The organism is Nonomuraea sp. NPDC003754, assembly GCF_053605785.1.
Map to the genome: position 1 here is coordinate 177,115 of NZ_JBSGJX010000009.1, position 56,534 is coordinate 233,648.

The 56,534-nt window shown below is 71.5% G+C and carries 51 protein-coding genes (2 of these 51 only partly in view); 30 read left to right on the forward strand and 21 right to left on the reverse strand.

Annotation, left to right across the window (positions count from 1 at the left end; translation table 11 throughout):
• A protein-coding gene (gene arfB, locus ACWEVS_RS14505) for an alternative ribosome rescue aminoacyl-tRNA hydrolase ArfB (protein WP_354920825.1) crosses the window boundary here: on the reverse strand, positions 1 to 314 show its 5' portion. It extends 94 nt beyond the left edge of the window; the window shows 314 of its 408 coding nt (coding positions 1-314); its start codon is at positions 312 to 314; the stop codon falls past the left edge of the window.
• A gap of 126 nt (positions 315 to 440) precedes the next feature.
• Between arfB and ACWEVS_RS14510 the strand changes: the two genes are divergently transcribed.
• The 5 genes from ACWEVS_RS14510 (at position 441) to ACWEVS_RS14530 (ending at position 7,829) form a co-directional block, all read left to right on the forward strand.
• A complete protein-coding gene (locus ACWEVS_RS14510; protein ID WP_449925941.1) occupies positions 441 to 1,262 on the forward strand; it encodes a hypothetical protein in 822 nt (273 codons plus the stop codon).
• Positions 1,263 to 1,270: 8 nt separating this feature from the next.
• Positions 1,271 to 3,031, forward strand: a complete 1,761-nt coding sequence (locus ACWEVS_RS14515) for an HSP90 family protein (protein ID WP_449925938.1) — start codon at positions 1,271 to 1,273, stop codon at positions 3,029 to 3,031.
• 6 nt (positions 3,032 to 3,037) lie between these two features.
• The gene (locus ACWEVS_RS14520; RefSeq protein WP_452551831.1) at positions 3,038 to 5,620 is read left to right on the forward strand and encodes a hypothetical protein; all 2,583 of its coding nucleotides are present in this window, start codon (positions 3,038 to 3,040) and stop codon (positions 5,618 to 5,620) included.
• 62 nt (positions 5,621 to 5,682) lie between these two features.
• Positions 5,683 to 7,197, forward strand: a complete 1,515-nt coding sequence (locus ACWEVS_RS14525; RefSeq protein ID WP_452551833.1) for an alkaline phosphatase D family protein — start codon at positions 5,683 to 5,685, stop codon at positions 7,195 to 7,197.
• A gap of 56 nt (positions 7,198 to 7,253) precedes the next feature.
• On the forward strand, positions 7,254 to 7,829 hold the full coding sequence (locus ACWEVS_RS14530) for an HAD family hydrolase (protein ID WP_452551835.1): 576 nt from the start codon (positions 7,254 to 7,256) through the stop codon (positions 7,827 to 7,829).
• Positions 7,830 to 7,836: 7 nt separating this feature from the next.
• On the opposite strand, the gene ACWEVS_RS14535 is transcribed toward ACWEVS_RS14530, so the two are convergent.
• Positions 7,837 to 9,462, reverse strand: a complete 1,626-nt coding sequence (locus tag ACWEVS_RS14535; RefSeq protein ID WP_452551837.1) for an FG-GAP and VCBS repeat-containing protein — start codon at positions 9,460 to 9,462, stop codon at positions 7,837 to 7,839.
• 66 nt (positions 9,463 to 9,528) lie between these two features.
• Here ACWEVS_RS14535 and ACWEVS_RS14540 point away from each other — a divergent pair, with 66 nt between their 5' ends.
• A complete protein-coding gene (locus ACWEVS_RS14540) occupies positions 9,529 to 10,758 on the forward strand; it encodes a cytochrome P450 (RefSeq protein WP_452551839.1) in 1,230 nt (409 codons plus the stop codon).
• On the opposite strand, the gene ACWEVS_RS14545 is transcribed toward ACWEVS_RS14540, so the two are convergent.
• Positions 10,740 to 12,146, reverse strand: a complete 1,407-nt coding sequence (locus ACWEVS_RS14545; protein WP_354920848.1) for an MFS transporter — start codon at positions 12,144 to 12,146, stop codon at positions 10,740 to 10,742. The genes ACWEVS_RS14540 and ACWEVS_RS14545 overlap by 19 nt on opposite strands.
• Before the next feature lie 125 nt (positions 12,147 to 12,271).
• Here ACWEVS_RS14545 and ACWEVS_RS14550 point away from each other — a divergent pair, with 125 nt between their 5' ends.
• The 4 genes from ACWEVS_RS14550 to ACWEVS_RS14565 are packed head-to-tail and all read left to right on the forward strand — an operon-like array spanning position 12,272 to position 15,791.
• Positions 12,272 to 12,733, forward strand: a complete 462-nt coding sequence (locus tag ACWEVS_RS14550) for a hypothetical protein (RefSeq protein ID WP_452551841.1) — start codon at positions 12,272 to 12,274, stop codon at positions 12,731 to 12,733.
• 1 nt (position 12,734) lies between these two features.
• A complete protein-coding gene (locus tag ACWEVS_RS14555) occupies positions 12,735 to 13,529 on the forward strand; it encodes an STM4013/SEN3800 family hydrolase (protein WP_452551884.1) in 795 nt (264 codons plus the stop codon).
• Complete coding sequence (locus tag ACWEVS_RS14560) at positions 13,526 to 14,893, forward strand: STM4012 family radical SAM protein (protein ID WP_452551842.1); 1,368 nt, start codon at positions 13,526 to 13,528, stop codon at positions 14,891 to 14,893. The genes ACWEVS_RS14555 and ACWEVS_RS14560 overlap by 4 nt, the downstream gene beginning before the upstream one ends.
• Positions 14,880 to 15,791, forward strand: a complete 912-nt coding sequence (locus ACWEVS_RS14565) for an STM4011 family radical SAM protein (RefSeq protein ID WP_452551844.1) — start codon at positions 14,880 to 14,882, stop codon at positions 15,789 to 15,791. The genes ACWEVS_RS14560 and ACWEVS_RS14565 overlap by 14 nt, the downstream gene beginning before the upstream one ends.
• Before the next feature lie 593 nt (positions 15,792 to 16,384).
• Here the strand turns inward: ACWEVS_RS14565 and ACWEVS_RS14570 are convergent.
• The 8 genes from ACWEVS_RS14570 to ACWEVS_RS14605 form a co-directional block, all read right to left on the reverse strand.
• The gene (locus tag ACWEVS_RS14570; RefSeq protein WP_452551846.1) at positions 16,385 to 18,127 is read right to left on the reverse strand and encodes a DUF6745 domain-containing protein; all 1,743 of its coding nucleotides are present in this window, start codon (positions 18,125 to 18,127) and stop codon (positions 16,385 to 16,387) included.
• Between the two features lie 57 nt (positions 18,128 to 18,184).
• Entirely contained in the window at positions 18,185 to 18,511 is a 327-nt protein-coding gene (locus ACWEVS_RS14575) for a hypothetical protein (protein ID WP_449925909.1), read from the reverse strand.
• A gap of 457 nt (positions 18,512 to 18,968) precedes the next feature.
• Complete coding sequence (locus ACWEVS_RS14580; protein ID WP_354920872.1) at positions 18,969 to 19,568, reverse strand: TetR/AcrR family transcriptional regulator; 600 nt, start codon at positions 19,566 to 19,568, stop codon at positions 18,969 to 18,971.
• 9 nt (positions 19,569 to 19,577) lie between these two features.
• Complete coding sequence (locus ACWEVS_RS14585) at positions 19,578 to 20,216, reverse strand: biliverdin-producing heme oxygenase (RefSeq protein ID WP_452416744.1); 639 nt, start codon at positions 20,214 to 20,216, stop codon at positions 19,578 to 19,580.
• Positions 20,217 to 20,225: 9 nt separating this feature from the next.
• Positions 20,226 to 21,296, reverse strand: coding sequence for an acyltransferase family protein (locus tag ACWEVS_RS14590; RefSeq protein ID WP_452551848.1), 1,071 nt, complete (start codon positions 21,294 to 21,296; stop codon positions 20,226 to 20,228).
• Positions 21,289 to 22,026 carry an alpha/beta hydrolase gene (locus ACWEVS_RS14595; RefSeq protein ID WP_452551850.1) on the reverse strand — a complete coding sequence of 246 codons (738 nt, stop codon included), beginning with the start codon at positions 22,024 to 22,026 and terminating at the stop codon, positions 21,289 to 21,291. Before ACWEVS_RS14595 ends, ACWEVS_RS14590 begins: the two co-directional genes overlap by 8 nt.
• 300 nt (positions 22,027 to 22,326) lie before the next feature.
• Positions 22,327 to 24,249, reverse strand: a complete 1,923-nt coding sequence (locus ACWEVS_RS14600; protein WP_452551852.1) for an ABC1 kinase family protein — start codon at positions 24,247 to 24,249, stop codon at positions 22,327 to 22,329.
• Positions 24,250 to 24,256: 7 nt separating this feature from the next.
• Positions 24,257 to 25,195 (reverse strand): acyl-ACP desaturase, encoded by a 939-nt coding sequence (locus ACWEVS_RS14605; protein ID WP_452551853.1) that lies wholly within the window; start codon positions 25,193 to 25,195, stop codon positions 24,257 to 24,259.
• 56 nt (positions 25,196 to 25,251) lie between these two features.
• Between ACWEVS_RS14605 and ACWEVS_RS14610 the strand changes: the two genes are divergently transcribed.
• From ACWEVS_RS14610 to ACWEVS_RS14620, 3 genes are read left to right on the forward strand one after another with little or no spacing between them, the layout of a single operon-like run.
• Positions 25,252 to 25,701 (forward strand): NUDIX hydrolase, encoded by a 450-nt coding sequence (locus ACWEVS_RS14610; protein ID WP_354920889.1) that lies wholly within the window; start codon positions 25,252 to 25,254, stop codon positions 25,699 to 25,701.
• A 58-nt stretch (positions 25,702 to 25,759) separates the two neighbouring features.
• Positions 25,760 to 26,806, forward strand: coding sequence for a sensor histidine kinase (locus tag ACWEVS_RS14615; RefSeq protein ID WP_452551855.1), 1,047 nt, complete (start codon positions 25,760 to 25,762; stop codon positions 26,804 to 26,806).
• The gene (locus tag ACWEVS_RS14620) at positions 26,803 to 27,456 is read left to right on the forward strand and encodes a response regulator transcription factor (RefSeq protein ID WP_354920895.1); all 654 of its coding nucleotides are present in this window, start codon (positions 26,803 to 26,805) and stop codon (positions 27,454 to 27,456) included. The genes ACWEVS_RS14615 and ACWEVS_RS14620 overlap by 4 nt, the downstream gene beginning before the upstream one ends.
• Here ACWEVS_RS14620 and ACWEVS_RS14625 read toward each other — a convergent pair.
• A complete protein-coding gene (locus tag ACWEVS_RS14625) occupies positions 27,417 to 28,037 on the reverse strand; it encodes a hypothetical protein (protein WP_452551857.1) in 621 nt (206 codons plus the stop codon). The genes ACWEVS_RS14620 and ACWEVS_RS14625 overlap by 40 nt on opposite strands.
• Before the next feature lie 43 nt (positions 28,038 to 28,080).
• Complete coding sequence (locus ACWEVS_RS14630) at positions 28,081 to 28,860, reverse strand: HAD-IIA family hydrolase (protein ID WP_452551858.1); 780 nt, start codon at positions 28,858 to 28,860, stop codon at positions 28,081 to 28,083.
• 61 nt (positions 28,861 to 28,921) lie between these two features.
• Between ACWEVS_RS14630 and ACWEVS_RS14635 the strand changes: the two genes are divergently transcribed.
• Positions 28,922 to 30,121, forward strand: coding sequence for a M20 metallopeptidase family protein (locus tag ACWEVS_RS14635; protein WP_452551860.1), 1,200 nt, complete (start codon positions 28,922 to 28,924; stop codon positions 30,119 to 30,121).
• 205 nt (positions 30,122 to 30,326) lie between these two features.
• Here the strand turns inward: ACWEVS_RS14635 and ACWEVS_RS14640 are convergent, their stop codons facing one another.
• Positions 30,327 to 30,800 (reverse strand): nuclear transport factor 2 family protein, encoded by a 474-nt coding sequence (locus ACWEVS_RS14640; protein WP_449925879.1) that lies wholly within the window; start codon positions 30,798 to 30,800, stop codon positions 30,327 to 30,329.
• A 61-nt stretch (positions 30,801 to 30,861) separates the two neighbouring features.
• Between ACWEVS_RS14640 and ACWEVS_RS14645 the strand changes: the two genes are divergently transcribed.
• Positions 30,862 to 31,629, forward strand: a complete 768-nt coding sequence (locus ACWEVS_RS14645; RefSeq protein ID WP_452551861.1) for an aminotransferase class IV — start codon at positions 30,862 to 30,864, stop codon at positions 31,627 to 31,629.
• Between the two features lie 22 nt (positions 31,630 to 31,651).
• On the opposite strand, the gene proS is transcribed toward ACWEVS_RS14645, so the two are convergent.
• Complete coding sequence (proS, locus tag ACWEVS_RS14650; protein WP_452551863.1) at positions 31,652 to 33,091, reverse strand: proline--tRNA ligase; 1,440 nt, start codon at positions 33,089 to 33,091, stop codon at positions 31,652 to 31,654.
• An 88-nt stretch (positions 33,092 to 33,179) separates the two neighbouring features.
• On the reverse strand, positions 33,180 to 34,028 hold the full coding sequence (locus tag ACWEVS_RS14655; protein WP_452551865.1) for an endo alpha-1,4 polygalactosaminidase: 849 nt from the start codon (positions 34,026 to 34,028) through the stop codon (positions 33,180 to 33,182).
• Between the two features lie 217 nt (positions 34,029 to 34,245).
• On the opposite strand from ACWEVS_RS14655, the gene ACWEVS_RS14660 reads away from it, so the two are divergent.
• Together ACWEVS_RS14660 and ACWEVS_RS14665 are read left to right on the forward strand one after the other, a co-directional pair.
• A complete protein-coding gene (locus tag ACWEVS_RS14660) occupies positions 34,246 to 35,547 on the forward strand; it encodes a family 4 glycosyl hydrolase (protein WP_449925867.1) in 1,302 nt (433 codons plus the stop codon).
• Between the two features lie 61 nt (positions 35,548 to 35,608).
• A complete protein-coding gene (locus ACWEVS_RS14665) occupies positions 35,609 to 36,397 on the forward strand; it encodes a DeoR/GlpR family DNA-binding transcription regulator (protein ID WP_449925864.1) in 789 nt (262 codons plus the stop codon).
• A gap of 46 nt (positions 36,398 to 36,443) precedes the next feature.
• Here the strand turns inward: ACWEVS_RS14665 and melA are convergent, their stop codons facing one another.
• The gene (gene melA, locus ACWEVS_RS14670; protein WP_452416763.1) at positions 36,444 to 37,748 is read right to left on the reverse strand and encodes an alpha-galactosidase; all 1,305 of its coding nucleotides are present in this window, start codon (positions 37,746 to 37,748) and stop codon (positions 36,444 to 36,446) included.
• Positions 37,745 to 38,695, reverse strand: a complete 951-nt coding sequence (locus ACWEVS_RS14675) for a carbohydrate kinase family protein (protein WP_449925859.1) — start codon at positions 38,693 to 38,695, stop codon at positions 37,745 to 37,747. Before ACWEVS_RS14675 ends, melA begins: the two co-directional genes overlap by 4 nt.
• A 150-nt stretch (positions 38,696 to 38,845) precedes the next feature.
• Between ACWEVS_RS14675 and ACWEVS_RS14680 the strand changes: the two genes are divergently transcribed.
• The 9 genes from ACWEVS_RS14680 (at position 38,846) to ACWEVS_RS14720 (ending at position 48,666) form a co-directional block, all read left to right on the forward strand.
• Positions 38,846 to 39,694, forward strand: a complete 849-nt coding sequence (locus ACWEVS_RS14680; protein ID WP_449925856.1) for a carbohydrate ABC transporter permease — start codon at positions 38,846 to 38,848, stop codon at positions 39,692 to 39,694.
• A gap of 11 nt (positions 39,695 to 39,705) precedes the next feature.
• Complete coding sequence (locus ACWEVS_RS14685; protein WP_449925853.1) at positions 39,706 to 40,569, forward strand: carbohydrate ABC transporter permease; 864 nt, start codon at positions 39,706 to 39,708, stop codon at positions 40,567 to 40,569.
• Positions 40,570 to 40,581: 12 nt separating this feature from the next.
• Entirely contained in the window at positions 40,582 to 41,895 is a 1,314-nt protein-coding gene (locus tag ACWEVS_RS14690; protein WP_452551867.1) for an ABC transporter substrate-binding protein, read from the forward strand.
• A gap of 219 nt (positions 41,896 to 42,114) precedes the next feature.
• Complete coding sequence (locus tag ACWEVS_RS14695; protein WP_354920919.1) at positions 42,115 to 43,944, forward strand: ABC transporter substrate-binding protein; 1,830 nt, start codon at positions 42,115 to 42,117, stop codon at positions 43,942 to 43,944.
• A gap of 3 nt (positions 43,945 to 43,947) precedes the next feature.
• Positions 43,948 to 44,955, forward strand: a complete 1,008-nt coding sequence (locus ACWEVS_RS14700) for an ABC transporter permease (RefSeq protein ID WP_354920922.1) — start codon at positions 43,948 to 43,950, stop codon at positions 44,953 to 44,955.
• Complete coding sequence (locus ACWEVS_RS14705) at positions 44,952 to 45,848, forward strand: ABC transporter permease (protein ID WP_354920925.1); 897 nt, start codon at positions 44,952 to 44,954, stop codon at positions 45,846 to 45,848. The genes ACWEVS_RS14700 and ACWEVS_RS14705 overlap by 4 nt, the downstream gene beginning before the upstream one ends.
• A 6-nt stretch (positions 45,849 to 45,854) precedes the next feature.
• Positions 45,855 to 46,841, forward strand: coding sequence for an ABC transporter ATP-binding protein (locus ACWEVS_RS14710; RefSeq protein WP_452416767.1), 987 nt, complete (start codon positions 45,855 to 45,857; stop codon positions 46,839 to 46,841).
• Positions 46,838 to 47,848, forward strand: coding sequence for an ABC transporter ATP-binding protein (locus tag ACWEVS_RS14715; RefSeq protein WP_452551869.1), 1,011 nt, complete (start codon positions 46,838 to 46,840; stop codon positions 47,846 to 47,848). Before ACWEVS_RS14710 ends, ACWEVS_RS14715 begins: the two co-directional genes overlap by 4 nt.
• Entirely contained in the window at positions 47,845 to 48,666 is an 822-nt protein-coding gene (locus tag ACWEVS_RS14720) for a GNAT family N-acetyltransferase (RefSeq protein ID WP_449925839.1), read from the forward strand. Before ACWEVS_RS14715 ends, ACWEVS_RS14720 begins: the two co-directional genes overlap by 4 nt.
• Before the next feature lie 2 nt (positions 48,667 to 48,668).
• Here ACWEVS_RS14720 and ACWEVS_RS14725 read toward each other — a convergent pair whose 3' ends face one another.
• On the reverse strand, positions 48,669 to 49,748 hold the full coding sequence (locus ACWEVS_RS14725) for an exo-beta-N-acetylmuramidase NamZ family protein (RefSeq protein WP_354920937.1): 1,080 nt from the start codon (positions 49,746 to 49,748) through the stop codon (positions 48,669 to 48,671).
• A gap of 48 nt (positions 49,749 to 49,796) precedes the next feature.
• Here ACWEVS_RS14725 and murQ point away from each other — a divergent pair, with 48 nt between their 5' ends.
• Genes murQ through ACWEVS_RS14740 form a run of 3 tightly spaced genes read left to right on the forward strand, consistent with a single transcriptional unit; the run spans position 49,797 to position 53,618 of the window.
• Positions 49,797 to 50,699 (forward strand): N-acetylmuramic acid 6-phosphate etherase, encoded by a 903-nt coding sequence (gene murQ, locus ACWEVS_RS14730; protein WP_449925834.1) that lies wholly within the window; start codon positions 49,797 to 49,799, stop codon positions 50,697 to 50,699.
• Entirely contained in the window at positions 50,689 to 51,714 is a 1,026-nt protein-coding gene (locus tag ACWEVS_RS14735) for a serine hydrolase domain-containing protein (RefSeq protein ID WP_449925831.1), read from the forward strand. Before murQ ends, ACWEVS_RS14735 begins: the two co-directional genes overlap by 11 nt.
• Positions 51,711 to 53,618 (forward strand): S9 family peptidase, encoded by a 1,908-nt coding sequence (locus ACWEVS_RS14740; RefSeq protein ID WP_452551871.1) that lies wholly within the window; start codon positions 51,711 to 51,713, stop codon positions 53,616 to 53,618. The genes ACWEVS_RS14735 and ACWEVS_RS14740 overlap by 4 nt, the downstream gene beginning before the upstream one ends.
• A gap of 84 nt (positions 53,619 to 53,702) precedes the next feature.
• On the opposite strand, the gene ACWEVS_RS14745 is transcribed toward ACWEVS_RS14740, so the two are convergent.
• Positions 53,703 to 55,235 carry a hypothetical protein gene (locus ACWEVS_RS14745; protein WP_452551873.1) on the reverse strand — a complete coding sequence of 511 codons (1,533 nt, stop codon included), beginning with the start codon at positions 55,233 to 55,235 and terminating at the stop codon, positions 53,703 to 53,705.
• Between the two features lie 324 nt (positions 55,236 to 55,559).
• Here ACWEVS_RS14745 and ACWEVS_RS14750 point away from each other — a divergent pair, with 324 nt between their 5' ends.
• Positions 55,560 to 56,396 carry a hypothetical protein gene (locus ACWEVS_RS14750; protein ID WP_452551874.1) on the forward strand — a complete coding sequence of 279 codons (837 nt, stop codon included), beginning with the start codon at positions 55,560 to 55,562 and terminating at the stop codon, positions 56,394 to 56,396.
• A gap of 27 nt (positions 56,397 to 56,423) precedes the next feature.
• Here ACWEVS_RS14750 and ACWEVS_RS14755 read toward each other — a convergent pair whose 3' ends face one another.
• A protein-coding gene (locus tag ACWEVS_RS14755) for a hypothetical protein (RefSeq protein WP_452551876.1) crosses the window boundary here: on the reverse strand, positions 56,424 to 56,534 show its final stretch. It continues 180 nt past the right edge of the window; the window shows 111 of its 291 coding nt (coding positions 181-291); its start codon lies beyond the right edge, outside the window; the stop codon is at positions 56,424 to 56,426.

Consider the following 56,534-nt stretch of genomic DNA (forward strand, 5'->3'; position numbering starts at 1 on the left):
CGTCGCTTGGGCGGCGGCGCGATCGCCTCGCGGACGCGCTGGGCCAGCCGGTGGGCGGCGGCCTCGCGGTTGCGCAGCTGGGAGCGGTATTCCGACGCCACCACCGTGATCACCGGCGACGGCAGCCGTTCCAGCGCGCGGGCCTTGAGCGTGGGCGGCAGCGCCGTGCTCGCGGCCACGTCGAACAGCAGCTCCACCCTGCTGTCGGTGGTGTTGACCCCCTGACCGCCCGGGCCCGAGGAACGGGAGAAACGCCAGACGAGCTCGTCGCCGGGAATGGCGATCGAGTCGTTGACGATCAACAGGCCGGCCATCGGGACACCTCCCCTCGTGAAAGCCCCAGCAACTCGCGAGGAACCCCTGCAAACCGTATCCGGATGGCCCATACCCCGAGCAACAAGGTTTTTCCGGTCATCCATCCGCAAGCCCGCCATGGCACCATGTCCCGCACAACGTGGGGAGTGATCATGGCGGTGATCGTCGGTGTGCACGGCATCGGCAAGTACAACTACTACCTCCAGGCCGGCCGGTCGGTGGAAGGCGCGGCCGAGGCGATGCGGGCGAAGTGGAACCGCTATCTCGGCGCCGGACCGGCCGGTTTCGCGGAGGTGGCCTACTACGCCCACCATCTCAACGACCAGGGCAAGGCCAAGCGGGTCGAGACGATGGGCGCCCGGGAGCAGCAGGTCTTCGTCGACTGGGCCAAGCAGTCGGGTGTGGGCGAGACCTTCACGGGCGCGCTGAAGGCGTTCACGGGATGGTTGCTGAACCGGCTGGACACCAGGGCCGCGGCCTTCGCCGCCCTGTTCTGCCCCGAGGTGGCCGCCTATCTCACCGATGAGATACGGCGCGAGCGGTGCCAGGACGCGGTGGCCGAGGTGCTCAGGCGGCACGCGCCCCGGGTCGTGGTCGCCCATTCGCTCGGCAGCGTCGTCGCCTACGAGACCCTGCACGCCCATCCGGACATCGAGGTGGACCTGCTGGTCACCCTGGGCAGCCCGCTCGGCATGCGCAACGTGGTGTTCGAGCGGCTGCTGCCGGCTCCGGTGGCCGGCCTGGGCGAGCGGCCGAAGGGGGTGCGGCGCTGGGTCAACATCGCCGACAAGGACGACATCGCGGCCATCCCGCCCGCCCTGCGTGACTGCTTCACCGGGGTGGACGTCGAGGCGCTGGTGAATCTGGACTGGCTGGACTTCCACACCGCGGAGAAATACCTCGGCTGTGCCGCGTTACATGAGCATCTGCGGCCATACCTGGCATAGTGTCGGGCGTGGAAAATGCCTTTCAGGTGGATTTGCGGGGTGTCGTCGATCTACTGAGCCGTCACCTGTACTCCAGTCCGCGGGTCTACGTGCGCGAACTGCTGCAGAACGCGGCCGACGCCATCACCGCCCGCGGGGAAGGCGGGGGCCGGGTCGCGATCGAGGTCGCCGAGGGGCAGGTGCGCGTCCACGACGACGGCGTCGGCCTGACCGAGGACGAGGTGCACACCCTGCTGGCCACCATCGGCCGCTCGTCCAAGCGCGACGAGCTGGGGTTCGCCAGGCACGAGTTCCTCGGGCAGTTCGGCATCGGGCTGCTGTCGGGCTTCCTGGTGGCCGACGAGATCCACGTCGAGACCAGGTCGGTGACCGGCACACCCACCGTGAGCTGGACCGGCAGGTCCGACGGCACCTACCGGGTGGCGCCGGCGACCGCCGAGCGGGCCGCGCCCGGCACCACGGTCACCCTGCGGGCCCGCAGGGACGCCGCCGAATGGGTCGACGCCCGCACCGTCACCGAGCTGGCCGCCCTGTACGGCTCGCTGCTGCCGATCACCGTCACGGTCGACGGCGTCGTGACGACCACCGACCCGCCGTGGCTGGCCCGGTACGACAGCCCTGACGCGCGCCGGGCCGCGCTGCTGGAGTACGGCAGGCAGCTGTTCGGTTTCACCCCCTTTGACGTCGTCGACCTGGACGTCCCCGAGGCGGCGCTGACCGGTGTCGCGTTCGTGCTGCCCAGCCCCGCCAACCCGACCGCCCGCGCCGGCCACCGGGTCTACCTCAAGCGCATGCTGCTCACCGAGCGCGCCGAGGGTGTGCTGCCCGACTGGGCGTTCTTCGCCCGCTGCGTCGTGGACGCGGGAGAGCTGCGCCCCACCGCCAGCCGCGAGGCCCTCTACGAGGACGACCTCCTGGAGCACACCCGCGAGCAGCTCGGCCGCCAGCTGCGCGAATGGCTCGTCCGGCTGGCCGAGACCGACCCGGCCCGGCTGCGCGCCTTCCTGCGCCTGCACCACCTGGGCGTCAAGGCCCTGGCCCTGCACGACGACGACATGCTGCGCCTGGTCGACAGGTGGCTGGAGTTCGAGACCAGCGACGGCCCGATGACGCTCGCCCAGTTCAGGACCCGCCATCCGCAGGGCCGTTTCACCGCGAGCGTCGACGAGTTCCGCCAGCTGTCGGCCGTGTCGGGCGCCCAGGGCGTCGGCCTGATCAACGGCGGTTACGTCTACGACAGCGACATCCTGCGGCGCCTGCCGAGGATCGACCCGGACGCCCGTCTCGACCGCCTCGACCCGGGCGAGCTGGCCACCCACCTCGGCCCCGTCGACCCCGGCGCGGACCTGGCCGCCAGGCCGTTCGTCGCCGCGGCCGCCCGGGTCCTCGACCCTCTCGGCTGCGAGCTGGTGCTGCGCGACTTCGACCCGGCCTCGCTGCCCGCCCTCTACCTGACCAGCCGCGCCGCCGAGCATCAGGCCGAGCTGCGCGAGGCACGGCAGGCCGCCGACGACCTGTGGGCCGACGTGCTCGGCGCCATGGAGCGGACCGTCGCCGCCGACCGCCCCCGCCTGGTGCTCAACCACCGCAACCCGCTCGTGCGCCGCGTGGTGCTGCTCAAGGACCTGTCGCTGGCCGCCACCGCGGTGGAGGCGCTGTACGGCATGGCGCTGCTGCACGGACACCACCCGCTGCGCGCGGCCGACACCGCCGCGCTGAACCGCTCGTTCCTCGGCCTGCTCGACTGGGCCGTGCTGGGCAAGGAGTGAGTACCGATGGCCGACGTTGAGGAGATGCTGGACCAGGCCAGGCAGATGCCGTACGGCGAGGCCAGGTCCGTCCTGCTCGAACAGGCGCTCAAGGCCTGCGCGCACGACCCGGAGCTGGCCTTCGAGGTGCGGCTGGAGCTGACCGAGGCCTACCAGTACGGCGCCGAGCCGGCCAAGTCGTTCGCCACCTTCTCCCGATCCGTCGCCGAGTACGACGCCGATCCCGGGCGCTGGTCGGCCTGGCACACCTACAGCCTGCTGTGGCAGTACAAGTGGATCGTCAGCGACATGCGCCGTTTCCCTGAGATCCCGCTGCAGCGCGCCTACGACGCGCTGGCGGAGATGGAGCGGCGCTACGCCGCGGCGGGCTACGGCCCGCACGCCGTCCACACCCAGCGCACCTATGTCGCCGAGCACATCGGCGACAGGGCCGCGGCCGAGGAGTGGTTCCACCGGTGGCAGACCACGCCGCGCGACGACATGTCCGACTGCGAGGGCTGCGACCCCAGCGGCAAGGTGTGGTACCTGGCGTGGATGGGACGCGACGAGGAGGCCATCGAGCTGGCCGCGCCCGTCGTCGCGGGGCACCTGACCTGCCACGTCCAGCCGCAGGGCATTCTCGGCAACCTGCTGCTGCCGTACGTGCGGACCGGGCGGCTGGAGCAGGCCGCCGCCGCGCACCTGCGCGCCTACCGGATCGTCCAGGGCGACGCCAACTACGTCGACGACTTCGGCGACCACCTGGAGTTCTGCGCCCTCACCGGCAACGAGACCCGCGGCCTGGAGATCCTGCAGCGCGAGCTGCCGCTGCTGGACCGCTCCCCCACACCGAGCGACCACATGTACTTCGCCGGGTGCGCCGCGCTGCTGCTGCGCCGCCTGGAGGAGCTGGGCCACGGCGGGCTGACCGTACGCAGGAACGGCGCGGACGTGCCCGTCGGCCGCCTGCGTGAGGAGCTGGAGACGACCGCCAGGGACCTGGCCGCCCGATTCGACGCCCGCAACGGCACCGGCGAGCAGACCCGCAGGCTGGAGGCGAGACTGGCGGCCGAGCCGCTGGTCGAGCACCTGCCGCTGACGCCGCACGCGCGCAGGGTCACGATCCCGTCCGCAGCGCCCGCCCGGCCGCCCGCCGGCGCGGGTCCCGACGAACTGCTCGACCTGGCCGAGGACGCGTGGCGGCGCAGCGACCACGACGCGGCCCTGGCCGCGTGGGAGCGTTACGACGAGGTCGGCGGCCCGGCCGGCGGGCGGCGCACCGACGGGCTCGGCTTGGCCGCGCTCATGGCCGGCGACGTGGAGCGGGCGCGGGAGCTGTGGGTCCGCGCCGCCGAGCTCCACGCCCAGGCCGGCGACGAGGCGCGCAGGCAGGTCGCGCTCGGCAGGCTCGGGCTGCTCACGCAGGACGGGTTGCCGCTGGTGGAGGAGTCGTACCGGTGGCTGTCGGCCCACGGCGACGAGCGGCAGCGGGCGGGCGCGCGGTCACGGCTGGCCCAGGCGTACGCGGGCGCCGGCCGGGCCGGCGAGGCGATCACGCTGCTGGAAGGGGCGCGGGAGGGCGGGCTGCTGGCGCTGCTGGCCCACCTCCACGCCGACGACGGCGACCCCGGGCGTGCGGCCGAGGCGGCGCGAACGGCACGCCAGGCGCTGCGGGCCGAGGGCGACGTGCTCACCCTGGCCAGGACGGCGCTGTTCCACGGCCGGCTCATCCGGCGGCACGGCGGCGACCTGGAGGAGCTTCTCGGCGCCTTCGGCGAGGCGCTGGCCGTGGCGCCGCGCACGGAGGCGGGGCTGCGCGCGTTCGCGCACGCCTCCAGGGGCGAGGTGCTGGTCATGGTGGACCGCGCCGCGGAGGCGGTCGAGGACCTGATCGAGGCCGTGGCCCTGTTCACCGCGCTCGGCGACGCCCACGCCGCCGCCCTCGCCAGGGTCGACCTGGCCGCCGCCTACCTGGCGACCGACCGGCCCATGGAGGCGGCGATCGCGGCCGAGGAGGCCCTGGCCGTACTCGACGCCGGCGACCCGGCCCCCAACCGCACGGACGACGGCGGCACGGACGGCGGGGACGCCCACGATCTCGACAACATCACCGGCCTCAGGTGGACGCGGGCCAACGCCCTGCGCCTGATGGGCGAGCAGGAGGCGGCGCTGGCCGACTTCACCGCCCTCGTCGCGATGTACGCGCATCCGCTGCAGTCGGCCAGGGCGGCGGAGTCCGCGGCGGGCATCCTCGACGAGCTGGACCGCGACGAGGAGGCCGCCGAGAGCTTCGCCGTCGCGGCCGACCGCTACCGGGCCGCGGGCGAGACCGACGACCAGGCCAGGACGACCCGCCGCCACGCCATGTCGCTGCACTGGTCGGGCCGGAGCGCGGACGCCGCCGAGGCGCTGGCCGAGGCGCGGTCCCTGACCGGGGACCCGTTCCAGCTGGCCGCCCTCACCTACGACGAGGCCCGCGTCCTGAACGCCCTCGGCAGGCGGGAGGAGGCGCTGCGGCGCGCCCGCGAGGCGGTCGGCCGCTTCACCGAGCTCGGCGACGAGCGCGCGACCGACATGGCGAACGAGCTGCTCACCTGGCTGGAGGAGTGATGTTCACCTCCGCTTGACTCGGCTGTCATGACCGGGTCAGCGGAGGAGGACATACCTGGGGCGTGGAACGCAGAACCTTCCTCGCCGCCACTGCCGCCTCCTTCCTCCTTCCGCCCTCGCAGCCTTTCCTGCCGCCCTCGCGGGCCCTCGCGGGTGACCCGTTCACGCTCGGCGTCGCCTCGGGAGACCCCACCACCGACGGTTTCGTGCTGTGGACCAGGCTCGCGCTCGACCCGCTGAGCGGGGACGGGCGCGGCGGCATGCCCTCGCGCTCCTTCGACGTCGACTGGCAGATCTCCGCCGACGAGCGCTTCTCCAGGATCGTCCGGTCCGGTACGGCGAGCGCCACGCCCGACACCGCGCACAGCGTCCACGTCGAGGCGCAGGGGCTGGAGCCGGGACGGGAGTACTTCTACCGGTTCAGGACCGAGGGCAGGCTGTCGCGGGCCGGCCGTACCAGGACGACGCCGCAGGGCGCCCAGCCGCTCAACTTCGTGGTGGCCGCCTGCGCCCACTACGAGCACGGCTACTACACCGCCTACCGCCGTCTGGCCGAGCAGGAGCCCGACCTGGTCGTGCACCTGGGCGACTACATGTACGAGTACGGCCCGAGCGGATACACCGCGCCGGCCGGAAGGGTCCGCACCCACACCCCCGGCAAGTGCGAGACCCTGGCCGACTACCGGCTGCGCCACGCGCAGTACAAGAGCGACCGTGACCTGCAGAAGGCGCACGCCGTCGCGCCGTGGCTGGTGGCCTTCGACGACCACGAGGTGGAGAACAACTGGGCGGGGCCCGTCTCCAGCACCGGCGCCCCCGACTTCGCCCGGCGCAGGACGATGGCCTTCCGCGCCTACTACGAGAACATGCCGCTGCGCCGCGCCAGCGTCCAGGGCGCGGTCCTGCGGGTCAACCGGCGGGTCTCATGGGGCACGCTGGCCCGCTTCCATCTGCTCGACACCCGCCAGTTCAGGGACGACCAGGCCTGCCTCGACGGCGTGCGCGCCTCCTGCGACGAGCGCCTGTCGGCGGGCCGTACCCTCCTGGGCGACGCGCAGCGGCGCTGGCTGGCGGAGGGGCTGCGCACGTCGCCCACCCGGTGGAACCTGCTCGGCCAGCAGATCATCATGGCGCAGCGCGACTACAAGGTCGGGCCGGGCCGCGAGGTCAACCTGGACTCCTGGGACGGCTACGCGCCCGAGCGCGACCGCCTGCTCGGGTGGATGCGGGAGAGCGCCAACCCGGTGGTGCTGACCGGCGACGCCCACATGCACCACGCGGCCGAGCTCAAGCTCGACTTCGACGACCCCTCCTCGCCCGTGGTCGCCCGCGAACTGGTGACCTCCTCCGTCGCCAGCGACGGCGACGGCTACCGCGACAAGGCGTGGATCGCCGAGGCGCTGGCCGAGAACCCGCACATCTCCTACATCGACCAGCGGCGCGGCTACATCGCCGCCAGGCTCACCGCGTCGGAGCTGTCGGTCGACTTCAGGACCCTCGACTACATCTCCCGCAAGGGCGCCCCCGCCAGGACCGCCAGGTCGCTCACCATCCCCGCCGCCCCGCCCGGCCGCTGACCCGCCCCGGCGGCGCCCGCCCACGCGTGATCGATCGGTGGGTTAGCGTCTTCGTCATGACCTGGGTGCTCTTCGACTACGGAAACGTCCTGTCCCTCCCCCAGCCGCAGGCGGACGTCGCCGCCATGGCGAGCGCCGCGGGCGCCGACCTGGAGTCCTTCGAGCGCGGCTACTGGGCGCACCGCCTGGACTTCGACCGGGGCACGCTGACCCCGCGCGCCTTCTGGTCCCTCGCGCTCGGCCGCGACGTCGGCGACGAGGAGCTGGCCACCCTCGTCGGGCTGGACGTCGCCAGCTGGTCGTACCCCAACCCCGGCACCGTGGCCGTCATGGAACGGCTGCCGCGCGTCGCGCTGCTGTCCAACGCCCCCGAATGCGTCGCCGAGGGGATCGACGGCCTGCCCTGGCTGGCCGGCATCGGGCCACGCTTCTACAGCGCCAGGATGGGCCTGGTCAAGCCCGACCCGGAGATCTATCTCGCCGTGCTCGACGGGCTGGGCGCCCGCCCGCACGAGGTGACGTTCGTCGACGACCGGCTGGAGAACGTCGAGGCCGCCGCGCGGCTCGGCATCACCGGCGTCCACTTCAGGGGGCCCGGCGACCTGGCGGCCCTGCCACGACAGGGGGGATGAGCCCCGGTCAGCCGAAGGCGTAGCCGAACAGGCCGTCGCCGCTGGCCAGCGTGCGCGCCCGGCTCGGCCGCAGCCCGTGGTAGGGCCCGGGACGGCGGGAGCCCGGCACGTAGGTCACCACGCCCGTGCCGGGCGCCGCCACCACCAGCCCGTCGACGCCGCCGCTCGTGACGCCGCGTCCCTTGACGCTGCGCCCCTTGATGCTGTGTCCCTTGACGCTGCGTCCCTTCACGGTGAGACCCCTGACGCCGCCGGTGGCCGCCGACAGCGTGCGGTAGCGCCCGCCGACGGCGAGCGTGGACAGGGACGCGCCGAAATCGCGGCCCCTGCCCTTGATCAGCACGTCGCCGTGCCTGGCCAGGCCGCCCTTCCTGGCTCCGGCCAGGACCTGCACGGACTTCTCCCCCGGCACGCCGACCGCCAGCTCGGCGTCGCCGTCGCCGTTGAAGTCGCCCGCCGCCAGCGCCGCGCCGAACCTGTCGTAGTACCGCGGCGTCCCCTTCAGCAGGCGCTGCGTCCACGCCTCCCAGCGGCCGGTGCCGTAGCGGACGTGGACCATGCCGTCGCCGTAGTCCATGGCCCGCTGGTTGGCGCTCAGGCCCTCGCCCGGCACGCCGATCGCCAGGTCGTCGCGTCCGTCGGCGTCGAAGTCGGCGGCGGCCAGCGCGGCGCCGAAGGCGTCCCACTTCTCCGCGGCGCCCTTCACGCCGGGTGAGGACTGGGTGTACTGCACGGCACGGCGGTCGCGCGGGTCGACGACCGTCACCGAGCCCTGGCCGTCGAGGCGGACCGTGTCGGCGGGGGCGCCGATCGCGATCTCGTCCTTGCCGTCGCCGTCGAAGTCGCCGGTGGTCAGCGCGGCGCCGAACTGGTCGGTGACCAGGCCCGTCTGGCGCAGGCCGCGCTGCGTGATCCGGTACCGCGCGCGGTCCTTGAAGCCGTGGACGACGACCGTGCCGCCGGCGCCCATCGCGGGCGCGCCGATGACCAGCTCGTCGGCCCGGTCGCCGTCGAGGTCGCCGGCCGCCAGCGCCGCGCCGTACCGGTCGGAGCCGGGCCGCGAGGACGACAGCTGCCTGCCCGGGACCAGCCCGCGCGGCGAGCCGTGGAAGAGCTGGACGGCGCCGTGGCCGTCGGAGCCGGGGACCGGCGTGCCGAAGAACTCCTCCGACACGCCGACCGCGAGATCGGCGCAGCCGTCGCCGTCGAAGTCGCCGACGGCGAGCGCCGATCCGAAGGAGTCGCCGTTCTCCGGGTCGCCCGGCACGCCGGGGGTGGCCTGGGAGAGCCTGGCCTGCTGCCCGGAGCCGTACATGATCGTGACCGAGCCCGCGCGGGCGTGGCCCGCCACGCTCTCGTACGGCGCCGCGACGGCGAGGTCGGGCAGGCCGTCGCCGTCGAAGTCCGACGGGCGCCCGCCGCAGGAGCCCGCGGGGGCGGCGGCAGGCGCGGGGGCGGTCGCGGCGACAGCCGCGGGGATCACCGCAGGGGCGGTCGCGGTGGCGATCGTCGCCGGGGCGATCGTCGCGGTGGCGATCGTCGCGGTGGCGATCGTCGCGGTGGCGGTGCTCGCGGGAAGGAAGGGAGCGCTGAGGCAGGCGGCGGCGAGCAGGGCGGTGCGCGAGACGTTCATGCCCGGATGGTCCCCAGGCCCGCCGAACCCGGCCTTAACACCTCGGGAACGTGCCAGGATAGACGGGTGGACATCGACCTCGCGGACCTGGATTTCTGGCGCAAGCCACTCAAGGAACGGCAGGAGGCGTTCGCCAGGCTCCGGCAGCTGGAGCACCCGGTCTTCTTCCCGGAGAAGAAGGTCCCGCTGCTACGGTCGGGCACCGGTTTCTACGCCCTGGTCAGGCATGCCGACGTCGTCGAGGCCAGCCGTAACGCGAAGATCTTCTCCAGCGAGCCCGCGGTCACCAATCCCGAGCCGCCCGGCTGGGTCAAGCATGTGTTCGGCGAGTCGATGGTCAACATGGACGACCCCCGGCACGCCAGGCTCCGGCGCATCGTCTCGCGCGCCTTCAGTCCCAAGATGCTGCAGAACCTGCAGGCCGACATCGAGAAGGCGTGCCGGCGGATCGTCGACGACGTGATCGCCGCCGGGCCCCGCGACTTCGTCTCGCAGGTCGCCGCCCGCCTGCCCATCCACGTCATCTGCGACATGATGGGCATTCCCGAGGAATACCGGGCGAAGGTCCACGAGCACGTCGACGCCTCGACCGCCTACAGCGGCGTGCGGCCGAGCGTGCTGCAGAGCGCCCGCCTGGCCGGCAAGAACGTGGTCGCGCTGCTGGCCCTGCAGCGCATGGTCATCCAGCTCGGCCACCAGCGCGTCGCCGACCCCGGCACCGACCTGGTCTCGGCCCTGGTCACGGCCAACCCCGACGGCGAGAAGCTCACCGACAAGGAGCTCGGCTCGTTCTTCGCGCTGCTGCTGGTGGCCGGCAACGAGACGGCGCGCAACACGATGGCCCACGGCATCAAGCTGCTGACCGACCACCCCGACCAGCGCGAGCTGCTGATGAGCGACTTCGACGGGCACATCAACGGGGCGATCGAGGAGATGGTCAGGCACGTCTCGCCGATCATCCAGTTCCGCAGGACCGTCACCGACGACTACTCCTTGCGCGGCCTGCGGCTCAGGAAGGGCGACCGGGTGGTTCTGTTCTACGGCTCGGCCAACCGCGACGAGGACGTCTTCCCCGACCCTGACGCCTTCGACATCACCCGCGACACCAAGCCGCACGTCGGTTTCGGCGGCCCGGGGCCGCACTTCTGCCTCGGGGCCAACCTGGCCAGGCAGGAGATGCGGACGATGTTCCGCGAGCTGCTGACCAGGTTGCCCGGCGTCAGGTCGGTGGGCGAGCCGGAGCTGCTGGTGTCCAACTTCGACAACAGCGTGCGCAGTCAGTCCTTCACGTTCTGAGAGCGCTGACGGCTGTCCGGCGCCAGCACGTTCGTCCTGATCGTGACGAAGGTGATCAGCGCGGCGACGGCCATCATGCCGGCGCTGATCAGCATCGCCCTAGTGAATCCCGCGGCGTACATCCGGGGATCACTGACCGCGTCGCCCGTCAGGCCGACGAGCGGCGGGATCGCCGCCACCGCCAGCAGGCTGCCGGTCCTGGCGACGGCGTTGTTGATGCCGCTCGCCGTACCGGCGTAGCGGTCGTCGGCCGTGGCCAGCACGGTCGCGGTCAGCGGCGCCACCGCCGCCGACAGGCCGAGGCCGAAGACCGAGACGGCCGGCAGGACGTGCAGCCAGTAGCTGGAGCCCTTGTCGATCGTGCTCATCAGCAGGAACCCGGCACCCGCCACGAGGATGCCCACCGTCATCGGCAGCCGCGGGCCGTACCTCTTGGCCGTCTCGCCGGCCCGCGCCGACAGCAGCAGCATGAGGATCGTCACCGGCAGCAGCGCCGAACCGGCGGCGACGGCGTCGAAGCCCGCGACCGTCATCAGCTGCAGGGTGAGCAGGAAGAAGACCACGCCCATCGCGGCGTACATGATCAGCGTGACCACGTTCACCGCGCTGAAGACGGCGTTCCTGAACAGGCCCACCGGCACCAGCGCGTCGGGCGAGCGGCGGATCTCCAGCACCACGAAGGCGATCCCGGCCACCAGGCCGCCGATCAGCGGCAGCACCTGGCCCTCCTCGGTCAGCCCGTAGGTGATGCCGGCCAGGGCCAGCGCGGCCAGGACCGAGCCGAGGACGTCGAACCTGCCGGCGGCCTGCTCGTCCTTCGTCTCCGGCACGTGCTTGATCGTCATGACGACCACCAGCACGGCGAACGGCAGGTTGACCAGGAACGCCCAGCGCCAGCCCGCGTGCTCCACCAGCCAGCCGCCCACCAGCGGGCCGATCGCGGCCGCCACGCCGGTCATGCCCGACCACGCGCCCACCGCCCGCGGCCGGTCGCCCGGGGCGAAGTTCGACTGGATGATGGCCAGCGAGCCCGGCGTCAGCAGCGCGCCGCCGATGCCTTGCAGGGCGCGGGCCAGGACCAGCAGTTCGATGTTGGGCGCGAGCCCGCACAACGCGGAGGCCAGCGCGAACCAGACGGTGCCGATGAGGAAGATCTTGCGGCGGCCGTAGCGGTCACCGAGCGAGCCGCCGAGCAGGATCAGGGCCGCCAGGGTGAGGGTGTAGGCGTTGACCGTCCACTGGAGGCCGGCCATGTCGGCGTTCAGCTCGGCGCGCAGCGCCGGTAGGGCGACGTTGACGATCGTGCTGTCGAGGAGGGCCAGGCCGGAACCGAGCACGGTCGCCGCCAGGATCCACCTCCCCCGTGCGGATTTGAGCTGGACGTCCATGACAGCAATCTTGTCGTAGGGCTCTGGTAGGACTGGACTCCCCCCTTCAAGGAGACCTCGACCTGCGGGTGGTCGTGGTGGCCGGACGGCCCACTCACGCGGTCGTCCGCACCAGCCGGGCGCCGATGACGAACCTGCACCTGGGCGGCGCGCGCGGCTCGCTGGAGACGGTCATGGCGGCGCTCGGCCCCGCAGGGTGGGCCAGGGCGCTGGAGATCTGCGCGCGGGCGGCGGCCTGCTTCCCGCGCAGCCCGGCGGTCGGCGTCGATCTGATGGTGGGCGCGAGCCTGCGGCGCTTCGCGGTGGCGGAGGTCAACGCGTTCGGCGACCTGCTGCCCGGCCTGACCGGGCTGCCGGGCAGCGGCGCCGAGGGGCTCGACACCTACGAGACGCAGGTGCGCGCCTACGAGACGCAGATGCCCCACTGCGAGACGCGGACCCTCCCCTACGAGGCGCGGACGCTCCCCTACGAGACGCGGACGCTCCCCTACGTGGCCGCCGGGCGTGACGACGAGGGCGAGACACATGTGCGCGCCCGCGCGGGCGCCGGGCATGACGACGAGGTCGAGGCGGGCGCGCGTGCGTGACATGAACGCCGTCATCGGCAGCCATGACCTGCTGCTGGTGACGCTCGACACGCTGCGTTACGACGTGGCGGCCGGCCTGCTGGCCGCGGGACGGCTGCCGACGCTCGCCACCGTCCTGCCCGGCGGGGTGTGGGAGGAGCGCCACACGCCGGGCAGCTTCACCTACGCCGCGCACGCCGCGATCCTGGCCGGGTTCCTGCCGACTCCCGTCGCGCCGGGCCCGCACCCACGGCTGTTCGCCGCCGCCTTCCCCGGCAGCGAGACGACCGCGCCGGGCACGTGGCGGTTCGAGGCGGCCGACCTGCCGGCCGGGCTGGCCGCGGCCGGCTATCACACGGTGTGCGTCGGTGGCGTCGGGTTCTTCAACAAGCTCACGCCACTGGGTTCGGCGCTGCCGTCCCTGTTCGCCGAGTCGCACTGGGACCCGTCCTTCGGGGTGACGTCGCCCTCGTCCTTCGAGGCGCAGATCGCGTGCGCGGCGGCGGCGGTCGAGCGGGTGGAGCGGCCCGTCTTCCTGTTCGTCAACGTGTCGGCGCTGCACCAGCCGAACTGGTTCTACTCCGGCGGGCCAGGCGACTCGATCGACAGCCACGCGGCGGCGCTGGAGTACGTCGACCGGCAGCTGGCCAGGCTGTTCGCGGTGATGACGGCGCGGCGGCCGTGCCTGGCGATCGTGTGCTCCGACCACGGCACCGCCTACGGCGAAGACGGACATGTGGGGCACCGCATCGGCCATCCGGTGGTGTGGACCGTCCCCTACGGGGAGTTCGTGCTGGAGAAAGGGGCGTGGGCGTGAGCGCGCCGCACCAGGGTTCGCCATACCAGGGATATGTCTACGCATACCCACACAAGACCGCCTACCGGCCGCTCGATCCGCGGCCGTCGCTGGCGTCGGTGTGGGAGCGGGAGCGCACCGACGCGCTCTTCCTCTACCTGCACATCCCGTTCTGCGAGATGCGCTGCGGCTTCTGCAACCTGTTCACCAGGACCGGCGCGCCCGAGGAGCTGGTCGCCGCCTACCTGTCCGCGCTCGAACGGCAGGCCCACGCCGTACGGCGGGCCGTACCGGACGCGCGTTTCGCGACCGCCGCCATCGGCGGCGGCACCCCCACCTACCTGTCGGCCGCCGAGCTCACCAGGCTGTTCGACCTGGCGACTCGGGCCATGGGGGCCGACTTCACCGCCATCCCGCTCGGTGTCGAAACGTCGCCCGCCACCGCCACCCCTGACCGGCTGGCCGTCCTCGCCGAACGCGGTACCACGCGGGTGTCGATCGGCGTGCAGAGCTTCATCGACGCCGAGGCACGCGCGGCGGTCCGGCCGCAGCGCCGTACCGAGGTCGAGCGGGCGCTGGAGACCATCCGCGCGGCCGGGATCCCGACGCTGAACATCGACCTGATCTACGGCATCGACGGGCAGACCCCGCGGTCGTGGCTCTACTCGCTGAACGCCGCGCTCGACTGGAAACCGGAAGAGATCTACCTGTATCCGCTGTACGTCCGGCCGCTGACCGGCCTCGGGCTGCTCGGCAAGGAATGGGACGACCAGCGGCTCACGCTGTACCGGATCGGACGCGACCACCTGCTGGCCAGCGGGTACGAACAAGTGTCGATGCGCATGTTCCGCCTGGCGGGGGGCGCGGCGGCGCCGGCGGAGGCTCTCGGATCGGCCCCGGCGGGTCCTCCGGTGCCGGCCGCCCCGACCCCGGTGGAGTCCTCGACCGAGTACTGCTGCCAGACCGACGGGATGATCGGCCTCGGCTGCGGCGCGCGCTCCTACACCTCGCACCTGCACTACTCCTTCGAGTACGCCGTCGGCGTCCGACACGTCCGCGCGATCATCGACGAGTACGTCCGAGCCGGAAGCTTCGACCACGCCAACGTCGGCTTCCTCCTCGACGCCGCCGAGCGCCGCCGCCGCCACCTCATCCAGTCGCTGCTCCAGGTCCCCGGGCTGTCCATGGCCGGATACCGGGAGGAGTTCGGCACCGAGGCGCTCGACGACTTCGACCTCACGCCGTTCGTCACCCGCGGCTGGATCGAGACCGACACGGCACGCGCCTGGCTGACCGCCGACGGGCTGGCCCACTCCGACACCATCGGGCCGGCGCTGTTCTCCACCGAGGTCCAGGCGCTGATGGAGAGCTATGACCAGCGTTGAACACCTGACGATCCTCTACCGCGGGCCCCTGGCCAGCTGCGACTACGACTGTCCCTACTGCCCGTTCGCCAAGCGCCGCGACACGCCCGAGCAACTGCGTGCCGACCGGGCCGCCCTCGAACGTTTCACCGCATGGGTCGCCGAGCAGCCCTTCCGGGTGTCGGTGCTGTTCACGCCGTGGGGCGAGGGCGCCGTCCGATCCTGGTACCGGCGCGCGCTCGTCGAGCTCAGCCATCTCCCGCACGTGCCACGCGTCGCCATCCAGACCAACCTCAGCTTCCGGACGTCCTGGCTGCCCACCGCCGACCTCACGACGCTCGCCCTCTGGACCACCTACCACCCGGGGCAGGTCACCAGGCAGCGGTTCCTGGCCAGATGCGCGGAACTGAGCGCACTCGGCGTGCGCTTCAGCGTCGGCGTCGTCGGCCTGCCCGAACACCTCGCCGAGGCGCGCGCCCTGCGGGAGGCACTGCCGCCCTCCGTCTACGTGTGGATCAACGCGGCCGAGGGACACACCTACACCGACGACGAGGCGGCCGCGTGGACCGGCGTCGACCCGCTGTTCCGCCACAGCAGGTTCCCGCACCGGAGCCTGGGGCTGGCCTGCCGTACCGGGGAGAGCGTGGTGTCGGTGGACGGCGAGGGCACCGTGCGCCGCTGCCACTTCGTGCCGGCCGTGCTCGGCAACCTGTACGACGGGACCGCCCTGCGGGCGCTCGCTCCTCGCGGATGCCCGCTGGAGGTGTGCGACTGCCACATCGGCTACGTGCACCTGGAGCCGCTGGGGCTGTACGACACGTTCAGCGGCGGCATCCTGGAACGCATCCCGGCCATGTGGCCCCACACTGATCCGGTCACCACCGGACGCGCTTCGGTATCGACGGGTCCGCCCCGCTGAACCGGAAACCGCCGCTCATGAGGCCGGCCCACCCTCAGCTCTTCCCCCGGCACGGATGGACTTCCCCACGGTGAGACCGCGGCCGGTCCCTCGGCGAGAAGGCCGCCTGCGTTCCTGGACCGCAGACCACCTCCATGAGCCACGGCCCCGCACTTCTGGAGTGTGTCCCCCCACCCCTAGGTCAGCGAGCCGCCCACCCTCCCGGATTCCGACCACGTCCCACTAACCCTTGGATTCCGACCACGTCCTATGAACCACCCGCCCCTTGGATTCCGACCACGTGCCATGGATCACCTGCCGTCCTGGATTCCGACCGCCGCCTCCAACCACGCACCGCCCGACCCCCTGGACCGGGTCCGCCCACCCCGCAGGCGGGGAGCCGGCCCACGTTCCTGTCTCCGCGCCATCTGGCCATCACTTCGGGCCCCGCACTTCTGGAACCCGGCCCGAGCACCCCTCAGGCCGAGAGGGCAGTCGCGGTTGCGATCGGAACAGTTCGTAGCGCGCTCCGGCGGTGAGCTACGTGCGACCGCGCGCCCCGTACCCCGGCAGGTCTTGGGGCGCGAGGTCCGGATGGCTCGCGTCAGGCCTGGTCAGGTCTGCTTCTCGGGCTGGTAGTCCTGCTCGGACACCCCGAACGTCCACGCCACGCCCTCACGCGCCCGAGTCACCCACGGCGGCACGCGCAGGAAGTACGTGCGGCTGGTGCCGTCCGGTTCGGGAGTGGAGTTGACCACCTCCACCATCACCACCGGCTCGTCGTCCGCCAGGTCGATGCGCCACAGCACACCGGTCTCGTCCTCGTGTGTGGGTTTGGCGCCTGACTCCGCCAGATATCGTTCGTAGCCGTAGTGCTCGAGCATCACCCGGCGCAGCTCGGCGTTCTCCTCGGCCTGGATCCGCTTGGCGTCGAGCCCGGCCATGGCCACGCCGAACGAGGCGGGCACCGGCATGCCGTGCCACGCGTGCAGCGCGAACCCGTCGGGGAACCCCATCGCGGGACCGTCGGCGCGGTGCAACCGTCCCAGGTCGTCAAGGTGCAGGTCGGCCGGACGCTCGCACATGATCGCCAGCCGTTCGAACGGCCACCACCACCCGGCCGCCTTCGCCACCTGCGCCAGGCCGTCGAGCGACCCCATCGAGCTGCCCGGCGCCCCTGTCCCGCCGTCCGGCCCGGCCGTCGCGTGGGCAGTGAGACCGTCGAACAGGGCGAGCCAAGGCGCCTCGTGCTGGCCGAGGACCGCGTCGAGCGTGGCCTGGCGGAGGAGCGACCCGGCCTGCTCACGGAGGAGCGCGGCGGCGTCGTCATCCGTGTCGCGGCCGTCGACCCGAGGGGCGCTGTAGGTGTCGCCGGTGGTGGCGGACTGGGGCAGGTTGCCGATCGCGCGGCGCAGGTCAGCGGCGAGAGTGTTCACCTCCGGCCACAGCAGGTCGCCGGTGAGCGCCCAGGCGCGCGGCCACGCCACCGTGCCCAGGGAGGTGGCGGCCGCGGCGCGGGCCCGCTCCCATGGCAGGTTCCGTACGGCGTGGCGCACGGAGGCACCAGCGATGGCGCGGAGATCGTTCAGCTGCGCGACCAGGATGTCCGGGTCAGCAGTGGTTTCGGGAGCGACAGTGGTTGCAGGAGCGGCATTGGCTTCCGGAGCGGCAGTGGTTGCAAGAGCGACAGTGCCCGGGGCCGCAGTGGTGTTCGGAGCAGCGACGGCGCCCGAGGCAGCAACGGCGCCCGGAGCGGCAACGGTGAGCGGGGCCGCAATGGGGTCCAGGGCTGCAACAGTGCCCGGAGCGGCAACGGTCTCCAGGGCGGCAATGATGCCCGGGGCCGCAATGGGGTCCGGAGCGGCAACAGTATCCGGAGTGGCAACGGTCTCCAGGGCGGCAACGGTCTCCAGGGCGGCGATGACGCCTGGGGCGGCAACGGTGCCTGGGGCCGCGATGGGGTTCGGGGCGTTTCCTGGGGACGCCGATGACGAGTGTGGCGGCGTGAGGGTGGAGGGCGGCTCGGATGTGGGATCGCCGGGCGTCCGGGATGTGAGGGCGGTGAGGACCGGTCCGATGTGGGCGGTGAGGCCGGCCTCGTGGAACGTGCGGACCGTGTTCGCGTCGCCGACGAGGAGTGCGGCGGCGAGCGCGCCCTGCGCGGGGGAGGCCAGCCAGACGATCGCCTCGGGCTCGGGAAGACCGGCGTTGCGGTAGGCGCGCCGTACCCCGAGCTCGGCGGCGGTGCGATCAGCGGGGCCCGCGGTGCGGGCGGTGTCGCGCCAGCGGCGGGCGGCTGCGGTCAGGTGGCCGGCCAGCTCAGCCGGCAGGGGCGCGGGTGCTGCGGGGGTCGTCATCAGGGTCGGAGGCTTCCTGGGAGAGGGGGATGTCTCGGGCGTCGGCCGGCCGGTCGGTCAGTCGGCGACCGTGCGGTAGGAGCCGGGGACGTACTCGCGCTGCCGCACCACCCGGAACCAGCCCTTCGGCAGCATGATCGCGTCGTGTTCCTCGTGGACGAGGCGGGTGCCGGCGGGAAGGTGGAGGTAGTCGGCACCGGTGTAGGCGTCGTCGAGCAGGAGGGTGCCAGGGCCGGGGATGGCGTGGGCGTGGCCGGTCGCCTCACCCAGCGCGAGGACCAGGCGGCCGCGGGAGTCGCGCGGGGCCGGGGGGAGGGTTTTGACCCGTGCGGGCACGGACTCCTCCGCCACCGGCACGATCAGGATGTCTCCCTGACGGAACAACGTGGACCTCCTCGTCGGATCGGTGATCGGAAGCTATCCGACGGGACCGACAGATTCGGAGCTGTGGGAGTCCGGCCTTCGACGGGCGCCTCCCGGGCGGCCGAAGCCACGGACGAGCCGCTGCCGGGCGGGCGTCCAGACCCCGGGACCCCAGTACGGAGCGGGTGACCGAAGCCGCGGACCAGCCGGTACCTGCCGGGCGTCCAGAGTCCCGGACGAGCCAGAACTGGGCGGGCGTCCAGAGACACGGACCAGCCGGTGCTGGGCGGGTCGGGGCCAGGTCAACGGCTGCTACCTGCTCACCGCGGGCAGCACACCGGCCTTGGGCGCGACGGCGGAGGACGAGACATAGCCCCGCTGGGCGCGACGGCGGGGGGTGAGGCGGTGCCGCCCGGCGCGCCGCAGGAGCCCGACGCGGCCCACAAACGCCGCGTGAAGAGAAGGGTCTGGGGACAGGTCAGAGGGTGCTGTTCAGGGCGCGTAGCACGAACCCGGAGACGATCTCCTCGGCCGCCTCCACGCTCACCCGGCCGCTGATCAACGACTCCCGCTCGGCGCCGATCACCGCGAGGATCATGCGGGCCGTCGCCGCCACGTCCTGCATCTGGAAGTCGCCGGAGCTCGCCCCGGAGTCGAGGATCTCGACCAGGATCCGCTGCATCGGCGCCACGTGCTCGGCCAGCCGCTGGTAGGCGTCGGGCCCGAGGGCGGCGCTGAGCCCCGCCGCTCCCGGGTGAGGGTGTGCGAGGAGCCCGGCCAGCTGGAGCCGGATGAAGGCGCGCAGCCGCTCGGCGGGCGTGGCGGAGGCGGGCAGTTCCCTGGTGTAGGACTCGATGAAGTAGTGGGTCACCCGCTCGGTGAACGCCAGCAGCAGCGCCGCCTTGTCGGGGTAGTAGTTGTAGAGCACGGTGCGGGTGATGCCCGCCTCCTGCGCCACGTCCGTCATCGAGATCTCCTGGATGCCCTGGACGCGCGACAGCCGGGAGACCGCCTGCAGGATCCTGTCCTGCGTCTGGGCGCGGTGCTCGCCGATCGTCGCGGCGGAGATCCTGGGCATGAGCCCATGTTAGGCCGCGGGCCGGATGGCGCGCAGCAGCTCGGTCAGGACCTCGGTGTTGAGCTGGTAGGCGAGGCGCACCTCGCGGATGATGCGCTGCTGCTCGGCCTCGTCGGCGGTCAGGGCGTCGAGCCTGGCCCGGTACTCGTTCTTGAACCGGGGCAGCGAACCGACCTCGTCGAAGATGTAGAAGTCGACGCCGCCGCCCTTGCCGTACCCGTAGATCTTCTGCAGTTCCATCCTGATGAACTGGCCGCCGGACAGGTCGCCCATGTAGCGCGTGTAGTGGTGGGCGATGTAGCCGCCCGGCCAGTCGGCGATCTGCTCGATGCGTGCCACCAGTGTCCTGGTCGCCTTGGAGGGGGCGATGCGCTCGCGCCAGGAGGGGCCGTAGATGGCGGTCAGGTCGCGTTCGAGTGCGGCCTGCCGGTACAGGGAAGGAAAGACGAAGGCTCCCGCCACGGGGTGGTCGGCCAGGCGCTCGGCGACGCCGTCGAGGGCGAGATAGGCGAAGTAGTGCTGGGCGACCATCTCGCCGTACTCCTCGGCGCTGAGCCGCCCGGCCATGAGTTCCTTGAGGTAGCTCTCGTCCTCGGCGGACTCGTGGTCGCCCCAGGTGGCGTTGCGCAGCGTCTCGGAGAAGGTCATGACATAGTGTCACCAAAATCGGTGCCTCACGTCAAGCCGTTGGTGACACCATGTCATAAAAAACAGGACCGCCGCGACGACGGGCAGCCAGGCCATCCGTTCGAGCAGCCAGGCGGGCGTGTCGGGCCTGCCGTACAGGCCGCCGGCGAGCACGGTCACCACCAGCGCCGTCTGGTGCCACAGGAAGATCGGCATGGCACCCAGGTTGGCCAGCGCCACCGGCGCCCACAGCCGCGGCCGGCGCATCAGCGCACCCAGCGGCCCGTGCAGCAGCAGCGCGAGGCCCACCTGGGCGAGGCCGAAGCAGACCGCGGCCAGCGTGGGCGGGCTGAGGTTGGAGAGCTGCCGCCCGGCGATCCCGATCATGGCCGCCGGGTAGCCGCCCCAGGCCACCAGCGCGAACGCCGTCGCGCCGCCGCCCGCCAGCAGCCAGGCTCCGTCCCTGCGCGGGCGCAGCTCGCCGCGGGCCCACAGGATGCCCAGCAGGTACGGCACCAGCCACGCCGCCCCGAGGTTCACCCACCCGACCGCGGCGGGGGCGCCCAGCCCAAACCGCAGCAGATCCACCAGCGCCACGACCGCGACCGCCACGCCGACCACCACCGCCCGCGTCCTGACCAGCCACGGCGTGAGCGCGCTCAGCCCGGCGAACACGGCGAGGAACCACAGCGGGCCGAGGGCGGACCTGGCCAGCGCGCGGACCGACGTGATCGGCTGGCCGTTCAGCACCGTCACCATGACCGCCAGGGCGGCCCACCCCAGCAGCAGCGGCAGCACGGGCCTGGCCAGGCGGCCCAGCCGCGTCACGATCCACGAACGGTGGGGCGCACGCAGTCCCCGGGCGGCCGCGTAGCCCCCGACGAAGAAGAACAGGGCGAGCGTCTGGAGCACCCAGGAGACGGGCGCGAGCTCCGGCATGTACGCCAGCGGCGAGGAGATGACCAGGTGCGGGTTGCGCTCCCACGCGCTGACCAGCCAGTGGCCCAACACGACGCCCACGATGGCCGCCGCCCGCAGGGCGTCGACGCCCCTGTCGCGGCCGACCGGCGTGGCGGCCTCGATCCCGCGGACGTCAAGCACCGCCGACCTCCGCGCCGCGGCCGAGCGCGATGAGGGCGAGGTTGCGCAGGGAGGCGGTGCCGGGGTCGAAGTAGTCGCTGTGCCCGCCGGGGCCCGTGGCGAAGATCCGGGCGCCGAACGCCGGGTCCATCGGGTCGGCGCCGAACCCGAACGGGCCCACCGTGAGATGGGGCACGTCGGCCACCCAGTCGCGGGCGCCCCGCCCGGCCCAGACGCGCGGCCCGACGGCGGCCGCCGTACGCGGGCCGCCCATGCCGGGGCTGCCCACGAGGACGAGGTCAGCGAGGTCGGCGGCCTGTGGTCGGGCCGCGGCGCGCGCGCAGACGACCGAGCCGTAGCTGTGGCACAGCAGCGATACCGGCACCTTCGGCAGGCCGCGCATCCACGCGCGCAGTTCCTCCGCGCCGCTCTCGGCCGCCCCGCGCGTGATCGCGCCCAGGCTCCACAGGCGCGGGCTGTCGTAGCCGAGCCACGCGACGACCGCCAGCCTCGTGCCGGGGTCGATCGCGCGCGCCTCGGCCAGCAGCGCCCTGGCCGCTCCTCCCGGGCGGTGGGTGCCGTTCTCGAAGGTGGCGGCGGTCGTGTCGGTGCCCGGCACGATGACCGCCACGCGGTCGGCGGTGGCGAGATCGCCGTAGACCTTGACCAGCCGTTCGCCGGGCGAGGACGGGACGGCGAACGCGGCGGCGCCGAGCAGCAGCGCACCGGCTGCGAGGGATTTCCTGACCATGCGGCGAACGCTAGGAATCGCGGCCGTCGCCGGGCGTCGCCCCTCGGCGTGATCTTCGCGGGTCCCTCTCAGGCGCTACCCGGCCGACCCGCGCACCCCCCGCCTCCCCGACCCCAGGCCCCCGAACCCCGGGCCCCCGAACCCTTGCCCCCCGAGCCCCGCGCCGCCGAGCCCTTGCCCCCCCGACCCCCGCGCCGCCGAACCCCGCGGACCCGCACGACTCGACGATCCACAGACCCGCGGAACCCCCGAGCCCCGCGCGGGCCGGCGCTGCGACCCGCGCGAACCGGTGCCGCGGCGCTACGCGGGTGGTCTGCGGCGGAAGATGAGGATGAGCACGCGCAGCACGAGCACCGAGCTGACCACCAGCAGGTTGTAGCCGATCAGCTGGAACAGCGACATCTGCCCGGCGATCACCACCGGCCCGCCCTCGGTGCCGAGAAGCAGCACCGCCATCAGCCCGGCCGTCGCCCCGAGCACCGTCAGCAGCGTCTGGTGCAGCAGGTGCGTGACGAACGCGCGGTCGCGCTCGTCACCCAGCGGCCGCACGTTCATCGTGAACCTGCCGTGCTCGGCCGCGCTGGCGATCCGCTCGATCCGCCGGGGCAGCCGCCGCAGCATCGGCAGCAGCGCGGTGACCTCCTGCGTCACCGCCTCCTTCACGGTGGCGGGGTTGATCTGCTCGGCCAGGTAGCGCCCGGCGAACGCCCTGGCCTCGCCGATGAGGTTGAAGCCCGGCGAGAGCCGGACGAGGGTGCCCTCCAGCGTGGCCAGCGCGCGGAAGACGGCCGCGACCTCCGGCGGGATCGACAGGCCGTACGCGGAGACGATCTTGAAAAGGTCGGTGAACATGGCGACGCTGTCCATGCCGGGGCCCAGGTGCCGGGCCATGAACTGGCCGAGGGCGCGCTCGAGCGCCGCCTCGTCGATGTCCTCCGGCCTGGGCACGACCTCGAGGAGCGCGTCGGTGACCCCGAGGGGGTCCTGCCGGTCCATCGCCAGCAGGAAGCGCTGCAGCGAGGCGCGCAGCGAGGCGTCCAGGCGCCCGACCGAGCCGAAGTCGAGCAGGCCGACCTCGCCGTCGGACAGCAGCATGATGTTGCCGGGGTGCGGGTCGGCGTGGAAGACGCCGTCGAGCAGGATCTGGCGCAGCAGGCACTCGAGCAGCGTGCGGGCCAGCGCCGGGCCTTCGGCCGGGGAGGCGGTCGCCAGCGGCTTGCCCGACAGGCGCTGCATCACCAGCACCCGGTCGGTGCACAGCGGCTCGTAGGGGGTCGGATAGGTGACCGCACCGGTGGCCGTGGCCGCGACGGCGGCCATGTTGCCCGCCTCGATGCGGAAGTCGAGCTCCTCGCGCAGCGCCACGGCGAAGCCCGCGGCCAGCTCCTTGAGGCCGAGCGAGCGGCCCCACCTCGTCCTGGCCTCGAGCGTGGCGGCCAGCCGCGCGACGATGTCGAGGTCCCGGGCGACGAGCGGCGCGATGCCGGGCCGCTGGACCTTGACGACGACCTCCTCGCCGCTGTGCAGCCGGGCCGCGTGGACCTGGGCGATCGAGGCGGCGGCCAGCGGCGTGCGGTCGAAGGAGGCGAAGGCGGCGAGGTCGACGACCTGGGCGATCTCCTCCCACGAGGCTGGTTTGACGTGGTCCTGCAGCTTGCCGAGCTCGTCGACGAACTCGGGCGGCAGCAGGTCGCGCCGGGTGGACAGCACCTGCCCGAGCTTGACGAACGTCACGCCGCCCTCGTCGAGGGCCTCGCGCAGCGAGGCGGCCAGCCGTACCCTGCCGCTCCGGTCGCCGGGGTCGTCGCCCCTCCCTCTCAGGTAGGGGCCCAGGCCGTGACGGAAGGCGATCCTGGTGATCTGAGAGTAGCGGCGGGCGCGGGCCAGTCGCCCGCGCAGCGACCTGATCAGCTCGATCGGCCCCGGTATGGAGCCTGGCGGCACGAGCGCCTCGCCGAGCACCAGGATGACCATGGGGATGAGCACGACGCACATCGACACCAGGATCACGATCCACAGCGGACCGAGGCTGGGGTCGCGGCTGGGGTCGAACTTCTCGAACGACTGGAAGACCGGCGCCAGGAACACCGGGGCGAGCGTCATCCCCAGCAGGACGGCCAGCGCCATGCGGACCGGGCCGAACCTGACGTCGAGCAGGCGCTGCGTAGCCGTCGCCAGCAGCAGGACGACGACGGCTAGCGAGGGGGTGATGAGCAGGTGCACCCGCAGATCATCGCATGGCCGCGGCGCGTGCCCTGCGCTCCTCCCTGCGCTCGACGAACCTGGTGGCCGTCGTCTCGGTCCTGGCCAGGAAGGCAGCCAGCTCGTCGCGGGCCTTGGCGCCGTCGCCGTCCAGGTCGGTCTTCTCGAAGACGCCCCACTGGCGCAGCACGGGCATGAGCACGTCGTCGAGGTGGAGGCGCAGGTCGTAGATCCCCTCGTTGGCGATGATCATCGCCTTGCGGGTGAAGCCCTCGATGGTGGTGCCCGGCATCTGGAAGGTCGTCACGACGTCGGTGATGGCGCGCATCGTCTGGTTGGGGTCGAGCTCGAAGGCCGCCTTGAGCAGGTTGCGGTAGAAGAGCATGTGGAGGTTCTCGTCAGCGGCGATCTTGGCGAGCAGGCGGTCGCAGTCGGGGTCGCCCGCGGCCTTGCCGGTGTTGCGGTGCGAGATGCGGGTGGCCAGTTCCTGGAAGGAGACGTAGGCCAGCTGCTCCAGCATGCTGGTGTACTCGGTCTGGAACCCGCCCTCCATGTGGACCATGCGGGCGCGCTCGAGGGCGACGGGGTCGACGGCACGCGTGACGGTCAAGTAGTCGCGGATGGCGACGGCGTGCCTGCCCTCCTCGGCGGTCCACCGGCCCACCCAGGTGCCCCACGCGCCGTCGCGGCCGAAGGTGGTGGCGATCTCGTGGTGGTAGCTGGGGAGGTTGTCCTCGGTGAGGAGGTTGACGATCAGCGAGATGCGGGCCGCCTCCGGGATGGTCGAGTCGCTGGGCTGCCAGGCCTCGCCGCCGAGGACGCCGTCGAAGTCGCGGCCCTGGCTCCACGGCACGTACTCGTGCGGGAACCACTCCTTGGCCACCTTGAGATGGCGGTCCAGCTCGTTCGCCACCACCGGCTCGAGCTCGTGCAGCAGCTCCGTCTGACTCATCACCATAAAGTTCATCTCCTTCAAGCTACGCAACCGTAAGTTAGGCTACCCCAAGAAATTGGAGGGTCTTTATGCGACCTAGTGTCCGAGGTGTCCTGCTCGATGACGACGAACGGCTGATCGTCTTCCGGCGCACGGTCCCCGGAAAGGCGTTGTACTGGTCGGTCCCCGGCGGCCATGTCGAGCCGGAGGACCAGACCCTGGAGCACACGCTCCGCAGGGAGCTGCTGGAGGAGCTGGGCGCGGTCGTCTCCGCGGTCACCCCGCTGACCACGCTCACCTACCCCCACCAGGGCGGGGTCAAGACCCAGCACGTGTACGGCTGCCGCCTGGTCAGCATGGATCCCGCCCTGCGGCACGGCCCCGAGTGCGAGGACCCCTCGAGCGGCGCCTACGACGTCGAGCGGCTGCCCCTCGACCCGGCCGAGATCACCTCGCGGCACCTGGTTCCCGAGGCCCTGGGCGACTACCTGGCCGCGCACATCACCTCGCTGCCCCGCCTCATACATCGATCGAAGTAGCCGGGTGACTCACGACGGAGGACGACCGCCGGACGCCGCCCTCGCTACCGTTCGGGGCATGTCCCGTTCCTTCCTGCGGCTCGACGCCGCGCTCGCCGTCCTGACGACGGTCTGCGCCCTCACCTCGCTGGCCTCCGTGGGCGCCCCGCTGACCTGGAACGGCACCGTCCCCGTCTCCATCTCGCTCGGGCTGCTGCTGCTGGGCAGGCAGTACGCGCCGGTCACCGTGCTGGCGCTGTCGGCCGCGGTGCTGGTCGGCGCCCAGTACGGCGGGCTGTTCGAGGGCGGCGTCATCTGGCCGATGTCGGTCGCGGTCTTCTCCGCGGGGCTGGCGAACCTGCCGTGGGCGAGCGTGATCTGCACGCTCACCCTCGCGGCGGGCGTCGCCCCCACGATGGACCTGGCCAGGGGCGGGGCGGAGCTGCTGTGGCTCGCTCTCGTGCTGGCTCTCGCCCAGGGCTACCGCCAGCACCTGCGCTGGCGCGCCGAGCACGAGGCCAGGCTGCGCGAGGCCGCCACGACCAGGCTGGCCGAGCAGCGGCTGCAGATCGCCCGCGAGCTGCACGACGTCGTCGCGCACACCCTCACGGTCGTCGGCCTCCACCTGAACGTCGCCGCCGAGGCCGACACGCTGCCGGAGGCGCGGGCGGCCATCGGGGTCGCCGCCGATGTCCGCAAGAAGGCGATGGCCGACCTCAGGTCGCTGATCGGCGTGCTGCGCGACGTGTCGGGCGAGCCGCAACCCGAGCTCTCCTCGATCGCCGACCTGGTCGCCAGGGCCAGGGAGGCGGGGCTCGACGTCACCCTCGACGAGCGCGGCGACCCTACCGAGGTGCCCGCCGCGCAGGCCATGGCCGCCTTCCGCATCGTGCAGGAGGCGATGACCAACGCGCTGAAGCACTCCGACGCCCGCCGTCTGCTCGTCCACCTGGACTACTCCTCCCGCCAGGTGCGGCTCGAGGTGGTCGACGACGGCACGGGCCCCGTCCCCTACACCGAGGGCCACGGCCTGACCGGCATGCGCGAGCGGGTCGGCGCCCTCGGCGGCTGGCTGGAGATCGAGGCCGACGACGGCTTCGCGGTCAGGGCAGGATTGCCGGTATGACGATCAACGTGCTGCTCGCCGACGACCAGGCGCTGGTGCGCGCCGGCTTCCGCGCCCTGCTGGCCAAGGACGAGGAGATCGCCGTGGTCGGCGAGGCCGCCACCGGCGAGGAGGCGGTACGGCAGGCGCGCCACCTCAGGCCCGACGTGGTGCTGATGGACATCCGCATGCCCGGCTCGGACGGCATCGCCGCCACCAGGCGCATCCTCGCCGAGCTGCCCGAGTGCCGGATCATCATCCTGACCACCTTCGACACCGACGAGAACGTCTTCGCCGCGCTGCGCGCGGGCGCCAGCGGCTTCCTGACCAAGGAGGTGGAGCCCGCCGAGCTGCGCCGGGCGGTCGCGGTGGTCCACGCGGGCGACTCGCTGCTGTCGCCCGGCGTCACCCGCAAGGTCGTCGAGCGCTTCGCCGGCCGTCCGGGGCCCTCCGGCACGCTGGAGGCGCTGACGGCGCGCGAGCTGGAGGTCGTGGGCCTGATCGCCGCCGGGCTGTCGAACGAGGAGATCGCCCACCACCTGGTGATCAGCCCGCTCACCGTCAAGACGCACATCTCGCGCGCGATCACCAAGCTGGGCGTCAGGGACAGGGTCCAGCTGGTCATCCTCGCCTACGAGAACGACCTGCGGTCCTCCATCTCCCACAGGTGATCGATGACGTGCCAGGCGACGCGGCGGCAGGCGTAGCGAGTGGACCAGGCGCCCGAACCGCCCTCCAGCAGGAGCGCCGCCAGCTCCTCCCGCATGGCGTCGCGGTCGGCGACCGACCTGTACGGCGGGTACCTGACGCCGAGCCGGCGGGCGTAGGCGCGTTCGGCCTCGGTGACGTGCTCGACCATCCTGGTGCGGTCGCGCCCGCCGCCGCGCGGCCCCTTGCGCAGTTCCTCGGGCGTGGCGGCGGCGGTCTCGTCGAACAGCGCCCAGGCCGCGCGCAGCAGCGCGACGTCACGGGCGAGCGTCGCCGGGCCGGTGGGCTCGGCGTCGGCGGACGGCTCGGCGTCGGGCGCGCCGAAGTCGGTGGTGCTGGAGCCCTTGACCCGCTCGACCACGACGGGCTCGCCGGGCGCGAAGTCGAGGCCCGCCCGCTCGGCGATCACGCGGTAGCGCGGGGCGTAGTCGGTCAGCCGGTCGATGGCCGGCTCCTCGCTTCTGTCGACGCGGCACCAGCCGGGCCAGTCGAGCGAGCAGGCGAACACCTTCTTGGGGCCGAGCTCCAGGTAGATGCGGTGCATGAGAGCCAGCCTGCCAGCCGTACCTGACAGGGTGCGTCAGGAATCAGATCCGGTCGACGAGATCGGCCTCCGAGTCCACGATCAGCGACGGCCGGAAGGGGAAGCGGTCGACCTGCTCGCGCTGCGTCACGCCGCTCAGCACCAGGATCGTGTAGAGGCCCGCCTCCATGCCGCAGACGATGTCGGTGTCCATCCGGTCGCCGATCATCGCGGTGGTCTCGCTGTGGCCGTCGATGGCGTTCAGCGCGTGGCGCATCATCATGGGGTTGGGCTTGCCGACGAAGTAGGGCTCGACCCCCGTGGCCTTGGTGATCATCGCGGCCACGGCGCCGCAGGCCGGGAGCGAGCCCTCGTTCGACGGACCCACCGGATCCGGGTTCGTCGCGATGAACCTGGCGCCGGCCTCGACCAGCCTGATGGCCTTGGTGATCTGGGTGAAGCTGTAGGTGCGCGTCTCGCCCAGCACGACGTAGTCCGGGTCGATGTCGGTCAGCACGTAGCCGATCTCGTGCAGCTCCGTCGTCAGCCCCGCCTCGCCAATCACGTAGGCGGAGCCGCGGGGACGCTGGTCGTCCAGGAAGCGCGCGGTCGCCATCGCCGAGGTGAAGATGGCCTCCTCCGGCACGTCCAGGCCGCCCGCGCGCAGCCGTACGGCGAGGTCGCGCGGGGTGTAGATGGAGTTGTTCGTGAGCAGCTTGAAGCTCTTGCCCGACTCGCGCAAGCGCTTGACGAACACCTCGGCGCCGGGCACGGGATGCCCCTCGTGCACCAGGACGCCATCCATGTCGGACAACCAGGTCTGGATGGGCTTACGCTCAGTCACGCGGCCATCCTACAAATGACCACTTGTCCAGCCAGTGGCGGGCGTGTGAAGAATGTGCTCCATGTCGCTTCTTGAATCAGCACAGGACATGCGGGACGAGCTCGTCCGGCTCCGCCACTCGCTGCACACCACGCCCGAGGTCGGGCTCCACCTGCCCGTCACGCAGGAGAAGGTGCTGGCCGCGCTCGACGGCCTGCCGCTGGAGATCAGCACGGGCGAGTCGCTCAGCTCGGTCACCGCAGTGCTGCGCGGCGGCAGGCCGGGCCCCGCCGTCCTGCTCAGAGGCGACATGGACGCGCTGCCCGTCGCCGAGCGCAACGACCTGCCGTACATCTCCACCCACGAGGGCAGGATGCACGCCTGCGGCCACGACCTGCACACCACCATGCTCACCGGGGCCGCCCACCTGCTGGCCGCCCGGCGGGAGCAGCTCGCGGGCGACGTGGTGTTCATGTTCCAGCCGGGCGAGGAAGGCTACGAGGGCGCCAAAGTCATGATCGACGAGGGCGTGCTCGACGCGGCCGGCTCGCGGGCCGTGGCCGCCTACGGCATGCACGTGGTCTCGGCGATGCTGCCACCCGCGACGTTCTCCTCGCGTGGCGGGCCCATCATGGCCGCGGCCGACACCTTCGACGTGCACGTGATCGGCAGGGGCGGCCACGGGTCCACCCCGCAGCGGGCGCTGGACCCCATCCCGGCCGCCTGCGAGATGGTCACCGCCCTGCAGACTCTGGTGACCAGGGCCTTCGACGTGTTCGACCCGGTCGTGGTGACCGTCGGCAGCTTCCACGCGGGCACCGTCGACAACGTCATCCCCGACGACGCCCGTTTCTCGGCCACGATCAGGACCTTCAACAAGGACACCAGGGCCCGCGTCAAGCAGCGCGCCGTGCAGCTGGTCGAGGGCATCGGCGCGGCGCACGGCCTGCGGGTCGAGGCGTCCTTCGGCATGGGCTATCCGGTCACGGTCAACACCCCGGACGAGGCGTCCTTCGCGGGCGAGACCATCGACGGGCTCTTCGGTCCCGGCCGCTTCTTCGTGGCCCCGCAGCCGGTCATGGGCTCGGAGGACTTCTCCTACGTGCTCGAGGACGTGCCCGGAGCCTTCGTCTTCCTCGGCGCGTGCCCGCGCGACCGGGACCCGGCGAGCGCGCCGTACAACCACTCCCCCGAGGCGCGGTTCGACGACGCCGTCCTGCCGGACGGCGCGGCGCTCTACGCCTCGCTCGCGCTGTCGCGCCTGTCGCCCGCGACGTCCTGACCCGTCGGCTCGCTCCCCTGCCCGTCCGGCGAGGAGTGCGGCGTCGGCGAGGAGCCCGGCGTCGGTGAGAAGTCCCGCGTCGGCGAGGAGTCCCGCGTCCGGCAGCCCCTCTCGTACGGCAAGCCCCCGAGAGGCCACCGCGGTCACGGGGCGGGGCCCGTCCATCACGCCGCTCCGGCGTGCGGGGCGGGCCGCCGCGACGGGGTCAGCTGATCGTGCGCCAGGTCTGTTCCTCCACCAGTTCCCTGCTGCGCCATCCCGCGGCGGTGCGGACCATGCGGTGGTGATACCAGCCGCCGCCCTGGCACACCCCCTTGGCCCCGGCGGCCAGCATCGTCCTCGATGGCGCCAGCGTGTCGGTGAACGGCGCCAGCACCACGGCCTCGGTGCCCGCCGCCGTACCAGCCGCGGCATCGGCGTCGCCGTCCGCGGCGGTGAAGTCGATGACCGGCGCCCCGACCAGGTGCAGCCGTCCGGGCCACGGCGCCAGCGCCGCGGCCAGCCAGGCGCTGACCTCCTCCAGCCCGCCCGCGATCCCGCCCGCCGACCGGTAGTCGATCACGGCGTCGGCGGTGAACACCTCCGCGAGCCGGTCCCACTCCCCGGCGTCGACGGCCCTGGCGTAGCGGGCGAGCAGCCCGGCGATCTCCAGCCGGTCGGCGACCTCACGTTCGTCCATGCCCGGATCTAACCAAACGCTTGCTACACACGACAGTCCCGGCCGCCCGTAAGCTGGTCGGGTGATCACCGTCATCGACGGCCGGGTCGCCGGGCCCGAGGCCGGCCTGCCGCTCCTGGCCCGCTACGGCCACTTCACCGCCATGCAGGTGCGCGACCGGCGCACCCGCGGCCTCGACCTGCACCTGGCCCGCCTGAGGGCGGCCAACCGCGAGCTGTTCGGCCTCGACCTCGACACCGCGCTCGTCATCGACTCGATCAGGACCGCGCTCGGCGACGACCTCACCGACGCCAGCGTCCGCGTCTACGTCCAGGCGGCCGACGCCGACGAACGCCCGCACGTGTTCGTCACCGCCCGCCCGCCCATCGCGGTCGCCACCACGCCGCGCAGCGTCCGACCCGTCGGTTACCAGCGCTTCCTTCCGCACATCAAGCACCTGGGCGGCCTCCCCCAGGCGTACTACGGAAGCCGGCTCCACGCCGAGGGCTACGACGAGGGCCTGCTCACCGGTCCCGACGGCCTGATCTCCGAAGGCCTGATCACCAACCTCGGCTGCTTCGACGGGACCGCGGTCATCTGGCCCGACGCGCCGATGCTGCACGGCATCACCATGCAGCTGATGGAGCGCGCGCTGGAGCCGGCCGGCATCCCGCAGGAGCGCCGCCCCGTCAGGGTCGCCGACCTGCCCGCCTACGAGGCGGTCTTCCTCACCAACTCCCACGGCGTGGTCATGGTCGGCCGGCTCGAGGAGGCCGCCCTCAAGCTCGACGAGGCGTTCGCCGCCCGGCTGCTCGCCCTGTACGAGGACGTCGCCTGGGACGCGATCTGACCATGACCCGCCGGGGCAGGGCTCAGTAGGAGCGGCCGAAGACGACCCGCTTGCCGTAGGCGGAGGGTTCCCCGCAGCGCACGCAGGTCCCGGTCTCGGCCGCGCCGTCGAGCGGAACGCAGCGTGGGGTGGCGGCGGTGCGCGCCTTGATGTCGTCCTCGCACGAGGGTTTGCCACAGTGCAGCGCCAGCGCCCACCCCGAGCCGACCGCGGCGGCGAAGGACTCCCACGTGCCGACCGGCGTGGTGCGCTCGTCGCGGAACGCGGTGGCCCGGCGCAGCAGGAACTCCTGGAACTCCGCGAGGATCCCCGGCATGCTCGCGGGCACGGCGGCCAGCGGGAGCGACTGCTTGCCCTCCTCGCCCAGCCTCCTGGCCATGACCACGGTGTCCGACTCCAGGTCGCGGGGGCCCAGTTCGAGGCGGATCGGCACCCCGCGCAGCTCCCAGTCGTTGAACCGGAAGCCCGGCGAGAGCTGGGCGCGGTCGTCGACGTGGGCGCGCACACCGGCCGCCGTCAGCCGCGCCGCGAGGTCACGGGCGGCCGCCAGCGTCCGCTCCCCCTGCTCCCCGCGGCCGATCGGGACGATGACGACCTGGTACGGCGCGAGCCTGGGCGGCAGCACCAGCCCCTTGTCGTCGCCGTGCGTCATGATGACGCCGCCGATCATCCGGGTGGACATGCCCCACGACGTCGTGTGGCACAGCTCGAGGCGGCCGGCCGCGGAGGTGTAGTGGATGTCGAAGGCCGCGGCGAAGTTGGTGCCCATGTAGTGGGAGGTGCCGGCCTGCAGCGCCTTGCCGTCGCGCATCATGCCCTCGATGGTGAAGGTGCGCACCGCTCCGGCGAACCGTTCGCCTGCGGTCTTCTCGCCCGCCACCACGGGAATGGCGGCGATGTCCCGCGCCACCTCGGTGTAGAGGTCGAGGGCGAGCATCGTCTCCCGCATCGCGTCGGCCGCGTCGGCGTGCGCGGTGTGGCCCTCCTGCCACAGGAACTCGGTGGTGCGCAGGAACATGCGGGGCCGCAGCTCCCAGCGCACGACGTTCGCCCACTGGTTCAGCAGCAGCGGAAGGTCACGGTGCGAGGAGATCCACCTGGCCATCATCTCGCCGATGACGGTCTCCGAGGTGGGGCGCACGACCAGCGGCTCCTCGAGCTCCTTGCCACCGGCGTGGGTGACGACGGCGAGTTCCGGCGAGAAGCCCTCGACGTGCTGGGCCTCGCGCCGCAGGTAGCTCTCGGGGATCAGCAGCGGGAAGTAGGCGTTCTCGTGGCCGGTGTCCTTGATCCGCCGGTCGAGCTCGCCCTGGAGCAGCTCCCACAGGCGGTAGCCGTACGGTCGGATGACCATGGTGCCCTTCGCCGGGCCCCGGTCGACGAGCTGCGCCTTGGCGACCAGCTCGTTGTACCAGGCCGAGAAGTCCTCACTCTGCGGGGTCACCCCATGGTCGTCTGCCATGCCGGAAGGATAGCGACGCGTGTCGGCCCGTTCACCCGGTTTATCGGCCGAGGGGCGGCCCTTGATCGCCCCCCGGCCAGGGCGTGCCTCAGCGGCAGGCCACCCGGTACGCGTCCAGCTCGTACTTCTTGCGCAGGGAGTTGAAGTTCTGCGCGTTCGACCTGGCGCAGAAGGCCTTGGCGGCCAGCTCGTACTCCACGGTGAACACCGCCTTGCCCGCCCGGACGAACTGGTCGTAGCCGTAGCCGCCGTTCTGCGCGGTGGTGCACTCGTCGTACTGCCAGCACTGCTCGTTCAGCGCCCAGTCGAAGTACGGCAGCAGCTGCGGGATCTGCGCGATGTCGTTCTTCAGGCCCGCCGACAGCCCGCGCGCGTGGGCCTCGTTGGCCAGCCAGGCGTTGTACTCGATCTGGTGGGCGGCGGTCAGCGGGAAGCCGCTGTCGTTGGTGTAGGCGTCGAGGTTGTCGAACTCGACCGCGTCGAAGCCCTTCGCCTTGCACATGTCCAGGCGCGACCGCATGATCGTGCCGAGCTCGCCCGCGTACTGCCTGATGTCCAGCCAGCGTTCACCGGGCCACTCGTCGAGGTTGGCGCCGAGGATCGCGGCGGGGAAGCGGCCGGCGTCGGGCCGCCAGTCCTCGTAGGTGCCGGCGCTGACGTAGCAGACGACCTTGCGGCCGGCCCTGGTCTCGTGCAGCCGCCGGACGGTCGCCGCGGTGGCGTTGAACCCGTCGATGTCGTACATCGTGACGTTCAGGAACGGCTCCTTCGGCACCGACGACAGCTGCCACTGCCAGCTGGTGTCGAGCGCCGGCTTCCAGCAGCCCGGGCAGGGGGTCGGGGTCGGCGCGGTGGTGCCCGCCTCGGCGGAGGCGGGGACGACGAGGCAGGCCGCCCAGATGAGCAGGACGGCGATCAGGGTTTTCCACGCTCTCATGCTTGTCCTCGCAGATGATCGGCAAGGGCGCACGGGATGCTGTTCCTCACTCCGCTCATGCGGCCAGGCCCACGGCACGCAGGCGGTGGCGCGGCCCGGGGGAAGGGCGGGGTGCCCACGCCAGCACATGCCTAGAGTTGCCCATGTCGGCCGGAATTTCAACAACTTCGCGCACAAGAGCGTCGTGGAATACTGGTCGCCCAGGTAGGAGGTGCGGATGTCGCGGATCGTCTTCGTCGGGGCGGGCAGCGTCGAGCTGACCCGCAAGATCCTGTCCGACCTCTTCCTGTCCGAGCCGCTGCGCGGCGAGCTCGACATCGTCCTGCACGACGAGGACCCCGCCCGGCTGGCCACCGCCGAGGCCCTCACCAGGGCGCTGGACGCGGAGGCGGGCGCGGGGGCGCGCGTCAGCGCCCACGCCGACCGGCGGCGGGCGCTCGACGGCGCCGACCACGTGGTCGCCACCATCGAGGTGGGCGGCTTCGAGGCCACGCTGCGCGACTTCCAGATCCCCCACCGCTACGGCCTGCGCCAGACCATCGGCGACACCATCGGCATCGGCGGCATCTTCCGCGGCCTGCGCACCATCCCGGCCGCCGTCGAGCTGGGCCGTGAGATGGCCGCGCTGTGCCCCGACGCCTGGCTGCTCAGCCACACCGACCCGATGGCGATGACCGGATGGGCGATGCACGAGGCGACGGGCTTCACCAGGTTCGCCGGGGTCTGCCACGCGGTCTGCGACACCCACGCCTACCTGGCCGACCTCGTGGGCCGCGACCTCGACGAGCTGACCCTGCGCAGCGCCGGCGTCAACCACCAGTCGTTCGTGCTCGTCTTCGCCGACGACGCCGGCCGGTGCCTCTACTCCGACCTGGACGCCGCGCTGGCCGCCGACCCCGAGCTGAAGAGCCACGTGCGGGTGGAGATGTACCGCCGTTTCGGTTTCTTCCCCACCGAGTCCAGCGAGCACGCCGCCGAGTACGTGCCGTGGATCATGCGCCACGCGGAGGAGACCTCGAGACTCGGCGTGCCGGTCGAGGAGTACCTGCGTAGGGCCGGCATGAGCTTGCACGTCTACGAGGAGACCAGGCGGGCGCTGGCGGCGGGCCGGCCGCTGCTCATCAGATGGCAGCACCAGGAGCCGGCGGCGGCGGCGCTGCTGGCCATGCTGACCGGGCGGGAGAAGCTCGTCCACGTCAACGTCCGCAACGGCGGGCTGATCGGCAACCTGCCGGAGGAGGCGTGCGTGGAGGTGCCGGCGGTGGTCGACGCGACGGGGATCCGTCCGCAACCGGTCGGCGAGCTGCCGATCCAGCTCGCCGCGCTCAACCGCACCTTCCTCAACGTGGTGGAGCTGACCGTGCGGGCGGTGCTCGACGGCGACCGGCGCCACGTCCTGCACGCGGCGATGCTCGACCCGAACACCGCGGCGACGCTCCCGCTGCCGGCCATCGAGGCGCTGTGCGAGGAACTGCTGGCCGCTCACGGCGAGCTGCTGCCCGAGGCGGTGCGCGGATGAGCCGGCCGGTCCGGCGGGGCCGGCCTGGGCGGGCGGCCGCCAGGCCGTGGGAGGTGCGCCGGTGAAGGAGCCGATGCCGACGGAGGTGCGCCGCGAGCGCATGCTCGGCCTGCTGCGCGAGCAGGACTTCGCCAGGGTCAACGAGCTGGCCGAGGCGTTCGGCGTCTCCGGCGTGACCGTCCGCGCCGACCTCGACGCGCTGGAGGAGCAGGGCAAGGTGCGCAGGGTCCGCGGCGGCGCGGTCGCCGCGGGGCCCACGCTCACCGAGCCGTCGTTCGAGATGTCGCTCGGCGCCGCCGCCGTGGAGAAGGGCCTGATCGCCAAGGCCGCCGCCCGCCTGATCAGCTCGGGCGAGAGCGTGCTGATGGGCGCGGGCACCACGACCGCCTACGTGGCCAGAGAGCTGGTGGCCCGCGCCGACCTGACCGAGGTGACGGTCTTCACCAACGGCCTGCGCACGGCGCTGGAGCTGGAGCCCGCCATCCCCCGCTTCTCCGTGGTGGTCACCGGCGGCAGCCTGCGCCGCCAGCAGCACTCCCTCGTCGACCCGATGGCGGGCCGGCTCCTCGAGGGCATCAGGGCCGGCACGGTGTTCCTCGGCTGCGGCGGCGTCCACGCCGACAGCGGCTTCACCAACGTCAACCTGCCGGACGCCGAGATGAAGCAGCGCATGCTGCGGTCGGCCACCAGGCGCGTCATGGTGGCCGACTCCACCAAGCTCGGCAGGATCGAGCTGGCCCCCATCTGCCTGCTGCCGGAGGTCGACCTGCTCATCACCGGCGAGTCGGCCGACCCCGCCGAGGTGGCGCGGCTGCGCGAGCGGGGGCTGGAGGTCCAGCTCGCCGGTTAGGCCGCCGACGTGGCCCGCAGCGGGGGCTGGAGGTCCGGCTCGCCGGTCAGATCGCCGGCCTGACCCGCAGCGGCTCGGGCAGCAGGTCGCCGTGGGCCGCGGTCAGCTCGTCGCACATGCGCCAGATGTCGTCCAGCGACAGGGTGGCCGAGGCGTTCGGATCGACCATGACGGCGTGCCGTACGTGCTCGGGCCTGCCCTCCTCGGCCGCACGGACGGTCAGCTCGTTGACGCTGACGTAGGCGCGGTTGAGCGCCGCGCACTGCGGCGGCAGCGCGCCCACGCGGGTGGGTCGCACGCCGGTGCCGTCGACCGCGCACGGCACCTCGACCACGCAGCCGCCGGGCAGGTTGGAGATCAGCCCGTCGTTGACCACGTTGCCGTAGACGACGCGCGGCGTGCCGGTGACCATGCTGTGGACGATCTGCGGCGCGTACTCGTCAGTGCCGGCGATCTCCAGCTCCACCCCGTGCCGGACGGCGTCGCGGGTGCGCCTGTACTCGCGCACGTTCTCCTCGCTGACCCTCAGGTACTCGCCGACGGGGATGCGCAGCCGCTCGATCTCGCCGCCGTGGCGCAGCAGCCACGGCACGTACTCGGCCGAGTGCTCGCTGGTCTCGGTCGGGTAGTGGCCCAGGCGCCGGTACATCTCCACCCGGACCCTGCGCCGCAGCTCGGCGTCGGCGTCGATGCGGGCGTCGAGCCTGCCGTACAGGTCCTCGCCGTCGCGTTCGAAGCCGAGCACCCAGGCCTGGTGGTTGACGCCCGCCGCCCGGTAGGAGACCTCCTCGTACGGCACGCCGACCAGCTCGGCCAGCCCGCGCATCGTCCAGTAGACCGAGTGGCACAGCCCGACGACGTTGCGCACCCGGCTGGACAGGTACCACACGTTCATGGCCATCGGGTTGGTGTAGTTCATCAGCAGCGCGTCGGGGCAGACGGCGGCCATGTCGGCGGCCAGCGCGTCGAGCACGGGGAAGGTGCGCAGCGCGCGGAAGACGCCGCCGACGCCGATGGTGTCGGCGATGGTCTGGCGCAGGCCGTAGCGGGCGGGGATCTCGAAGTCGGTGACGGTGGCGTCGTGTCCGCCGACCTGGATCATGTTGATGACGAAGTCGGCGCCGTCGAGGGCGGCCCTGCGGTCGAGGGTCGCGGTGATGCGCGGCCTGGCGCCCCTCGCGGCCGCGATGCGGTGGGCGACGGCCTCGGCGACCTCGAGCCGCTCGGGGTCGATGTCGTGCAGCGCCAGGTGGAGCGACGACAGTTCGGGGTGGCGCAGGAGGTCGGCCAGCAGTCCCTGGGTGAAGACGACGCTTCCCGCGCCCACGAACACGATCTTGGGGTTTCTCATGAGGTGGCTTCCTCCCAGGTCGGTTGCGCCGCGGTGCCCCCCGCGGCTCGGGTGGACAGGGTGCCCGCCCTGACTGCCAGGCGCAGACAGTCCTCCAGCGGCAGCCCGTTGAGCCTGGCGGCCAGGAATCCGGCGTTGAAGCTGTCGCCCGCGCCCACCGCGTCGGCGAAGGTGGGAGCGGGCGCGGCGGCGACCCGCAGGGCGCCGTCGGGCGTCCAGGCCAGCGCGCCGTCGGCACCGCACTTCACGACCGGGAGCGTCCCCGTCGCGGCCAGGACGCGCGCTGCGGCCGGCACGTCGTGGCCGGCGGGACCGGCGCTATCGGCGTGGCCGGCGGGACCGGCGCTGCCGGCGATCGCGACGGCCTCTGCGTCGTTGGGGAGCAGCACGTCGGTGAGGGGGATGACCCGCTCCAGCCCCTCCCACCGGCCGGCCGGGTCGTCGTTGGTGTCGAGGGAGGTGCCGAGGCCGAGCTCGCGTGCCGTCGCGAACAGCGCGGCGACGTCCAGCCCGGGTTGCAGGAAGAAGGAGGAGACGTGCGCGTGGGCGGCCCTGGCGAGCACCGATGGCGGGACCTGCCACGGGTCGGACAGGCAGCCGGGCGCGGTCAGGATCGCCCGGTCGGCGCCGCGCACGAGCACCACGGTGAGCGCGGTGGGCCTGGCGGGGTCGACGACGCAGGCGGAGACGTCCACCCCGTGCCTGGCGAGGGTGTCGAGCACGAAGTCGCCGGCGGCGTCGGCGCCGACCCGGCCGGCGAAGGCGGTGCGCAGGCCGAGCCTGGCCGCCCCGCAGGCGGTGATCGCGCCCGATCCGCCGAGGACCAGCTCCCCCGTGTCGACCAGCTGCTCGCGCTGCCCGAAGGCGAGCGTGGACGGTGTTCCCGCCACGATCACGTCGGGGTTGGCGTCTCCCACGACGAGCAGGTCGAAATCTGTTGTGGCCATGGGCAGGAACGGTCCCAGCGCCTTCGATGACTTGTCAAGTCTTTCAAAATAGGAATCGAAGCGAAGGTATTGACAAGTTTTCGCAAGTTCCCAAGAGTTGGCCCCGTGTCCACACTCTCGCTGCCGAACCGAGGGCGCGACGACAGACGGGTGGCTCTGCTCTTCCTCGCCCCCGCGCTGGTCGGCTTCGGCGTCTTCTACGTGTATCCGGCCCTGCTCGGCGCCTGGTACTCGATGACGGACTGGAACCTGTTGTCCGAGCCCGCCTTCGTGGGCGCCGACAACTTCGTGACGCTCCTTCACGACTCGCTGTTCTGGAACTCGCTCAAGGTCACCGGCTACTACGTCGTGCTGACGATCAGCGTCCAGCTGCTCGGCGGCCTGTTCCTGGCCGCGCTCATGCACCGGCTGACCCGCTCGGTCGTGCTGCGCTCGCTGCTCGTGGTGCCCTGGCTGGTGCCGAACGTGACGGTGGGCCTGCTCTGGATGTGGCTGCTGGACGCCAACCTCGGCTTCTTCAACCACCTGCTGACCGGCATGGGGCTGGACAACCAGGGCTTCCTGACCTCGCCCGAGCTGGCCATGCCGAGCGTGTCCATGATCAACGCCTGGACCTCGACCGGCTACACCGCCCTGCTGCTGTACGCCGGGATGTGCCTGGTGCCCAAGCAGGTCTACGAGGCCGCCGCGCTCGACGGCGCCGGCGAGCTGCGCACCTTCTTCAGGGTCACGCTGCCGCTCATGCGGCCGATCCTGGCGTTCGTGCTGGTCGTGTCACTGATCGGGTCGTTCCAGCTGTTCGACACCGTCGCCGTGACCACCAAGGGCGGCCCCGTCAACGCCACCAGAGTCGTCTACTACTACATCTACGAGCAGGCCTTCACCCACTTCAAGATGGGCTACGCCTCGGCGATGGCCCTCACGCTGGTGCTCATCCTCGGCGTGCTGACCTTCGTCCAGATGCGCATGCTCCGCGCCTCGACCTCGGACCTCGCGTGATGGGATCCCGCATGAGAAGACTCCTCGCGTGGGCATGCCTCGCCCTGGCCATCCTGATCACACTCTTCCCCTTCTACTGGATGCTGCGCACCGCCATCACCCCCGGCAGGGAACTGGCCGCCGACAACCTCGGGCTGCTGCCCGAGCATCCGACCCTGGTCAACTTCGAGCGCGTGCTCGGCCTGGCCTCCCGCGAGGAGACCAGGGCGGCCGGCGGCTCGGGCGCCAACCTCGACTTCTTCCTCTACCTGCGCAACTCCCTGGTCTACACCGGCCTGATCACGGTGGTGCAGACGCTTTTCTGCGCGATGGCCGGCTACGCCTTCGCCAGGCTCCGCTTCCCCTTCAGGAACGCGCTGTTCGGGCTGTTCGTCGCCGCCCTGATGGTGCCGCCGATCTTCACGCTGCTGCCCGGCTTCGCCGTGGTCAAGCAGCTGGGCTGGCTCAACACCGTCCAGGGCCTGGTCGCGCCCAGCCTGTTGATGACCCCTTTCGCGGTCTTCTTCCTGCGGCAGTTCTTCCTCGGCTTCCCCCGCGAGGTGGAGCAGGCCGCGACGATCGACGGCGCGGGCAGGTGGACGCTGTTCTGGCGGGTGGTGCTCCCCATGACCAGGGGTCCGCTGCTCACCCTCGCCCTGACCACCGCGGTCTGGGCCTGGAACGACTACCTGTGGCCGCTGCTGGTCGCGCCGGGCGAGGAGACGCGCGTGCTGACCGCCGCGCTCGGCATCTTCCTCAAGCAGTCGCCCAACACCGCGCCCGACTGGACCGGCCTGATGGCCGGCTCGGCGCTGTCGGTGATCCCCGTCCTGTTGCTGCTGGTCTTCTTCGGCCGCCGCCTCGTGGACTCCATCCAGTTCAGCGGACTCAAATAGGAGAGTTTCCCCATGAGAAGAGCGGCGGCGCTGGCCGTCCTGTTGCTGACGGCCGCCTGCGGCACCTCCGGGCAGCAGGACGGCGGGAACGTCACACTCACCTACGGCCTGTGGGACGACGTCCAGCAGGGCGCCTACCAGAAGTGCGCGGACGCCTTCCAGCAGGCCAACCCCGGCATCACGATCAAGATCCAGCAGAGCGCCTGGGACCAGTACTGGCAGAACCTCACCACCCAGATGGTCTCCGGCGAGGCCCCCGACGTGATCACCATGCAGGCCTCCTACTACCCGCAGTTCGTCAAGAACGGCCAACTGCTCGACATCGAGCCGATGGTGCGGGCCGACAAGGTGGACCTGTCGCAGTACCGCGCGGGTCTGGCCGAGCTGTGGGTCAAGGACGGCAAGCGGTACGGCCTGCCCAAGGACTGGGACACGATGGCCGTCGTCTACAACGTCGAGCAGGCCGGGAAGGCGGGCGTCGACCTCAAGGACCTCACCTGGAACCCCGCCGACGGCGGCACCTTCGAGAAGGCGATCGCCCGGCTCACCGTCGACTCGGCCGGCAGGCGCGGTGACGAGCCCGGGTTCGACAAGGGCAAGGTGGCCGTCCACGGCTACGTCCCGGAGCTGCGCGACGGCGCGCTCGGCCAGAACGGCTGGGGCGACCTGGCCGTCTCCAACGGCTTCGGCTTCATCGACAAGAACCCGTTCGGCACCAGGTACTTCTACGACGACCCGAAGCTCGCCGAGACCGTCGAGTGGTTCAAGCGCCTGGCCGACAAGGGCTACACCGCCTCCTACGACAAGACCAGCTCGTTGGGCCCGGACGCCGTTCTCGCCTCGGGCAAGGCCGCGCTGGGCATCACCGGCTCCTGGATGATCAACACCTATCTGGCGGACGGGAAGTTCGCCTTCGCCCCGCTGCCAAAGGGCCCCCAGGGTCGGAAGTCGTCCTTCAACGGCCTGGCCGACGTCATCTACGCCGGCACCCAGCACCAGGAGGCGGCCTGGAAGTGGGTGAAGTTCCTGGGCTCGACCGGCTGCCAGGACCTGGTGGGCGACAGCGCCGTGGTCTTCCCCGCCATCTCGTCCTCTGCCGAGCGGGCGATGAAGGCGCACGAGAAGGCGGGGCGTGACGTGTCGGCCTTCACCTCCATCGCAGACGCCGAGGACGGCACCTTCCTGCTGCCGGTCAGCGACCACGGTGACGAGATCGGGCAGATCGTGCAGACGGCGCTGGAGGAGGTCTGGCTGGGGCAGAAGGATGCCGCCACCGCGCTGACCGCCGCCAACGCGCGCGTCAACGAACTCTTTGGAAGCCGTTGACCAGCGGATACACTACGGGGGTCCCGGCGCGTGCCCTGCGCGTCGCGCGGCCCCCACCCCCCTTGTGACGCCCTTTTTCCAGCATGGCGGGTGATGAAGGAAAGTTACATTCACCTCACAACTGCTGGAGATTATTGACGCATCCGCGGGCTGACCATAGGGTCCGGACAATCCCCGATCTATACCGGACCCATCGATAAGCCCCCCACGGAGCGGTACATGAAGCGACTAGCAGCCGTAGTGGCGCTGCTCGGTCTCGCCACGACGACGGCGTGCAGCAGCACCGACAACAAGTCCGCGGGCGGTGGTGGGAGCGCCGGCGGCGGCCTCTTCACCACGATCGACGTGAACAGGCCTGGCATCGACGCGAGCGCCCCTGCCAACCCTTACAACCCCAAGGGCAACGCCTTCCCGGGCTACACCACGATGAAGATCGGGTGGGTCGTCAACCACCTGACCGACCCCAACAAGGCGCTGCCCGGCATGGCGGCCAGTTGGGAGATCGCCCCGGACAACTCCTCCATCACGCTCAAGCTGCAGCCGAACGCCAAGTGGTCCGACGGCAAGCCGGTCACCGCCGAAGACGTGAAGCTCTCCATCGCCCTCGCCTACACCCAGGGCAGCACGGCCTTCGCCGTCACCCCCGGCGCGGCCGGCGCGGCGGCCGAGGTCACGGTCGTCGACGAGAAGACCATCAAGATCACGCAGGACCCCGAGAACCCCAGCCCCAAGTTCGCGCGCGGCGTGCTCGACACCACTGTGTTGCCCGCCCACGTGTGGAGCAGCGCGGTGCCCGCCACCATCTGGGACACGATCAAGACCGCCCGCGGTGACGGCCCCGAGGCGGAGAAGGCCCGCGAGGAGATCACCGCGCTGGGCGAGAAGGTGATCGCCTTCGCCCCGCCGACCGACGTCGCGGGCGGGCCGTTCGTGCTGTCGCGGGTCAACCCCGGCGAGGCGCTGCTGGTCAAGAACAAGCACTTCTTCAACGCCGCCAACGTGGCGCCCGACCAGGTGAAGTTCCTCAACTACACCGGCAACGAGCAGATCTGGAACTACCTCACCCAGGGCAAGCTCGACCACTCCGGCTTCGTCGCCGCTCCGACCGACGTGATGAACCGGATCAAGGCCGCGCCGGGCAGCGAGGTCATCAAGGGCTACTCCCCCGTGGCCGTGGGCATGGCCTTCAACCAGGCCAAGAAGCCCTACGACAACGTGCACGTCCGCAAGGGCCTGGCCTACCTGATCGACCGCGAGCAGGTCACCAAGGTCGCCTCGCCCGAGGGCGGCACCGCGGCGACCACCATCACCGGCATCCACCAGAAGGCCGCCAACGCCTGGATCCCCGAGACGCTGCCCAAGCTGGAGCCGTACAAGGTCGACCCGGCCAAGGCCGAGGAGGAGTTCAAGGCCGCCGGCCTGACCAAGAAGGACGGCAAGTGGACGCTGGCCGACGGCACGCCGTGGAAGGTCTCCATGCACGCGCCGGCCGGCTTCTCCGACTGGCTGTCGGCCCAGGAGAACATCAAGAGCCAGCTCATCAAGGCCGGGATCGACGCCGAGGTGGTCACCACCGCCGACTACCCGGTCTACCTGGAGGAGCTGGCGGCAGGTAAGTACGACGTCGGCTTCTGGCTGATGGCGCTCGGCCCCGCGCCGTACGACATCTTCCAGCGCCTCTACGGCGCCTCCAACGGCTGGGCCAACGTCGGCGGCAAGGTCAAGCACTCCGCCCCCGGCGAGGCCGGCAACTGGATGGGCAGCCCCGAGGAGACCGAGGTCGACGGCACCAAGGTCAACCCCGGCGAGCTCACCGGCAAGCTGAACTCGGTCGGCCCCGAGGAGGCCAAGCCGATCATGGCGCAGCTGGCCACGGCCGCCAACCAGGACCTCCCGGTCATCCAGCTGTGGGACTACATCAACAACCAGTTCGTCAACAACAGCCGCTTCACCGGCTGGCCGCACGACGACGAGGTCCTGCGTCTCGGACAGGGCGTCCTTCCCTCTGGTGTCTGGATCCAGCAGGGTCTGGTCAAGAAGAAGCAGTAGCACATGACGGTTATCGCTCGGCGACTCGCGGGCCACCTGGCCCGCGGGATCGTCATGATCCTCGTGGTCGCCTCGATCAGCTTCTTCATCGTCAACAACATCCCCGGCGACCCCGTCGCCGCCCGTTACGAGAAGCTCGTCGAGGGGGGCATGTCGCCGGAGGCGGCCATGCAGGCCACCAAGGTGATGTACGGCTTCCTGCCCTCGGGCACGATGTGGGAGCAGTACGTCGACTACATGGGCGGCCTGCTCCGCTTCGACCTCGGCGTCTCGGTCACCAGGCCGGGGACGCCCGTCCTCGACGTCCTGACGGACGCGGCCAAGTGGACCGTTCTACCGGTGCTGCTCGGCACCCTGCTCAGCTTCCTGGTCGGGGTGATCCTGGGCGTGTACGCGGCCATCAAGCGCACCGGCAAGCTGGGTGACGCGCTGGCCATCTCCGGCTCGCTGCTGCACGGCATCCCGCAGTACGTGCTGGCGATGCTGCTGGTGGTCATCTTCGCGACGCTGATCCCGATCCTGCCGGCGGACGGCCCGGTGGACATCCTGTTCGAGCCCGGCTTCAACGCCGGCTACCTCGGCTCCCTGGCCGAACACGCCGTACTGCCGGTCGCGACCTACGCGCTGTCGGCCTACGGCGGCTGGATCCTGGCCATGAAGTCGAGCGTCGTCACGGTGCTCGGCGACGACTTCATCCTGGCCGCCGAACTACGCGGGATGAAGCGGTCGATCATCTTCAGGTACGTCGCGCGCAACGCGATCCTGCCGCTGTTCACGATCCTGGCGCTCTCGCTCGGTCTGCTGCTCGGCGGCGCGGTCTTCATCGAGAAGATCTTCAACTATCCGGGCCTCGGGTGGCTGCTCATCGACAGCATCACCCTGCGCGACTACGCCCTGATGGGCGGCGCGTTCCTGCTGATCACCGTGTCGGTCGTCGTGGCCAACATCGTGGCCGACCTGTTCTACACCGTGATCGACCCGCGGGTGCGCAGCGGGGAGGGGGGACGATGAGCGCCATCGTGCTGGAGAGCAGCACGGCGACCATCCGCCGCAACTTCTGGTACGGCGTCTGGCGCGTGATGAAGCGCAAGCCCAGCCGCATGGCCGGGGTGATCATCATCCTGGGCTTCGCGTTCATGGGCGTCTTCGGGCCGATGTTCTTCCCGAGCCCGCTGCCGGACAACCCCGACGCCATCACCCAGCCGCCGAGCTGGCAGCACTGGTTCGGCACCGACCCGCAGGGCAGGGACGTGCTCGCGCTGGTCATCACCGGCTCGCGCTACGTGCTGCTCAGCGCCGCGGTGACCGCCCTCATCACGGTGGTCTTCGGCACCGCGCTCGGCCTCTACTCCGGCTTCAGGCGGGGCCGCTGGGACACGGTGCTCATGCGGATCACCGACATGAAGCTCACCATTCCCGGCCTGCCGCTGCTGCTGGTGCTGGCGACGGTGTGGAAGTTCGGCAACCCGATCCAGATGGGGCTGGTGCTCGGCCTGCTCGGCTGGGGCGGTGTGGCGCGTGCCGTACGCGCGCAGACCCTTTCTCTGCGGGAGCGCGGCTTCATCGAGGCGGCGCGCGGCCTCGGCCTGTCCACCACGCACATCGTCAGCAAGGAGCTGCTGCCGAGCATGGCTCCCTACATCGCGATGAACATGCTCATCGCGGTGACCGGCGCCGTCTACGCGCAGGTCGGTCTGTTCTTCCTGGGCGTGCTCCCGTACGAGTCCGACAACTGGGGCGTCATGCTCAACCTCGCCGTCTTCCAGGCCGGCGCCATGATCACGCCGACCGCGCTCGGCTACCTGCTGGCGCCGCTGCTGGCGATCCTGCTGCTGACGCTCGGGATCGTGCTCGTGGTCGACGCCATGGACGAGATCTTCAACCCCCGGCTGCGCGAGGAGTAGTAGGAAGTGGCAAAGCAGGCGCCGGGCGTGCGCATCGACGGCCTCACGGTCGTCTACAAGACCTCGGCGGGCGAGCTGCCCGCCGTCAGGAACGTCAGCATGGAACTGCCCGCCGGCACGATCACCGGCATCGTCGGCGAATCCGGCTCCGGCAAGTCCACGCTGGCGTTCTCCCTGCTCAACGCGGTGCAGCCGCCCGGGCGGATCAGCGCGGGCAGCGTCGAGATCGACGACCTGGGCGACGTGGTCACCTTGGAGGGCGAGCGGCTGCGCAAGGCGCGCGGCGCCCACATCGGCTACGTCTTCCAGGCCGCGCAGAACTCGCTGAACCCGCTCAAGACCGTCGGCAAGCAGCTGCTCGACCTCGGCCGCTCCCACGGCGTCGAGGACCTGCGGGGCCTGGTGAAGGACGCCAAGGACCTGCTGGCCCGCATGGGCCTGGACGGCGCGCGGGTGCTCGACTCCCACCAGCACGAGCTGTCGGGCGGCATGCGCCAGCGCGTCGGCATCATGCTGGCGCTGGTGCTCAACGCCCACGTGGTCGTGCTCGACGAGCCCACCACCGCGCTCGACATGATCACCCAGGCGACGATCCTGCGGATCATCCGCGAGGTCCACGCCGAGCGCGGGCTGACCACCATGGTCATCACCCACGACATCGGCGTGGTGGCCGAGGTCGCCGACCGGCTGGCGGTCATGTACGGCGGGCGGCTGGTCGAGCAGGGCCCCACCCGCCAGGTGCTCGCCGACCCCCAGCACCCCTACACGCGCGGCCTGATCAAGGCCATCCCCCGCCTGACCGGCGACATCAACGAGGCGCAGGCCCTGCCAGGCCGGCCGCCCACGCTGGCCACCGTGCCGAAGGAGGGATGCGTGTTCAGGGAGCGCTGCGCCCTGCGCATGGACGTCTGCGAGACCGCCGACCCCGAGGCGCTGCCGCACGGGGACCGGATCGTCGCCTGCCACGCGGTCAAGGTGAAGGAAAACGCATGATCAGCGGCAAGGGCATCACCAAGACCTTCAAGCAGCGGGGAAGCGTCCTGTCGGGACGGACCGTGCAGGCCCTGCGCGGGGTCGACTTCGAGATCCCCAAGGGCGGCGCGGCCTCCTTCATCGGCGAGTCCGGCTGCGGCAAGACGACGCTCGGCAGGATCATCGCGGGACTGGAGAGCTACGACGACGGCCAGATCAGCATCGACGGCGTGGAGATGTCGTCGCTGAAGCCGAAGGCCAGGCAGCCACACTTCCGCAAGATCCAGATGATCCACCAGGACCCCTACTCGGCGCTGAACCCGACCAGGACCATCCACCAGACGCTCCAGGCCCCGCTCGAGCTGCGCGCCAGGCAGACCGGCAGGCCGAAGTCGTGGATCGAGGCGCGCGCCGCCGAGGTGCTGTCCCTGGTCGGCCTGGACCCGGCCTCCGTGCTCGGCCGCTACCCGCACCAGCTGTCGGGCGGCATGCGCCAGCGCGTGGTCATCGCCCGCGCGCTGACCGTCGACCCCGAGATGCTCGTCGCCGACGAGGCCACCTCCATGATCGACGTGTCGCTCCGCCTCGGCATCCTGGCGCTGCTGAAGGACCTGCGGGAGAGCCTCGGGGTGAGCGTGCTGTTCATCACCCACGACGTGGCCACCGCCCGCTACATCGGCGACGACGGCGAGCTGTACGTCATCTACCGCGGCCAGGTCATCGAGCGCGGCCCGGTCGACACGATCATCGCCGACCCCGTCCACCCCTACACCCAGTCGCTGCTGTCGGCCATCCCCGTGCTGCACGGCCTGGAGGTGCCGGGCGCCGAGCCGGTGGTGCCGACCGAGTCGCTGGACGAGAGCCACCAGGACGCCGGCTGTCTGTTCGCCAGGCGCTGCCCGTTCAGGACGGCCGAGTGCGAGGCGAGCCGTCCCGTGCTCGGCATCACCAGCGACGTCCCGCAGCGGCACGCCTGCTTCCACCCCCAGCGGCGCAGCGTCGTGGCCACCCATGTGGAGCGCGGATGACAGGGCCGCGCGAGATCGCGCGCGCGGCGCTCACCTTCGACGCCGCCGAGGCTCCCGCCCTGGTCGACCGGCTCATGTCGCCGCCTCCCACCCGCAGGTGGAAGGCGCTGACCACCGACGGCGGCCTCGTCATGGTCTCGCTGTCGGAGCGCGACCCGACGATCGGGCACATCGACCTGCTGGCCGTCCACCCGGACGCCCAGGGCAAGGGACGCGGGCGCGAGCTCGTCGCCGCCGCCGAGACGTGGTTGCGTGCCGAGGGGGCGACGCAGGCGCGCTTCGCCGGCAACCCGCCGGCCTACGCCTGGCCCGGCATCGACGTGCGCTACACCGCCGCCGCGTGCCTGGCCGAGAGCGCCGGCTACGAGCGCTATCACGTCGCCTGGAACATGACCGCCCGGCTGCCCGTCGCCGCCGAGGAGGAGCCGCCGCTGCGGCCCGGCGTCGAACTGCACACCGCCGCCTCCGGCGAGGACCGCGCGCGCGTGGCCGCCTTCGCCGAGCGGGAGTGGAACGCGAACTGGGCCTGGGAGGCGGCCAACGCCACCGGCCTGCACTACGCCACGCTCGAGGGCGAGATCGTCGCCTTCGCGGCCTGGGGCGCCAGGCCGCTGTGGTTCGGCCCGATGGGCACCGCCCCCGCGGCGCGCGGTCTCGGCGTGGGCGGCAGGCTGCTGCGCCGCTGCCTGGCCGACCAGCACGCCGCGGGCCTGACCGAGACGCAGATCGGCTGGGTGGGCCCGCTCCGCTTCTACTCGCGCGCCGTGGGCGCGCGAGCAGAGCGGGTCTTCTGGCTCTACCGGCGCGATCTGCGTTGAGATCACCGGTAGAGCAGCTCACCCCGGGGGAGGGTGGGCTCCGGGCACAGCCCGCGCGGGTCCTGTCCTGCCTCCAGGCAGCGCCGCAGCGTGTCGGACCCCCACAGGTGGTCGAGGAAGTCGTTGGTCGCGAACTCCTCGGGATGCTGCGAGCGCGCCACGTGGATCAGCGACACCGCGGTGAACACCGGCCGGAACGCCCGCGGGTCGGTGACGTGCAGCTGCACCCCCCGGACGGCGGCACCGGCGTGCTTGCTGAAGGTCGGGGTGAACCACAGGTCGCGAAAGCGCACGCCCGGCAGTCCGAGCTCGTTGAGCGCCGGCGCGAACCTGTCGTCCAGGTACGGCGCGCCGACCAGCTCGAAGGGCCGGGTCGTGCCGCGCCCCTCCGACAGGTTCGTGCCCTCGACGAGCCCGGTGCCCGGATAGACGAGCGCGGTGTCGAGCGTGGGCATGTTCACCGATGGCATCACCCACGGCAGTCCCGTCTCTGCGAACGGCAGGTCCCTGTGCCAGCCCTCCATCGTGATCACCCGCACCTCGGGGTCGAGCAGCCGCGCCAGCTCTCCCACCGTCAGCCCGTGCCTGGCGGGAACGGCCGCGCCGCCCACGGGGCTGGCGAACGCCATGTCCAGCGGCGGGCCCTCCGCCACGGTCCCGCCGATCGGGTTGGGCCGGTCCAGCACGACGAAGCCGACACCGAGCCGCCTGGCCGACTCCATCAGATCCTTCATCGTCCAGACGTAGGTGTAGAAGCGCGCACCCACGTCGAACAGGTCGAACACCAGGGTGTCGACACCCGAGGCGGCCACCAGGCCGTCCAGCTCCGCCCCCGTCTTCTGGTAGGTGTCGTGGACGGGCAGGCCGTAACACTCTCCCCCGCCTTCGCTGAACCCGGCCTGCGCCGTGCCTCTGATGCCGTGTTCAGGGCTGAACAGGGCGGTCAGGCCGCGCAGGACTGTGGGCGTGGGAGTCAGATCGCTCAGCACTCCGGTCTGGTTGGTGATCAGGCCAAGCCGGTCGCCGGTCACGAGGCCTGGATCCATGGCCAGCCGTTCGGCTCCGGTACGTACGTAAGACATACCTGAAGCTTATTTGCATACGAGATGCCAAAGGTGGAAATTAGCGTCATGATTGATCGACTCCCCGAGCTGTCCACGGAGCAGAGCGATCCGCGCTACAGCCAGATCGACCGGCTGCCGACCTCGGAGATCGCCCAGTTGATGAACCAGGCGGACGCCACCGTGCCCGCCGCGGTCGGCGCGGCCCTGCCCGCCATCACCACCGCCATCGACGCGATCGCCACGCGCATGCAGGCCGGAGGCAGGCTGCTGTACGTCGGCGCGGGCACCTCCGGCCGCCTGGCCGTCCTCGACGCCTCGGAGTGCCCACCCACCTTCGGCACCGACCCCTCGCTCGTCCAGGGCGTCATCGCGGGCGGCCGGCCCGCGCTGACCAGGTCCGTGGAAGGCGCCGAGGACGACTTCCCCGCCGGCCAGCGGGCCCTGGCCGACCTCGACGTCGGCCGGCTCGACTCCGTCGTGGGCATCTCCGCCAGCGGGACGGCGCCGTTCGTCCTCGGCGCCCTGGCCGAGGCCGGCCGGCGTGACGCCCTCACCGTGGCCCTGTCGTGCAACCACCAGACGCCCCTGTCGGCCGCCGCCGAGCACGCCATCGAGGTCGTCGTGGGACCCGAGGTGGTGACCGGCTCCACCAGGCTCAAAGCCGGCACCGCGCAGAAGCTGGTGCTCAACATGATCTCCACCATCTCGATGATCAAGCTGGGCCGCACCTACGGGAACAAGATGATCGAGATGTCGGCGATGAACACCAAGCTGGCCGGCCGCGCCGCCCGCATGGTCAGCGACATCACCGGCGCCGACCCCGAGGAGGCCAGGAAGGCGCTGGACGCCGCCGGCGGCCAGGCCAAGATCGCCGTCGTGATGATCGAGCACGGCGTCGACGCCGACGAGGCACAGGCGCTGCTGGAATCACACGGCTCCCGCCTGGAAGAGGTACGGCATGCTCGCTGACATCCTGGCCGCCGCCACCCCCTCCGTCGTACCCGCGGCCGTCGCGCTGATCGCCGTGGACGGCGAGATCGCCGACGCCGCGGCGGCCGGCGAGCTCGTCCGCTACACCGACTCCCAGGGCACGCTCGCCCCGGCCCGGCCCCCCGCCCGCCGCGACTCCGTCTTCGACCTCGCCTCGGTCAGCAAGATCTTCACCACCGCGGTGATCCTGTCCCTGGCCGCCGAAGGACGCCTCGACCTCGACGCGCCCGCCGCCACGTGGCTGCCCGACCACTACGGCCACCGCACCCACATCACCCCGCGCCACCTGCTCACCCACACCGCGGGACTCCAGCCCACCCACCGCGTCGACGACGTGCCCCCGGCCGACCGCCTCGACACCATCCTGGCCACCCCCATCACCTCGCCGGTCGGCGGACCCTACCTGTACACCGACGTCGGCATGATCACCGCCGGCCGGATCGCCGAGATCGCCGGCGACGCACCGCTCGACACCCTCGTCCGCGACCGGGTCACCACCCCGCTCGGCCTCGCCGACACCCGCTACCGCCCGATCGGCGCCCCCGGCGACCAGGCCGACCTCGCCCGCATCGCCAAGACCGAATGCCACCGCGCCCTCGGCGAGGTGCACGACGAGACCGCCCACTCCCTCGGCGGCGTCGCCGGGCACGCCGGCCTCTTCTCCACCGCCGACGACCTGCTCCGCTTCGGCGAGGCGCTGCGCCTCGGCGCCCTTCCCCTCACCGGCGAGATGACCCGCGAGCACCCCGTCCAGGACGCCCCCTTCCGCCACGGCCTCGGCGTCCGCATCGGCGACCCCGGCATCGTCGGCCCGCTCACCGACGCCTACGGGCACTCCGGGTTCACCGGCACCTCGCTGATCGTCGACCCGGCCCACCGGCTGACCGTCGTCCTGCTGACCAACGCCGTCCACCCGCTCCGCGGCCGCCCCGGCATCAGGGACCTCCGCAACGCCGTCGCCGCCGAGGCCCGGCAGATAGGGTCTCGGCCATGAAACCCGCAGATATCTCCCTTCTGCACACGCTCGGCACCCCGACCGTGTCCCCCGACGGCACCCACGCGGTCGTCGCCGTGACCCGGCCCGACCTCGAGGCCGACGAATACCGCGGCGAGCTCTGGCTGGTGCCCACCGACGGCGGCGCCCCACCCCGGCAGCTCACCGCCGGACGCAGGGACGCCGAACCCGCCTACTCCCCCGACGGCCAGTGGCTCGCCTTCACCCGCGCCGAATCAGGCGGCCGCCCCCAGGTGCACGTCATGCCCACCGCGGGCGGTGAACCATGGAAGGTCACCGACCAGCCGCTGGGCGCCGGCAAACCCGTGTGGAGCCCCGACTCGCGCCGCATCGCGTTCGTCGCCCGCGTCCCCGAAGAGGGCCGGTACGGCGACGCCAAGCCGGACAAGGAACGGCCCCGGCGCATCACCACCCTGAAATACCGCCTGGACAACCTCGGTTTCTACACCGACCGGCGCTCCCACGTCTTCGTCACCGACCCCCACGCCTCCCGCATCTCCGTGCCGCCCGCCGTCCAGGTGACCGAAGGCGACTTCGACCACGACGCCCCGGCCTGGAGCCCCGACGGCACCCTGCTGGCCTTCAGCGCCGCCCGGCACGACACCCGCCACCACACCCACTACGCCGACATCTGGCTCGCCGGCCCCGACGGCACCGGACTCCGCCAGATCACCGACACCACCCTGTCGGCCGGCCAGCCGCGCTTCACCCCCGACGGCGCCACCGTCTGCTTCGTGGCCGCCGCGCCCGGCCCCACCGGCCGCACCCTCGTCGCCGAGCATTACGGCGTCTGGTCCGTGCCCGCCGACGGCTCCGCCCCGCCCCGCCGCCTCACCGCCGCCGAGCCGTACCACCTGGCCAACAACGGCGTCATCGCCACCACCGGCGACGGCGTGCTGTTCCCCTCGGAGAACCGGGGCGCCTCCGACCTGCTGCTCGTGCCCTACGACGGCGCCGACCCCGAGATCCTGATCTCCGGCGCGCGCGAGGTCTACGCGCCCGCGCACGCCGCCGGCACCATCGTCGCCACCGTCGCCGACCAGACCAGCGCCGGCGAGCTCGTCGCCCTCCGCGACGGCAAGGAGATCACCCTCACCGCCTTCGCCGCCCTCACCCCGCTCCCCCTCGAAGAGATCACCACCGCCGCGCCCGACGGCTACCCCGTGCACGGCTGGATCGTCCGCCCCGCCGGGGACGGCCCGCACCCCGTGCTGCTGATGATCCACGGTGGCCCCTTCACCCAGTACGGCTGGCACGTCTTCGACGAGGCCCAGGTCTACGCCGCCGCCGGATACGCGGTCGTCATGGGCAACCCGCGCGGCTCCTCCGGCTACGGCCAGGCCCACGGCAAGGCCGTCATCGGCGACGTCGGCGCCGTCTCGGCCACCGACCTGCTCGCCCTCCTCGACGCAGCCCTCGCCACCGGCGGCCTCGACAGCGGACGCGTCGGCGTGCTGGGCGGCTCGCACGGCGGCTACATGACCACGTGGCTGGCCGCCCACCACGGCGACCGGTTCCGGGCGGCGATCAGCGAGCGGGCCGTCAACGCGATCGACAGCTTCCACGGCTCCAGCGACATCGGCTGGGCGTTCGCGCTCGACCTCTACGGGGCCGACCCCGCCGGGTGGGCGGAGCTCAGCCCGCTCAGCCACGCGTCCGGCATCGACCTGCCGTTCCTGATCATCCACTCGGAGCACGACTGGCGGTGCCCCGTCGAGCAGGCGCAACGGCTGTTCGTGGCGCTGAAGCTGCGCGGGGTGGAGACCGAGATGCTGCTGTTCCCCGGCGAAGGGCACGAGATGTCGCGCTCGGGGCTGCCGTCCCACCGGGTGGCCCGCTTCGAGGCCATCCTCGACTGGTGGGAGCGCCACCTGACCGCCTAGCGACCCGGTGACCCCGGCCTGGTGCCCGGAACCCGAGCACCAGGCCCACCACCCCGCGTCCTTCACGTGGATGATGCGGTCGAGCTACATCAGCTGCGGGGTTCTCGGAGGCCGTACGGAGTGGTCGGCGGCAAGGCACTGCGGCATCTGGTCGATCAGGAACCGCCAGACGTTCTCGCCGTCAGCCCGCGTGAAGTAGGGGCCGCTGTTGGCGTAGTAGCCAAGCAGGCTCCACCCGACCCATCCTTGCGTGCGTGAAACCCACATGATGTGCGCCGGGCTGTCGTGACCGCTGTGACACAGCCCCAGGTAGTGTCCGATTTCATGGACCAGGGCGTACTCGAAGACCTTGAACGGTGAAACGTCGCGGTGGATGACCCCTGAGCCGCCGCTTCGATGGACGGTCACGCAGCAGGGATCGGTACGGTCAGGCGGCGTTGTACAGGTGGCGCCTTCGGCGATACTGCGGCCGCTGCAGGCGCCCAGCAGCTTGTCTGAGGTGTAGCGGAAGGCGCCGATGGCGACGATGATGCACTCCTCGGGAGAGCGCGGGCCGGGGTTCGTCGCGCGTAGCCCGGCGTTGCGAAGGTAGTCGCCGAGGTCGGTGTTCACGCTCACCCCGTTGGCTGCGAGTTCTACGCGGAACAGGTACTCGTCGCGTTCGGTGATGTCTCGGACGGCGTACTGGCCGAACTGCGGGAACCGTTCGCTGGAATTCCAGTTCAGGTCGACGCCGATGCGCTTGCACTTCTTGGTGGCGATGTTCGTCTTGTGGGCGACGACCCGATCTTTCATGGCGTAGACGCGGATGCGTCCCGTGGCGCCGTTGCTGTCGATGTATTTCCGCAGTTGAGAGCGGCGGATGGGTCCGGTGCCCTCGACGCCGTTCTCATCGACGAACTTGACGACGGTGCGGGCGGCGGGGCCGGTGAGATTCCAGAGTTCGCAGGTGTCGCGATCGCTGAAGAGATGCGCCAGCGCGTACAGGTCGAGGGTGCCTTCGTGGTGCCATTCGGCGAGCTTGGCGTTGATGCTGTCAAGCCGCCACACGTAGTGTTCGGCCTTGAGCGGCAGTCCGTACGAGGCTCGGTCCAGGCCGATGTGCTCGCGGATCTTCTCCAGCGTCGGGAGGTCGCTGCTGAACTTCTGCTCGAGGCGCTGATCGATGAATCGGCGAAGGTGCTCACGGTCGCGGGCATCCAGCCACCCGCCCACGATGTAGCCGCCCGTCACTGTGCGTGTGAGGTCGACGCCGGCGTCGAGGGCATCGACCCCGAGATTGCCGAGATCGTTCACCAGTTTGCAGAAGTCGCCGCGCAGCACGTCTGCGACGATCGCTCCGCCGTCTCTCAGCAGGTCGGCTGCGTCTTCGACGAGGTCGGAAGCGTTGTTGACGAGGCCTCGGATGCCTCCTAGCACGACGTTGCTCGAATGACACAGCCAGCTGGGTCCGTTGACGCATAGCCACCCGTTGGCGTCCCCCAGCCATCCGCCCGCGGTGTCCAGGACTTCGTCGACGGCCCCCTCGACGAGGTCGGTGGCGGTGTCGACGGCATCTTCGACCAGGCCGCCGGCCCCGGAGGCAACGTCGGAGACGGCGTCGGCAATGTCGCCCAATCCCCATCCCATAGGTCTCCCCGTTCTCTGTATTTGCCCGGCTGCCGTTTCGTTGTCGGTGACGACCCCGAACGTCAGCTGCTCGCTCGGCGCCCACCAAGCGGCAGCCTCAGGTCGGTGCCACCGCCGGAGGGCGGGAGGCGACCCCGCGCCCGTTCGTTACCGTGCTCGAAGTCGCCTCCAGTAGAGCTGTTCGAAAGAACTGCTGTCATGTCGCGAAATATCGGGACTTGACAGCCGGAGGGGCGATAGTCGTGGTCGCAGCGCACGGCCTGTGGCGATCGCCGAGCAGCTGCCGCCCAACGGCTACACGGAGCTGGAGGCGTGCCGGCCCACGCCGACGATGAGGTCGCCGGCCAGGTCTCCGTCTCCGCCCGCGATCTGCTGCGCGCCTTTTTGGGGAACCGTATAGAACGAGGGCTCGACAAGCGCGACCGCACGCTCGCCTCTTGCCGCCAGAGCGACATTGACGCCTGGTATGCCCAGAACACCGAACATGCCCGCAAACGGCTACGAGCCTTTCTCACCTGGGCCAAGAAGAGCCGTCAGTGCTCACGCTCACTGTCTCTACCCCCGATGAAGATCTCCCGCCGAACCCCCATGACCGAGAACGAGCGCCTCGCTGCCCTCCGTCGCCTGCTCATCGATGCTGACGTTCCCCAACTTCTGCGTGTCGCTGGCATCATCGTGCTCCTCTACGCGCAACCCCTTACGCGGGTCGTCCGGCTCACCATCGACGACCTGCTCCGCGACGGAGAAGCCCTTCTCCTACGGCTCGGAGAGCCGCCCTCGCCCGTCCCCGAACCGGTCGCATCCCTGCTCCTGGCCTACATCGAGGACCGCGACAACATGAACACCGCCACCAACCGCGCCTCTCGCTGGATGTTCCCTGGCCGCCGAGCAGGCCAGCCCTGCCGCCCCGACCATTTGTCTGCGCTTCTCAGAGAGATCGGCATCCCAGCGGCCGCCGGCCGCGGCGCCGCCGTCCGGCAGCAACTCCTGGAGACGCCTGCCCCTGTCGTCGCCGACGCCCTCGGCTACCACGACAAGACCACCGCCCGGCTCCTTCGGGAAGGCGGTGGAGCATGGAGCCGCTACGCCGCAGGAGATCACGGAACGTCACCATCAACCCCTACGGGAATGACAACTCGCGAGAGTTGAATAGGCGAGCCAGTAAAGCGCCTGCTATCAGGGAAGATCCGACCGCTGTCGTTGGCCACGAAGTTTCTCCAGCGCGGCCGCGACCTCACGAACCTGCTCAGGCTGCCGGGTGCACCAATCGGAGACATCGTTGAACCA

Coding starts and splice junctions, on each gene's coding strand:
- ACWEVS_RS14735 (WP_449925831.1), top strand. CDS start 50,689: ATGCTCGCTGACATCCTGGCCGCCGCCACCCCCTCCGTCGTACCCGCG.
- ACWEVS_RS14595 (WP_452551850.1), bottom strand. CDS start 22,026: ATGGTCAGGAAATCCCTCGCAGCCGGTGCGCTGCTGCTCGGCGCCGCC.
- ACWEVS_RS14605 (WP_452551853.1), bottom strand. CDS start 25,195: ATGAACTTTATGGTGATGAGTCAGACGGAGCTGCTGCACGAGCTCGAG.
- ACWEVS_RS14555 (WP_452551884.1), top strand. CDS start 12,735: ATGAACGCCGTCATCGGCAGCCATGACCTGCTGCTGGTGACGCTCGAC.
- ACWEVS_RS14675 (WP_449925859.1), bottom strand. CDS start 38,695: ATGGCCACAACAGATTTCGACCTGCTCGTCGTGGGAGACGCCAACCCC.
- ACWEVS_RS14570 (WP_452551846.1), bottom strand. CDS start 18,127: ATGACGACCCCCGCAGCACCCGCGCCCCTGCCGGCTGAGCTGGCCGGC.
- ACWEVS_RS14725 (WP_354920937.1), bottom strand. CDS start 49,748: ATGTCTTACGTACGTACCGGAGCCGAACGGCTGGCCATGGATCCAGGC.
- ACWEVS_RS14565 (WP_452551844.1), top strand. CDS start 14,880: ATGACCAGCGTTGAACACCTGACGATCCTCTACCGCGGGCCCCTGGCC.
- ACWEVS_RS14625 (WP_452551857.1), bottom strand. CDS start 28,037: ATGCACCGCATCTACCTGGAGCTCGGCCCCAAGAAGGTGTTCGCCTGC.
- ACWEVS_RS14720 (WP_449925839.1), top strand. CDS start 47,845: ATGACAGGGCCGCGCGAGATCGCGCGCGCGGCGCTCACCTTCGACGCC.
- ACWEVS_RS14535 (WP_452551837.1), bottom strand. CDS start 9,462: ATGAACGTCTCGCGCACCGCCCTGCTCGCCGCCGCCTGCCTCAGCGCT.
- ACWEVS_RS14655 (WP_452551865.1), bottom strand. CDS start 34,028: ATGAGAGCGTGGAAAACCCTGATCGCCGTCCTGCTCATCTGGGCGGCC.
- murQ (WP_449925834.1), top strand. CDS start 49,797: ATGATTGATCGACTCCCCGAGCTGTCCACGGAGCAGAGCGATCCGCGC.
- ACWEVS_RS14610 (WP_354920889.1), top strand. CDS start 25,252: ATGCGACCTAGTGTCCGAGGTGTCCTGCTCGATGACGACGAACGGCTG.
- ACWEVS_RS14510 (WP_449925941.1), top strand. CDS start 441: ATGTCCCGCACAACGTGGGGAGTGATCATGGCGGTGATCGTCGGTGTG.
- ACWEVS_RS14705 (WP_354920925.1), top strand. CDS start 44,952: ATGAGCGCCATCGTGCTGGAGAGCAGCACGGCGACCATCCGCCGCAAC.
- ACWEVS_RS14580 (WP_354920872.1), bottom strand. CDS start 19,568: ATGCCCAGGATCTCCGCCGCGACGATCGGCGAGCACCGCGCCCAGACG.
- ACWEVS_RS14530 (WP_452551835.1), top strand. CDS start 7,254: ATGACCTGGGTGCTCTTCGACTACGGAAACGTCCTGTCCCTCCCCCAG.
- ACWEVS_RS14635 (WP_452551860.1), top strand. CDS start 28,922: ATGTCGCTTCTTGAATCAGCACAGGACATGCGGGACGAGCTCGTCCGG.
- ACWEVS_RS14690 (WP_452551867.1), top strand. CDS start 40,582: ATGAGAAGAGCGGCGGCGCTGGCCGTCCTGTTGCTGACGGCCGCCTGC.
- ACWEVS_RS14685 (WP_449925853.1), top strand. CDS start 39,706: ATGAGAAGACTCCTCGCGTGGGCATGCCTCGCCCTGGCCATCCTGATC.
- ACWEVS_RS14740 (WP_452551871.1), top strand. CDS start 51,711: ATGAAACCCGCAGATATCTCCCTTCTGCACACGCTCGGCACCCCGACC.
- ACWEVS_RS14545 (WP_354920848.1), bottom strand. CDS start 12,146: ATGGACGTCCAGCTCAAATCCGCACGGGGGAGGTGGATCCTGGCGGCG.
- ACWEVS_RS14585 (WP_452416744.1), bottom strand. CDS start 20,216: ATGACCTTCTCCGAGACGCTGCGCAACGCCACCTGGGGCGACCACGAG.
- ACWEVS_RS14615 (WP_452551855.1), top strand. CDS start 25,760: ATGTCCCGTTCCTTCCTGCGGCTCGACGCCGCGCTCGCCGTCCTGACG.
- proS (WP_452551863.1), bottom strand. CDS start 33,091: ATGGCAGACGACCATGGGGTGACCCCGCAGAGTGAGGACTTCTCGGCC.
- ACWEVS_RS14660 (WP_449925867.1), top strand. CDS start 34,246: ATGTCGCGGATCGTCTTCGTCGGGGCGGGCAGCGTCGAGCTGACCCGC.
- ACWEVS_RS14695 (WP_354920919.1), top strand. CDS start 42,115: ATGAAGCGACTAGCAGCCGTAGTGGCGCTGCTCGGTCTCGCCACGACG.
- ACWEVS_RS14715 (WP_452551869.1), top strand. CDS start 46,838: ATGATCAGCGGCAAGGGCATCACCAAGACCTTCAAGCAGCGGGGAAGC.
- melA (WP_452416763.1), bottom strand. CDS start 37,748: ATGAGAAACCCCAAGATCGTGTTCGTGGGCGCGGGAAGCGTCGTCTTC.
- ACWEVS_RS14640 (WP_449925879.1), bottom strand. CDS start 30,800: ATGGACGAACGTGAGGTCGCCGACCGGCTGGAGATCGCCGGGCTGCTC.
- ACWEVS_RS14520 (WP_452551831.1), top strand. CDS start 3,038: ATGGCCGACGTTGAGGAGATGCTGGACCAGGCCAGGCAGATGCCGTAC.
- ACWEVS_RS14700 (WP_354920922.1), top strand. CDS start 43,948: ATGACGGTTATCGCTCGGCGACTCGCGGGCCACCTGGCCCGCGGGATC.
- ACWEVS_RS14550 (WP_452551841.1), top strand. CDS start 12,272: ATGACGAACCTGCACCTGGGCGGCGCGCGCGGCTCGCTGGAGACGGTC.
- ACWEVS_RS14620 (WP_354920895.1), top strand. CDS start 26,803: ATGACGATCAACGTGCTGCTCGCCGACGACCAGGCGCTGGTGCGCGCC.